The following is a 57,671-nucleotide window of genomic DNA, read 5'->3' on the forward strand; positions in this document are numbered from 1 at the left end:
AAAGTTTTAAAAATAAGACTTAAGACCTACTTAAATTATATGGTTTTATATTAACTATGTGGAATGTAAAGTGCAAATATGTAGATAGGCCTAAAAGAGATAAATTTACGTTTTATATTAACTATGTGGAATGTAAATTTGTAACATTCTTCATAACAAGTATAAGGGTAGTTTATTTTGCATTAGATATAGAAAATATAAATAAAGGTAGATGAATTGATCATCTACCTTTATTTTATTCTTTTATATAGCAAGCAACTATTTCACCGTAGTATAGAATATGGTAGTTTTGGTTCGGATAATATTTTTGTTTGATATCTTCATTAACTAGTGCTGGTTCCATAGCTTGTTGATAGACTACTTTACATTCATAATGCAATTCACAATCTCCAACAATTGGGGTTGATAAAACTTTACCATTTTCGCATGATAAATTACACTCTTTAAATTTATCAAAATCTCTTCCTGATTTTGTACCACAGAAAGCTAACTCCTTTTTCAAGTCTTTATTTAAAGGAACACTTATAGTAAATTCTTTTGCTTTTTCTAAAAGCTCATATGTATATCTTGAATAACGAACAGCTACTGTGAAAATTGGTTTGTTCCAAATAAATCCTATATTTCCCCAACCTATAGTCATTGTATTAATCTTGTCTTCGTGTTTAACAGTTAAAAAAGCTCCTTTTGGTAGTTGTTTAAGCATCTCTTTTGAATATTCGTAGTAAGCTATATCTCTATACATTTGAATTCCCTCCTATAAATTCTTTCTACCATTATATAATATTTATTTTTATTCAGCATTTAAAGTTTTACTTATTAGAATGATAAATTGAAGGAATTTTTAGAATAAAGTCGAATTATTTAAGTTAAAGCGGGGAGGGATTTAAATGAAATTAAAATTTTTTATTACAGCATTCATAGTATTTCTACTGGGTATGGCGATGCCTTGGATAATAACAGGAAGTAATTACGTTGCAGAATTGACAAGCTTTGAACTTGCAGTAATAGTTGTAGTAGCTTTAGTAATTCCTTATGGATTTACACTGCTAATGGGAAAGTTTCAAAAGGCATATGTTGTGAAATCTAGTGAATTATTAAATAGAGTAACACAAGGCAGTCTTACTCAAACTATAAAAGATGGTTACGATAAAACATTTAAAGAGATGGTAGTATCATTAAACAAGATGATAGCTAATATTAGAAGCTTAGTAGGAAAAATGCTAGTTGCTTCAGATAAAGTTTCTACTTATTCTGGGAGTATAGCAAAAGACTGTGAGGTAGTAAGTCAATCCATTGAAGAAATATCAACAACTATAAATGAAATTTCTCAGGGACTTGAATTTCAAGCTGAAAGGGCTATGAATACTAAAAATAGTACTATGCAGATTGTTGAAAGTTCTCAGACAATTGCCAACTTTGCTGAGGATACATATTCTATAACAAGAGAAATGAAAGAAAAGATAAACGAATCTGGAGAAAAACTTCAAGGATTAATTGATAATTTAGAGAATAGCGAAAAAAATAATGTTGAATTAGCTGTTGAAATAGAGAATTTGAATCGTGATGCTAAGGAAATAAAGGACATAATAGCTATAGTTAGTGGAATAAGTGAGCAAACAAATCTCTTAGCATTAAATGCAGCAATAGAAGCAGCAAGAGCTGGAGAAGTAGGTAAAGGATTTGCAGTGGTAGCTGAAGAGGTTAGGAAATTAGCAGAGGAATCAGAAAAATCTGCTTCTAAAATAAGACAGATAGTAGAAAATATATCTCAAAAAATAGATCGTATAGCTGAGCATATTGAGATGCAGGTTACAGATATGAAAAAGAACGTGCAGTATGCTGAAGAATTTAAAGAATTGTTTGATAAAGTTAAACAGACATCTGATGCTACTTTAAATTCTACAGAAGAGATACTAAAACTATCGGAAAGTGGCATTTCACATGCCCGTAAAGTAGATGAACTTATGGAAGAAATATCTGCGGTTACACAGCAGACTGCAGCAGGAATGGAAGAAATAAATGCTTCTACTCAAGAAGAAGTGAATTTGGTTAAGGTAATTTCTAAGTCAGTAGAAAAGTTGACTAACATGTCAAAAGAATTAACTGAATTTATCAGAGAAATTGAAGGTAGCTATAAAATTAGTAAAGATGATGAGAAGAGAATAAAGGATGCTGAAAAAATTCTGAAAGATTCAACAATAGAGTATGGATTAGATAATCCAGAAGATGAAGAAAAGGCACGAAACTTTATTGATAATATAAGTAGGAAATATGATAAACTTTTTGAAGTAGTTGTTGTATTAGATTCTAAAGGAGATGTAAAAGGTTCTACTATAGCTATTGATGTAGATAATTTAGCTCATAGATCTTATTTTAAAGAAGCTATAATGGGTAATTCATATATTTCTAAACCTTATATTTCTATTATGACAGATGACTACTGTGTGACAATTGCTATTCCTATAATATTTAACGGACAAGTAAATGGTGTGGTTGTTGGTGATGTAAAACTTTAAAGTTAAATATTATGCAAATAAAACCCCTTAAAGTAGATTATTGTTTTTATGCTATCTACTTTAAGGGGTTATTTAGTTACAAAAGAAGTTTAATAGTATTTTTTGCTATTCAAACATTCTTGTACAATATCTAATGTTTCACCGAATCTTTGGAAGTGCACAATTTCTCTTGCCCTTAAGAATCTTAAAGCATCTTTTACGCCAGGATCGTCGCAAATATTGATTAAATATTCATAGGTTGCCCTTGCTTTTTGTTCAGAAGCCATATCTTCATGAAGATTTGCTATAGGATCATCTTTAGACTGTATAAATGTAGCAGTCCAAGCATATCCTGACGCATCATGAGGGAATGGGCTTTTACCATGATTTACATAGTGAGCTTCAAGTGGAGTACCTTCTATATCTTTTATAGGAACGTCTTTTATAAGTTTCCATACGATAGTTCCTATAATTTCCCAATGTGCAAGCTCTTCAGTTCCTATATCAGTTAAAATACCTTTTGCTTGATCAGTAGGCATTGCCCATCTTTGTGTTAAATATCTAATACCTGCTGAAAGTTCACCATCTGGACCTCCAAACTGCTCTAATATCATAGCTGCAAGAGTTGGATTGCAAGTATCTACTCTAACTGGATATTGTAGCTTCTTTTCGTAAATCCACATAATTTAACCTCCTATCAATATTCTATTTCCCATGGCCAAGGGCTTTTTGTATATTCCCATGGATATTTACTTAAATCGTAATTAGTTAGAGGTCCATATTTCATGCTATACATATTTGTAAGTTCTTTATATCTCCTTGAAAAAGTATTGTGAAGAGCTACAGCTCTTTCATCGTTTGGATGGGTATCGAGGTATAAGTTTATATCAGTTAAGCAAAAGCATATTTCCATTATTTCTTTTAGCATATCCAATTGGTTAGAATCCACAAAAAACACCTCCAAATTATTACTTCTTAACAGGTTTATATGGCATATATAGTTCAGGGAAAATAGTTCCTTTCTTTAACGCTTCTTCAGGACAATATATTTTACCCATTATCTGATAGGGAATATATGCTTTAGCAAGTTCATAATAAGGATATTTTTTCATGTCCACTATTACCCCTCCTGAAAAATATATTTTGTAGTAATATATTACGTTTTTTTAAGCATATCTGTGACTAATGCTATATTTTCTTATAATCCATAGGAAATTATTATACCTCGTTAAATTGTGGATAATTTTAGATATAATTTCCGTAATGGATATAGGCAAAATCCACCTTATAATTTATTTAAATAGAGGATTTTGTTCAAAGTTTGTACTTAAAAAAATCATATTGACTTGTAAATTTGTCATATGTTAACCTATACATAGATACATTTAAATATATCTATTTAAAAACAGGAGGGACAGTATGACACAGAAAGTAAAAAAACAGAGCGAAGGGCTTGATTTCTTTGGAAGATATCTGACTATATGGGTAGCATTATGTATAATAATAGGTGTGGCAATAGGTCAATTATTTCCTGTATTTCCACAAGTGCTAAGCAAATTTGAATATGCTAAAGTTTCAATACCAGTTGCTATACTTATTTGGCTTATGATTTATCCAATGATGTTAAAGATAGACTTTTCAAGTATTATTAAAGCAACTAAGAAACCAAAGGGCTTAACTGTAACATGTGTAACTAACTGGCTTATTAAGCCATTTACTATGTATTTAATTGCTAGTTTTTTCTTGAAAGTTGTTTTTAAATCATTAATACAACCTGGTTTAGCTTCAGAATATCTAGCAGGAGCAGTTTTGTTAGGAGCAGCACCATGTACAGCTATGGTATTTGTATGGAGTCATCTGACTAAAGGAGATCCAGCTTATACATTGGTTCAGGTTGCAGTAAATGATATAATCTTGTTATTTGCATTTACTCCAATAGTAGCATTCTTGCTTGGAGTCAGTAATGTAACAGTACCATACGATACTTTGATTCTTTCAGTTATATTGTTTGTAGTAATTCCATTAGCTGGTGGTTATCTATCTAGAAAGTATATAATTAGAAAAAAAGGTATGGAATATTTTGAAAATGTATTTCTAAAAAAATTTGACAATATTACTATTATAGGGTTATTGTTAACATTGATAATAATTTTTTCATTCCAAGGGGAAGTAATTATTAATAATCCAATCCATATAGGACTTATAGCAATACCTCTTATAATTCAAACATTTTTTATATTTTTTATTGCATATGGATGGGCAAAGGCATGGAAATTACCACATAATATAGCAGCACCAGCATCTTTGATAGGAGCAAGTAACTTCTTTGAATTAGCAGTAGCTGTAGCAATATCACTATTTGGTCTAGAGTCAGGTGCAGCATTAGCAACAGTTGTTGGTGTATTAGTTGAAGTACCACTTATGTTAACACTTGTTAGAATAGCAAATAAGACAAAACATTTATTTAAGCATTCTTGGTAATAAAATATCTATAATAATCTGAGGAGGAATTTTAGTGAAGAAAAAAGTTGCTTTTGTTTGTGTTCATAATTCTTGTCGATCACAAATGGCAGAAGCTTGGGCAAAGCATTTAGGTAAAGATGTATTAGAGGTATATTCAGCAGGGACAGAAGAGTATCCAGAAGTTAAGCCTAAAGCAGTTCAAGTTATGGAAGAAGTGGGAATTGACATGAGTGACCATTATCCTAAACTTTTATCAGATATACCTGAAAAAATAGATATCTTAATAACTATGGGCTGTGGTGTAGTATGCCCTTATGTGCCATGTGACCATAGTGAGGATTGGGGGCTTGAAGACCCTTCTGGCGGCCCTATAGAAGAATTTAGAAAAACAAGAGATATTATTAAAGAAAAGGTAGAAGACCTTATAGAAAGAGTGAAGAGTAAAAAAATATGAGGGATTTAATATCCCTCTTTTAATTTATGTTTTATTTATTCCTATATAAAGTTATAGATAGAGAAGTTCCGTCAAAACTTACTTCTGCTTTATCCACCATCATTCCTACAAGTGTAAGTTCTGTGTCACTATCACATTCACCAGCTAATTCCCAATAATATTCTTCTACTTCTGATTGTCTTGGGTAGTTTAAAAGTTCTTTAAGCTGCTGAACTCTAACGTCATTACAATCTATATTATCACTTTCAAGATGTATTTTAAAATAATCTTTATGATTTTCTAAGGATATATTCATGTTGTTAGTACCGTGGAGAAAACAGAAAGTAATTAACTCATCAAGAATTTTTGATATTCTTTTTATCTCATGTTTCATATTAATCCTCCTTCTTGAAGGCATCAATAATTGGTACTAGTATAGTAGCAACAATACCACTTGAAAAACCATTATTATATAAATTAATTCCTCCATGAAGATATCCTACATTCATTACTACAGATAAATGAACAAATCCAGCAAGCATTCCTGCCAAATAACCGTAAGTTCCTGAAATAGGAGCCATACTAGTTCCAAATAGACCAGTGATTACTAAAATAGTTGGGTTTACTTCTTTAGTAATTAAAATACTGCCTATTAAGACACCTATTAGAATTGGTATAGAGTTTTTAGGGTGTTTTCCAAAAGATGAAAAACCTACAAGAGTTAATAATCCACCTATAACAGGTCCATTAATTACCCCACCTGTTATTATAACATAAATTATACCTATGAGTCCCATTAAGCCCATATTGATTAAAGTTAAACCAAAGCCTGTTAGCTGTGTAAAATCTGTAATAAGCCTTCCAGTAAACCAAATGAGTCTTTTATATCCTTTAAAACTTTTATTGTTAAAAAGGTAACCTAATATGATTAAAGTTAAGAAAAATATAGTAAAAAATACTTTTAAAATCATATCATATTCATTAGAAAGTATAATTTTATTCTCGACAGTGAAACCATAACTTTTCATAATAGACATAATTATTGTTCCAATAAAACCTGCTGCAAATCCTATGTTATATAGATTGTAACCATCGTGTACTCTTAGCATATGTGCTGAAAGTGGAGGAATTATAAATCCAACTAATATTCCTACCAAAATACCTAATAGTATGCCAATAGGTACAGGAAGATTTAAACCGTAAGCAAATTCATTTACTAAAGGTGATAATGCAGTTGCAAACATAGTAATCAATATGACATTTTTGAAATTTGTTTTTTGATATTTAGAATAAATATATCCTCCAATATAAATAGGCCAAACGTTAAAAATATTTTTCCCGAAAAAAGCAAAACCCATAATTATAAAAATAGCTGATATAACTGGTCCATTAATATTTATTTTAAGTCTCCATATAATATAAATATTCACTAGAGTAAGGATAGCGGAATTAATTAAAGCAGCACCTAAACCACCGACTTTAATATAATCTGTTATAAGAATATCTGGATGAATTATTATCTTGAAAATTCCATTTACTATATTAGTTGGAGTATCAATAATAAGTGCCAGTAATATAAATGAAATTGGCAGTATAAGCATTATATACAGTTTAGTTTTTATGTCTATTTTATTAAAATTTAGTTTTTTCAGTAAAATCACCTCCAAGTATTATTCTTTGAAAATCTATCAAAAAAGTAGGGATTAATATACATAATTTGTAAGAAAAAGTTTGCAATATATATGATTTAGTTTTTTAGAGGAATGAAAGAACTTAAGAAGTGCTAAATCAAACTTAGGTGTGTTTATACTATTTTATCATAAATATAACAATATAAATATAACAAAATCTTAATTTTAATAAACTATAAGGTAAATTTTGTTGAAATCCATGAATGGAAATTATATTTTAAATTAGTTTTGGTTTAATAAGGAATATAATTTCTTATGAATTAGAAAAAAATTGACAAATTTTTTTATATATTGTAATATTAAAATATATAGATAGAATGAGGTGATGACTTATAAAAGAAGTAGTAAATCAAATTGAAGAATTAACTAAAAAAGCCGATATATTAAAGGCTATTGCACACCCAGTAAGATTATGTATAGTTAAAGGACTTTTAGACGAAGAAGGATGTAATGTAACTAAAATGCAAAATTGTTTAAATATGCCTCAATCAACAATATCACAACATTTAGCAAAATTAAAAGCAGCTGGTGTTGTTGAAGGCAGGAGACATGGTGTAGAAATTAAATACTATTTAGTTAATGAAGATGTTAGGAAAATTTTAAAAGCAATATTTTAGTTTGTTTTTTATGCTTGATTTTGTATTTTTTTTAACAATATAATTTGATTATTAATATATATTAATAAAAAGATTAATGAGGAGGAATTTTTATGTCAAAAAAAGTTTTAATTGTAGGCGGTGTAGCTGGAGGAGCTTCTACGGCAGCTAGATTGAGAAGACTTGATGAAACTGCTGAAATTATTATGTTTGAAAAAGGTGAGCATATTTCATTTGCAAACTGTGGTTTGCCTTATTATATTGGCGGTACAATTGAGCAAAGAGATGCTTTACTAGTTCAGACTCCAGAAAAAATGAGATCAAGATTTAACATCGATGTAAGAGTGAAAAACGAAGTATTATCAATAGACAGAGAGAAAAAAGAAGTAAAAGTAAAAGATTTAAACAGCGGAAAAGTATATAAGGAATCATATGATTATTTAGTATTATCTCCAGGTGCCAGCCCAATTAAACCACCTATTCCAGGTATTGATTCACCTAATATATTTACTTTAAGAAATATACCTGATACAGATGCAATAAAAGAATATGTAGATAATAAGAAGCCTAAGCGTGCAGTAGTTGTCGGTGGTGGATTTATCGGTATAGAAATGGCAGAAAACCTTTATGATAGAGGTTTGGAAGTTTCTATTGTAGAAATGGCAGACCAAGTTATGGGCCCTATTGATTTTGATATGGCTCAGATTGTACATCAACATATTAAATCTAAAGACGTAAAATTATATCTAAAAGATGGAGTTAAGGAATTTGAATATAAAGATGGTGTAACTAAAGTAACGCTTCAAAGTGGTAAGACTTTAGATGCAGATATAGTAATACTTGCAATTGGTGTAAGACCAGACAGTAAATTAGCTATAGAGTGTGGTCTTGAGGTCAACCAAAGAGGCGGAATAATTGTTGATGAGTATCTAAGGACATCAGATAAAAATATCTTTGCTATAGGAGATGCAATTGAAGTAGTTGACTTTGTAAATGGCTCTAAGACTATGATACCACTAGCTGGGCCTGCAAATAAACAAGGTAGAATAGTAGCAAATAATATAGCAGGTAGAGAAGAAAAATACAAAGGAACACAAGGTACTTCAATAGCAAAGGTATTTGATTTAACAGTTGCTTCAACTGGTAATAATGAAAAGATATTGAATAGAATGGGCAAGAAATATGGTAAAGACTATAAAATAGCGCTTATACATTCAAAATCACATGCAGGATATTATCCTGGAGCAATACCAATGACTATCAAATTAATATTCAACTTAAAAGGAAAAGTATTAGGTGCTCAAATAGTAGGTTATGATGGTGTAGATAAGAGAATAGATGTTATTGCATCTGCAATAAGATTTGGAGGTACAATTTACGACCTTAAAGAATTAGAACTTGCTTATGCACCACCTTACTCATCAGCAAAAGACCCTGTAAACATGGCAGGTTTTACAGCAGAGAACATACTAAAAAGAGACGTAGATGTTATTATGTGCAATGAGTTAGAAAAATTAGATAAAAATGAAGTGATTATACTTGATGTTAGAGATGAAATTGAAAGAGAATTAGGATATATCGAAGGTTCAATTAATATACCATTAGATGAGTTAAGAAATAGATTGGATGAATTAGATAAGGAAAAATTAATAATCCCATATTGTGCTATAGGACTTAGAGGATATCTAGCAGCTAGAATTTTAAAACAAAATGGCTTTAAGAAAGTTAAGAATTTAAGTGGAGGATATACAACTTATAGTTGTATCTTCTGTCAAGATGAAGATGGAGCTTCGAAATGCGGAGGAGTTACTTGTGACTCAAATGTAGACTTTAATGAAGGTGGCGAGCCAGAAGAAATAGATGTAAATAATCTAGAAGGAAAAACTATAAAGTTAAATGCTTGTGGCCTTCAGTGTCCGGGACCTATAATGCAGGTATATGAAAAAATGAAGACATTACAAAATGGAGATATTCTGGAAGTAACTGCGACAGATCCTGGTTTTGTGAATGATATAAAAACTTGGTGTAAAAGAACTGGCAATACTTTGATAAAGACTGAAAAAAGACCAAAAGAGTTTGTAGCTTTTATTAGAAAGGGTACAGGTGGAAACATTGTTGTTAAAGATAGCAAAAATAATAATGTAGTACAGACTGCAAATGACGGTAAGACAATAGTTGTATTTAGTGGAGACTTAGATAAAGCAATAGCTTCATTTATAATTGCAAATGGTGCGGCTGCTATGGGTAGAAAGGTTACAATGTTCTTTACATTCTGGGGACTTAATATACTAAGAAAACCAGAAAAGGTAAAGGTAGAAAAAGGTTTTATGGATAAAATGTTTGGTATGATGATGCCAAGAGGAAGTAAAAAATTAAAATTATCACAAATGAACATGATGGGCATGGGTGCTAAAATGATAAGAAGTGTAATGAAGAAGAAAAATATCTCTTCATTAGAAGAATTAATAGAACAAGCTAAGAAGCAAGGTATAAGATTAGTTGCATGTAATATGTCTATGGATGTAATGGGAATAACTAAAGAAGAGTTAATAGATGGTGTAGAAATTGGTGGAGTTGCTAGTTATCTAGGAGCAGCTGAAGAATCAAATGTTAACTTATTTATTTAGTATTAAAAGAGGGACTTTGTTCCCTCTTTTAATTTAAAAAGTTGTTTAAAGATTTTATGTGGGGGTATTAATAAATCGGACAAGAAAAACTAGGGTAGGGGGTATGTAAATATGAATGCAATGACAGCATCAAACTTACGTTCAGCATATGGCGGAGAAAGTCAAGCTCATATGAGATATAAAGTATGGGCAGCTAAGGCAGAAGAGGAAGGATTCAGTAATGTAGCAAGATTATTTAGAGCGGTATCATTCGCTGAAGAAATTCATGCTACAAGTCATTTTAAGGCTTTAAAAGATGAAAAAGGTGATTTTTCAGTTACTGCAGGAGCTGGATTTGGATTAGGCAGTACTTCAGAAAATTTACAAGGAGCTATAGATGGAGAGAATTTTGAAGTTGAGCAGATGTATCCTGCTTTTATAGAAGTATCTAAAATGCAAGGAGAGAAGAGAGCTACAATTTCAATGCAATATGCATATGAGGCAGAAAAAACACATGCAGCTCTTTTTACTAAAGCAAAAGAAGCTGTAGATTCTGGAAAAGATGTAGAATTTGGTGACTTACATGTATGTGAAATTTGTGGTTATACTGTAGAAGGAGAGGCTCCTGAAAAATGTCCGATTTGTGGTGCTAAAATCGAAAAGTTTAAAACTTTTGGTAAATAATGTTAAAAAACAACAAAAAAATATCCAAAAACATCCCACTTTGGGATGTTTTTAATTTTTTTTAATAATTTAAGCAAAAAAAATAAAGGAAAAAACAATATCTTGTAGAATAAATAACTTAGTGCAAAAAAATAAGCGAAGGTGATGGTATGATTATAAAGGATATAGAACAATTTATTAGTCAAATTAAATCTGTTCTTTCATGTAAAATCGTTGCCGATGAAAACGGTAACATTCAAGAGGTACATATACTTTCTGATACAAAAAGAAGTCCAAAACAGGTTTCTAGAGATGTACAGTCAGGTTTAATATCAAGATTTGGTTTAGATATAGATCATAAAAAAATAAGTATTGCTCAAATTGATGAAAGAGCAGCTGAAAATAAGGATTTTAGATTAAAATTAAAGACAATTGAGTTTTCGACATCAGGGACAAGAGCAAATATTAAAGTTATATTAGAAAAAGATGAAGAGATTTTTGAAGGAGAAGTCTCAGGAGTAAATACTGTTTCAAACTCTCAAAGACTTCTAGGAACTGCTGCGTTAAAGGCAGTTGAGAAATTTTTAGGAATTGAAGACAACTTCATACTTGAGGATATAAAAACTGTTGGGTTAGCAGGACGAGAGGTTGTAGTTTCAGCTATTACTTTTGTTACTACTAACCATGAAAAGCTGCTATCAGGTTGTGCTTTTGTCAATAGGGACAAAAAAGAAGCAGTGGTAAAGGCAACATTAGATGCAATAAATAGAAGTATTATTAGACATTACAGTGGTAATTAGGCCGGCTAACTTTTATTTTTATCTTTAAACTTACTTAAACACTTTTTTTCTCTTTAGCGAAGCGAGTATAGCCTGTTGGAATAGCGAACCAACAGAAAAAATCATAAAGGGGGCTATATTCGATGAAAAAAGTATTAATGGTATTAGTAAGCTTATTAGCTTTAGTATTAGCTAGTGGAGCAAATATTTCTTGGGTATAATGTAGTTAAAGCCGGCCTAAGATAAGGAGGAGAAAGATGAAGAAGTTGCCGTTTAAACTAAAATTATTTATAGCTTTAGTAATAATATTATCAGGTCTACTTATGAAATTATTAATAAATACATATGATATTGTTTATGATTTACCCACAATAATTTTCTGGTCAATTTTAGCGATAATTACAGAGTCTTTATTAATATTTATACCAGGAAGTTCAGGAGGAGTTTCTGTTGGATTTGCTATAAGCTTAGCATCTATAATGATAGGGGGGCCTTTATTTGCAGCTATAATTACAGCTTTTGGCTTCTTTTTTAGGGTTTTAAAAATACCTGATAGAGGGTACATGCATTTATTTAATACACCTTTTTATAAAACGATGTTTAATGTTTCTCAAAGTATAATTAACATAGGCATATCGGGAATTGTTTATACTACGCTTGGCGGAGTTTTTGGAAAGAGCAGTTTTGTACTTGCTTTTTTACCTATTATAGCTGCTTTGTCTATATATGTACTGTTGAACACTATGATTATGTCGATATTGATTTCTTTGCTTAGTAATGAAAGATTTATTGATGTTTGGAAAAAAAATATTAGAGGTATAATACCTAATTTAATAGCAGTAGGAACATTAGGTGTAATTATTGCTTTAGCTTATATTTCATATGGTGCTTTTGCAGTAGTATTATTTTTTGGTCCATTATTATTAGCAAGATATTCATTCAAATTGTATATGGATATGAAGCATGTTTATATGGAGACTATTCAAGCTCTTACAAATGCGATGGAAGCAAAAGATGCATACACAAAAGGTCATGCTGATAGAGTGGGAAAGTATGCAGTTAAGTTAGCTAGAGCATTAAATCTTTCAGACAAGAAAATTGAAAATATAAAAAATGCAGCAATTTTGCATGATATAGGTAAAATAGGTATTGACGACCAAATATTAAAGAAGCCAGGCAAACTTACTGATGAAGAATATCAGAAAATAAAAGAGCATCCATCAATAGGTGCTGAAATATTAAAAGGAGTTAACTTCTTAAAAGAAGTTTCAAATATAGTAAGACATCATCACGAAAGATATGATGGAAAAGGATATCCTGATGGACTTAAAGAGGATGAAATTCCTGTAGAAGCAGCAATTCTTGCAATAGCAGATGTATATGATGCAATGACATCTGATAGACCTTATAGAAAGGCATTGTCAAAGGATGTAGCACTTAGTGAGATTGAAAAAAATGCTGGAACGCAGTTTGATCCAGAATTTGCCAAGATGTTTGTGAAGGTAATGAGAAACGAAGAGGAGAAGGAGATGCTAACTAATGTTAATTGAGTCAATGGCAACTTCTCTAGTTGTAGGTAAGGTTAGAGGGGGAAAACTAGAAAATATCGGTAAAATACAGATTAGAGGTTGGTATCTTTTTGTTTTAGGTTTTATAATTGAATTTGCAAGTGTGTATTTAAAAATAAAAAATTTTGGAGTAATAAGTACTTTTGTTGATAAATATTTTATTTATATACACAGTTTATCTTATATTTTAATCTTTATTGGACTTATACTTAATTTTAAAAACAAATCTATGATATTAGTTTTTATTGGAACACTTCTTAATTTTATAGTTATTGTTGCAAACGGTGGCAGAATGCCTGTATCACCTGAAGGATTAAAAGCGGCAAATTTAATTTCTAATCTAGAGATGCTAAAAAAGGATATGATTATAACGCATACATTAATAACTGATTCTACTAGACTTCCTATTTTAGGAGATATTATACCATTAATAAAGCCATATCCATTTCCTAAAATGATAAGTATAGGAGATATCTTTCTAGGTCTTGGGATATTCTTCTTTATACAAGAAGCAATGACTAAGAAGAGGATTTTCTCAAAAAAGAGTAAAATGATAAAATTTGAATATAAGAAAAATTAGGAATTAAGAGAGTAGGAATACTCTCTTTTTTAATGCTGTAAAACACAAATTACAATTAACAATTGATAATTAACAATTGACAATTTACAATCTACTGTCAGCTGCTAAATAATTTTACATCCCTGTCCCCCATTCTCTAATCTCAGCACCCAGCACCAAGTACCCAGTACCAAGTACCTAGTACCAACTATTTTCGTAGAAAAGTATAACATAGGTTTTATTGTTAATAATATAAATAAATATGTGCATATATTTTGAAAGGATGAAAGATTTGTTAGTAAGACTTTTTATAATAGCTATAACTCCTGCTATATCAATTGCATATGCAGTTTATCTCAGTGATAGATATGATAGAGAACCTATATCTCTTTTATTAAAAACATTTATATTTGGAGCTTTATCTGTAATTCCGACTATTATAGTAGAAAGGTTTTTAGCTTCTTTTAATTTTTTTACTGGGATACTAAGTGCATTTTATACAGCATTTGTAGTTGCAGGTTTTACAGAAGAGTTTTTCAAAAGAGAAGTAGTACTAAGACTTGTATATAATAGCAAATATTTTGATGAAAAGCTTGACGGTATTGTATATTCTATATTTTCAGCTTTAGGTTTTGCTACTGTTGAAAATGTTATGTATGTAGTTTTCAGGTTTAGCTACAACTCTTATGTTGGTCTATACAGAGGGATACTTTCAGTACCAGCTCATGCAATTTTTGCAGTAACTATGGGTTATTATCTTTCTATATCAAAATTTACAAATGATTTGACAGAAAAAGAGTTGAATCTAAAAAAATCTTTATTTATACCAGTTATTATTCATGGCATATTTGACTTTATATTAATGTCTAGAATACCAATTTTAGCAGTATTATTTATTCCGTATCTAATATATATTTGGAAAAACAGCCAGACTAAATTAAACAGATATATAACTGAATCAAGAGAAAGATTTAATAGAATAAATAAAGAAAAATAATTTAATTAACAAACAGGAATAAAAGGTTTAAAATAGAATTAGGAATATAATTTCCTATGGATTATAAAACAATAAAAAGGTGACCTATATGAAAAGAAAAAGATTAATTTTGAGTATTTCTACATTTTTTTTATTTGTTTCACTTTTTTTAACAGGGTATATTACAGATAAATATAAGACAAGCCCTAAAAGTACAGTTGTATATTATAAAAAGCCTGATGAAGTATTAGAAATGCAGCTTAAACAAGATTATAAGGTTCAAGTGACTATTGTGGCAACTGGAGATATAATGTTTCACAATCCTCAGTTAAAAAGTGCACTGGACGTAAAAAATGGAGAATATAATTTTGATGATATGTTTAAATTGGTAAAAAAATATATTGAAGATGCAGATTTAGCTATAGGCAATTTTGAAACAGTAACTGCAGGTCCAGAACACGGCTTTAAAGGCTATCCTACTTTCAATACTCCCAAATCAGCTATAAAAACACTTAAAGACATAGGATTCGATATCCTATCAACAGCAAACAATCATAGTTTAGATGTAGGCAGAGAAGGATTAGTTGAAACTATAGAAAACATACAGGAATTTGGACTAAAAAATGTTGGAACATATAAAGAACCTGTAAAAGAAGTGCTTATTGAAGATGTCAAAGGTATTAAGGTTGCTGTTATGTCATATACCTATGGTTGTAATGGACTTGAATCAAGACTATCAGAAGAAGAATTAAAATACATGATTAACTTTATAGATGAAGATAAGATTAAAGAGGATATAAGTTTTGCAAGAGAACAAGCGGATATTGTGGTAGTAATTATTCATTGGGGGAACGAATATCAGAGAAAACCATCTGAATTCCAACTTTCATTAGCAGAAAAGATGTTTGATTGGGGAGCAGACATTATATTAGGCAGTCATCCTCATGTTATACAAAAAGCTGAGTTGAAAACAATAAATGGACAAGTGAAATATGTGATATATTCAATGGGTAACTTTATTTCTAATCAAAGATATGAAACTATAAAAAACAGATATACTGAAGATGGTGTAATAGTTAAGATTTGCTTGGAAAAAGATTTTGTAAAAAATAACACGAGAATAAAAAATGTAGAATATATTCCTACTTGGGTAAATAGATATTTATCTGATGGCAAATATAAATATGAAATTCTACCTATAATTGATTATTTAAATGGAGAAGTAGAAGGAATTACCGAAAATTTGTTAAATAAGTTGAAAATATCTTATAAAGCTACAATGAGTACAATTAATCAAAGCAAACTACAATAGAGCACTATACCCAAAATATTGTTTATGTATTTATACCAAATAATATATATTGTATAATTTTATTTAGGGAGAAAAATAACCAGGGGTGTTAAAATGCAGTTTTTAAAGGAATTATTTATAAATATTAGAATAAGAGATATTATAGATATAGCTATAGTGGCTTTTGCTTTTTATAAGCTTTTTATGCTTATTAGAGAGACACGAGCGGAGCAATTAATTAAAGGTATCATAGTTTTACTAGTTGCTACAAAGATAAGTGAGTGGTTGCAATTATTTACGATAAACTGGATTCTTGAAAGAACTATGACAGTTGGAGTAATAGCTCTCCTTATAGTTTTCCAACCAGAATTAAGAAGAGCATTAGAGTATATTGGCAGAAGCAGATTTTTAACAAAAACCATCATTGAAATAGAGGATGAGAACATTCGAAACATTATAAATGAAATATTAGAAGCTGTAGCGTCTTTATCAAGGCAGAAAATAGGAGCTTTAATAGTGTTAGAAAGAACTACAGGTTTAAATGAAGTAGCAGAAACAGGTACTTTGATTAATGGAAAAGTATCAAGTGGTCTTTTGATTAATATTTTTATACCTAATACGCCACTACATGATGGCGCGGTAATAATAAAAGATGATATTGTAAAAGCTGCTGGCTGCTTTTTGCCATTAACTGAAAATATGAATCTTAGCAAGGATTTAGGTACAAGACATAGAGCGGCACTAGGGGTAACTGAAAAGTCAGATGCTTTGGCTATAATAGTTTCAGAAGAAACAGGGGTTATATCAATTGCTGATAATGGTAAACTTTCTCGTTACGTCGATATTAAAACTTTAGAAAAAATATTAGAGGATATTTACATTACTAATGAAATGAGACGGGGACTATTTGTTAAATGGAGGATAAAAAATGGCGAGAATCAAGAATAGGAATATTACTATAAAAATAATAGCCGTTTTTTTTGCAGTTATATTGTGGACTTATGTTATGAGTGATGTAAATCCCAAGATAACGAAAGAAATCGAAAATATTAAAGTAGAACTGATAAATCTTGATACTTTAGAGCTTTCAGGCATAACTCTTATGGAGCCTAAAGAGGTAACAGTAAAAGTTAAACTATCTGGTAGAAGAAAAGAATTAATAGATATAACTGCAGATGATATAATAGCACAGGCTGATTTGAGTGGATATAAAGAGGGTTCTCATAGAGTTGATATTGAAGTAAGAACTCATGATAGTAGAATAGAAGTAGAAGATTATTACCCTAAACAGGCTGTTTTTAAATTTGATAAGATTGTGCAGAAACAAAAACCTATTATGTTGAGATTAACAGGAAAAGAAGGTATAGGATATAGTGCAGGAAAAGGAATAGTAAAGCCAAGTACAGTTTATATCAAAGGACCGAGAACATGGGTTAATTCAGTGACAAATGTTATTGCATATGTAAATTTAGATAATTCAACTGAAGATATAATTACAAGCGTACCTTTGAAAGCTGTAAATGATAGAGGTAATGAGGTAGAGGGTATTACTAAAGAACCAAATATTGTAGATGTAGAAATACCTATATTAAAGATGAAGGATGTTCCAATTAAACCACAAATTATAGGTAGTCCTTTAATAGGATATGAAATAATAAATGTTATTTCAGAACCTGACTATATAAAAATTAGAGGTTCAGAAGAAGTAATAAAAGATATAAAAGCAATAGAAACAGAGCCTGTAAATGTCGATTATATTGCTAAAAGTATAAGAAAAATTGCTCCTTTGGTTTTACCTGAGGGAATTGAAGTAGTTGATGAAAATGATTCAGTAAATATTACAGTAGAAATTGAAAAGAAAGTTGAAAAGACGTTCGAGTTTAATATAGATGAGATTAGCTTTAACAATTTAGATCCAGAGTTAGAAATTGATAAAAATAAATCTGAGCAAAAGCTAACAGTTACTTTTGTAGCTGTTGAAAGCACTATGAATCTGTTAACAAAAGATGATATAGAATTAAGCGTTGATCTTACTGATTTAAAAGAAGGACTTCATAATGTAGATATAGAAATAAAAAAACCTTCTAAAGTTGAAATAATAAAATCAAATCCAAAAACTTTAAAAATATATTTAAAAAAGAAAACAACTGAAAATTCAACTTTTTAGACATGAGGTGGGCTGGTTTGAGAAGAGAATTAGAAGTAATACTTGATTCTACCCATGATGCTATGATTGCAGTAGACAAGCAAGGAATAATAACTTTATTTAATAAAGCTGCTGAAAAATTAACAGGTATTGACAGTAAATATGCTTTAGGTAAACCTGTAAAGGAAGTTATATTAAATACAAGACTCATGCATATATTAGAAACTGGAGATTATGAATTAAATAGACAGCAAGATTTAGGTAACATAAAAATAGTTACTAACAGAATGCCAGTAAAGGATGAAAATGGAGAAATAATAGGTGCTGTAGCTGTTTTTAGAGATGTTACAGACATATTAGATTTAGCTACTCAGATAACAAATTTAAAAGAAATACAGAGCATGCTTGAGGCTATTTTCAATTCTACGCAAGATGCTATTTCGGTAGTAGACCAAAATGGAATAAATGTTATGGTTAATCCTGCGTATACTGAGCTTACTGGTTTAAGTGAGGAAGATGTATTAGGAAAACCTGCGACTGTAGATTTGGTAGAAGGTCAGAGTGTCCATATGAAAGTCTTGGCTACTAAAAAGCCTATAAAAAATGCTAGATTAATCGTAGGTTCAAATAAAAGGGAAGTAATAGCTACAGCTGCACCAATTATAGTTGATGGAGAATTAAGAGGTAGCGTTGGAGTTCTACATGATGTATCTGAGATTATAAAGCTAAATAAAGAACTAAATGTAGCAAAGCAGATAATTAGAAAGTTAGAAGCTAAATATACTTTTGATGATATTGTTGGGCAAAATGAATTAATACTTAAAGCGATTGAGAAAGCTAAAAAGGCAGCAAATACTCCAGCTACAGTTATATTAAGAGGCGAAAGTGGTACAGGTAAAGAGTTATTTGCTCATGCAATCCATAATGAAAGCGATAGGAAATTTAGTCAGTTTGTTAGAGTTAATTGTGCAGCTTTAAGTGAAAGTTTACTTGAAAGTGAACTATTTGGATATGAAGAAGGAGCTTTCACAGGGGCAAAAAAAGGAGGTAAAAAGGGATTATTTGAACAGGCTAACGGAGGTACTATCTTTTTAGATGAAATTGGAGATATAAGCTTAAATACACAAGCTAAGCTTTTAAGAGTTTTACAGGAAAGGGAAATTGTAAGAGTAGGAGGCACAAAACCTATACCTATAGATGTTAGGATAATTACTGCTACAAATTTGGACTTAGAAAAGGCTGTTGAAGAAGGGAAATTTAGAGAAGATTTATATTATAGATTAAATTTTATACCAATTAATATACCTGCATTACGCTATAGAAAAGATGATATATATCCTTTAGTTATACATTTTATTAAAAAGTTTAATCAGGAATATGGTAGAAGGATTAATGATATCACTAAAGGAGCATTAGATATTCTAAAAAAACACGATTGGCCAGGGAATGTTAGAGAGTTAGAAAATATTATTGGTAGAGCAATAATAAACATGAAACATTGTGAGAGTGTTATTGATGTGCAGCACATACCATTAATAAATTCTTATGTTAAATATGAGAGACAAAATATAGTCCAAACTGAAGATATTGATGATTTAGAAGATATTACATTAGAAGAAGCTGTATCAAAATTAGAGAAAGAACTAATAACTAAAACTCTTAAAAAGTATAAAAACAATAAAACTAAAACAGCAAAAGCTTTAGGAATTTCTATTAGAAACCTATACTATAAAATGGAAAAATACAACATAAATTAGTGTGCAAAAAAATGCAAAATAAATAGACTGTGCAAAATAATGCATGCAAGAAATTGCATAATTTAATTTAGAATAGTAGAACTATAAGCTGTAAAGGTTTGTCCTTTACAGCTTTGTTTATGTTAAATGAATTATTCTAGATTTTACTCTTAAAAAGGTCCTTTCAATATTATAGTTGGCATATATATTGCATACAATAATAGACGGTAGAATAAAATATAGGGGTGAAATGATGGAAAGGAAATATGTACTTGCTATTAACCCTGGTTCAACTTCAACAAAAGTTGCTATTTATCAGGGAAAGGAAAAGGTTATCCTAAAGAAAATTGAACACAAAACAAGCGATTTGGAGAAGTTTGACAAAATAACAGACCAATATGAATATAGACTTAAACTTATAATGGACTGGCTAAAAGAGGAAGGAATTGAAACTTCATCTTTAGTTGCTGTTGTAGGTAGAGGAGGACTTTTACGTCCAATGCCTGGGGGAACTTACCTAGTAACAGAAAAGATGATTGATGACTTAAAAGCAGGAGTACAAGGTGAACACGCTTCAAACTTAGGTGGAATGTTAGCAAAAGGTATAGCAGATAAAGAAGGGATTAAAGCATACATAGTAGACCCTGTTGCAGTTGATGAATTTGATGATATAGCTAGAATTTCAGGTATGCCTGAAATACCAAGAAGGTCATTATTACATGCATTAAATATCAAAGCTGTATCACATAGAGCAGCTGAAGAATTAAATGAAGAGCTTGAAAATCTAAACTTAATAGTTGCGCATCTTGGTGGAGGTATTTCAGTAGCACCTGTTAAAAAAGGTAAAATTGTTGATGTAAACAATGCAAATGAAATGGGGCCTTTCTCACCAGAGAGAACAGGAGGTCTCCCTGTAGGAGATTTAATAAAGATGTGTTATTCAGGAAAATATACTTACAAGGAAATTAAAACTAAGCTTAGAGGAAAAGGTGGTCTAGTAGGATACCTAGGAACTAATGATGCCAAAGAAGTAGTTGAAATGATTAAAAATGGAGATAAGAAGGCAAAATTAGTATTTGATGCGATGGCTTACCAAATCGGAAAAGAAATAGGCGCTATGGCAACTGTTTTAGAAGGTAAAGTTGATAGAATTATCTTGACAGGAGGATTAGCATATTCTGATTTATTAACAGATTATATTAAGAATATGGTTAGCTTTATAGCACCTGTTATTGTTTATCCAGGTGAAGATGAGATGGAAGCATTAAATGGTGGAGTTTTAAGAGTGCTTTCAGGTAAAGAGAAGGAAAAAATTTATGAAAATGAGGTGAAAATAGATGATTAGAGGTTTTGAGGATGTTTTAAGGTTAGCTAAAGAGAGAGGACCTAAAACTATCTCAGTTGCAGCTGCACAAGATAAAGAAGTTCTTATTGCAGTTAAAGAAGCTAAAGAAATGGGAATAGCTGATGCAATATTAGTTGGTGACAAAGAGAAAATAACTCAAATAGCTAGTGAAATAGGAATGAATTTAGATAATTTTGAAGTAATAGATTTAAAAGATTTAAAAGAAGCTTCAAGAAAAGCTGTTGAGCTTGTAAGCAGTGGTAAAGCTCATATGGTAATGAAAGGATTAGTTGATACTTCAATAATATTAAAAGCTGTTTTAGATGAAGAAATAGGACTTAGAACAGGTAAAGTATTAAGCCATGTTGCAGTATTTGATATTGAAACTTACGATAAGATTTTATTTGTAACAGATGCAGCTATGAACATAGCTCCAAATTTAGAGCAGAAAAAACAAATCATTGAAAATGCAGTATTTGTAGCTCACTCACTAGACATTGAAAATCCAAAGGTAGCAGTAATTTGTGCTAAAGAAAAAGTAAATCCTAAGATGCCTGCTACTGTTGATGCAGAAAAATTAGAAGAAATGAATAAAAATGGTGAGATTACAGGATGTATTGTTGGAGGACCTTTTGCATTAGACAATGCAATATCAAAAGAAGCTGCTAAGCATAAAGGAATAGAACATCCTGTAGCTGGAGATGCTGATATATTGTTAATGCCATATATTGAAGCAGGTAATGTACTTTATAAATCTTTAGTATTCTTATCAAAGGCACAAAACGCAGGTGTGATTGTAGGTGCAAAAGCTCCTGTAGTTTTAACTTCAAGAGCTGATAGTGAAAGTGCTAAGCTAAATTCAATTGCTCTTGGTGTATTAATGGCTACTAATAAATAGAAAGGAGAGTAAATATGAGTGAAGTATTCAGATTGCTTATCATAAATCCTGGTTCAACTTCTACAAAAATAGCTATATATGACAATGAAAAACCAGTTTTAGAAGAAACTTTAAGACATTCTACTGAAGAATTAGCAAAATATGAAAAAATATATGATCAATATGAATTCAGAAAAAATATCATACTTGAAACATTAAATGAAAAAGGCATTAATTTAACTAAATTAAGTGCCGTAGTTGGTAGAGGTGGATTACTTAAGCCAATAGATGGTGGAACTTATAAAGTAAATGAAAGAATGATTGAAGATTTAAAAGTTGGTGTTCTTGGCGAGCATGCATCAAACTTAGGTGGTATTTTAGCACATGAGATAGCATCTCAATTAAACATACCAGCATTTATAGTTGACCCAGTTGTTGTTGATGAAATGGAAGATGTAGCTAGAATATCAGGTATGCCAGAATTAGAAAGAAAGAGTATTTTCCATGCATTAAACCAAAAGGCTGTAGCTAGAAGAGCAGCAAAAGAATTAGGAAAAGCTTACGATGAAGTAAACCTAATAGTAGCTCATCTAGGTGGAGGAGTTTCTGTAGGAGCTCATAAAAAAGGTAGAGTTGTAGATGTTAACAATGCATTAGATGGTGAAGGACCATTTTCACCAGAAAGAGCTGGAGGACTTCCAGTAGGGGATTTAGCTAAACTTTGCTTCTCAGGAAAATACACATTAGCAGAAATGAAGAAGAAAATTAAAGGTAATGGTGGTTTAGTTGCATACCTTGGAACAAATGATGCTAGAGAAGTAGTTAAAATGATTCAAAATGGAGATAAGAAAGCAGAGCTTGTTTATAAAGCTATGGCTTACCAAGTTGCTAAAGAAATAGGAAGCTTAGCTGCAGTATTAGAAGGTAAAGTTGATGGGATAATACTAACAGGTGGTATAGCATATGATAAAGAATTTACAAAGTGGATTATAGATAGAGTAAGCTTCATTTCAAAAGTGTTTGTATATCCAGGTGAAGATGAAATGATAGCTCTAGCAGAAGGTGGCTTAAGAGTATTAAGAGGAGAAGAAGAAGCAAAGGTATATAATTAGAGGTGGATTTTATGTTAAACGATAAGAGAATCAGAATAATAACTGGACACTATGGAAGTGGAAAGACAGAGTTTGCAGTAAATTATGCAGTAAAATTAGCTAAAAGTGGAAAAAAAGTTGCGCTAGCAGATTTAGATGTTGTTAATCCGTACTTTAGAAGTAGAGAAAAAGAAAGTTTATTATCTGAAATGGGTATTAAGGTAATAGGAAGTTCAATTAATGCCGCTGCAGCAGATGTACCTGCTGTATCAGCTGAGATTTTTGCTCCATTACAAGATGAAAGTTATGATGTAATACTAGATGTGGGTGGAGACCCTGTTGGAGCTAGAGCTCTTGGAAGATATCATAATTATTTCAAAGAAGGCAAATATGATATGTTATTTGTTATAAATGCTAATAGACCTGAAACTCAGGATGTAGAGAATACTATTAAGTACTTGAGAGGAATCGAAATGGCTTCAAGAGCAAAAGTAACAGGGCTTATCAATAATACACATCTACTAAAAAGTACTACAGTAGAAGATGTTTTAAGGGGTCAAAAATTAGCAGAAGAAGTATCTAAAAAATTGAATATTCCAATTAAATATATAGTTGCATTAGAACATGTGGCTAAAGAACTTCCATCAAACCTTAAAGGTGAAATCTTTCCAATAACACTTTATATGAGGGAAGAATGGATGCTCTAATTGCACTATGTGCAATTAGAATTGTAAATGTTAAATTGTAAATTTTAAATAAAATAATAAATTATAGTTATTTAAAATTTAACATTTAAAATTTAGAATTATTCAAATAATGGGGAGGGTTGTAAATGGCTAAAGCTAGAGGAAAGGTAACATTCAAAGAAGATTTATGTAAAGGTTGTGAATTATGTACAACTGCATGTCCAGTTAACATTGTTGTAATGAACAAAGAAAAGATTAACATTAAAGGTTACCACCCAGCTACAGTTATCGAAATGGATAAGTGTATAGGCTGTGGAAACTGTGCAACAATTTGTCCTGATGTTGTTATAGAAGTTGAGAGAATAATAGAAGAATAATTATTAAGGAGGGAAAATAAATGGCTAAGATTTTAATGAAAGGTAACGAAGCCATAGGTGCAGCAGCTATTAAAGCTGGTTGTAAATATTTCTTCGGTTACCCAATTACACCACAAAATGAGCTTCCTGAATATATGGCTAGAGAGCTACCAAAAGTTGGTGGAGTTTTCTTACAAGCTGAGAGTGAGGTAGCTGCAATAAATATGGTATATGGTGCAGCAGGAGCTGGTGCAAGAGTAATGACTTCTTCATCAAGCCCTGGTATAGCATTAAAACAAGAAGGTATTTCATATATAGCTGGTGCAGAATTACCTTGTGTAATTGTTAACATAGTTAGAGGAGGTCCTGGTCTAGGCGGTATTCAACCTGCTCAGTCAGACTATTATCAATCCACTAGAGGTGGTGGAAACGGAGACTATAGAACAGTTGTATATGCACCTGCTACATTACAAGAAACTGTTGATTTAGTTATGGAAGCATTTGATGTAGCTGACCAATACAGAATTCCTGTAATGGTTGTAGGAGACGGTATGATTGGTCAGATGATGGAACCAGTTGAATTTAAAGAGCCTAAGAAGAGAGATCTACCAGCAAAAGATTGGGCAACTGATGGTACAAAAGGACAAAGAAAACCAAATATTATAAACTCATTATTCATAGATCCAAAAGAATTAGAAGATCACGTTTGGAGATTAGAAGAAAAATATAAAGTTATAAAAGAAAATGAAGTAAGATATGAAACTTACAACCTTGAAGATGCAGATGTAGTTGTAGTAGCTTATGGTACTACTTCAAGGGTTGTTAAAAACGCTATAGCTAAGTGTGAAGCTGAAGGATTAAAAGTTGGTTTAATCAGACCAATAACATTATGGCCATTCCCAGATGAAGCTTTCGAAAAGATAAGCGATAAAACTAAAGGAATATTAACAGTAGAAATGAGTACTGGACAAATGGTTGATGATGTTAAGATAGCTATAAATGGTAGAAAACCAGTTTACTTCTATGGTAGAACTGGTGGTATGGTACCAGAGCCAGACGCTATAGTAGCTGAGATTAAGAAGATAGCAGGGGGTGAAAGGTAATGGCTAAGGTTTTTGAAAAGACAAAAGGTTTAACAGATAAGCCATTCCACTATTGTCCTGGTTGTACACACGGTATAATTCACAGACTAGTAGCAGAAGTTTTAGAGGAATTAGGCGTATTAGGTAAAGCAATCGGTGTAGCTCCAGTTGGATGTTCTGTTTTTGCTTACGATTATTTTAACTGTGATATGCATGAAGCTGCTCACGGTAGAGCACCAGCTGTTGCTACTGGTATAAAGAGAGTTCATCCTGACAGTGTAGTATTCACTTATCAAGGAGACGGAGACTTAGCTTCAATAGGTACTGCTGAGATAATCCACGCTGCTCATCGTGGTGAAAAAATAACTACAATATTTGTTAACAATGCTATTTACGGTATGACAGGTGGACAAATGGCTCCAACAACATTAGTTGGACAAAAAGCTACAACAGCTCCATATGGTAGAGATGAAAACCATGCAGGTAGACCATTAAAAGTATCAGAAATGCTTGCTACAATTCACGGAGCTAAATTTGTAGAGAGAGTATCAGTTCATAATCCTGCTAATATTAGAAAAGCTAAGAAAGCTATCAAGAAGGCATTCGAAGTTCAGTTAGCAGGCGAAGGTTTTGCAATAGTTGAAGTTCTTTCAACTTGTCCAACTAACTGGGGATTAACTCCAACAGAAGCATTAAAGTGGTTAGAAGAAAATATGTTACCTTACTATCCGTTAGGAAACTTCAGAACGCCTGAGGAGGTGAAATAAGATGGAAGAAAGAGTAATAATGGCAGGATTCGGTGGTCAAGGTGTTATGTCAATGGGTCAGCTATTGACTTATGCAGGTATGATAGAAGGTAAAAATGTATCATGGCTTCCATCTTACGGACCAGAAATGCGTGGAGGTACTGCAAACTGTAACGTTATAGTTTCAGATGAACCAGTAGGTTCACCTATAGTAACAGAAGCTACTGCTGCTATAGTTATGAACAGACCATCATTAGACAAGTTCGAAAGTTTCATCGTTAAAGGTGGAAACTTATTAATAAATAGTTCATTAATAGATAAAAAAGCTGAAAGAGATGATATAAACGCTTATTACATTCCAGCTAATGAGATAGCTGTAGAATTAGGTAATAGCAAAGTTGCTAATATGGTTATGTTAGGTGCTTACTTAGAGTTAACTAAAGTTGTTAAGGTTGAATCAGTAGTAGAAGCTTTAAAGAAAGTATTTGGAAAAACTAAAGCTCATTTAATTCCATTAAATGAGAAAGCTCTTGAAAAAGGAGCAGAATTAGTAAGAAAATAGTACGAACCGACCAAATTTGGTCGGTTCTTTTTGTTTCATTTTTTTCATAAATAAAATTTTATAAATATATTGCAATATGATATAAGTGGGAGTATAATGATGTTGAAAAAATAGGGGGCATCCCCTAGAATGAAAAGAGGTTATGTAAGTTGCAAATTGCTAAAAGAATGTCTTCTACTTCTACAAATCTAATGGATTATTCAAGTAAATTTGTGTTCATTTTATTGGGAAATTTATTCTGCTCAATTGCTTTTAACGGTTTTTTCGTACCAAATCACTTGTTAAGTGGTGGAGTTGGCGGAATAGCTATAATGATTCATTTTTTAACTAATTTACCAATAGGACTTATTATATTTCTTATTAATATACCAATTTTCATAATCGGTTCTAAGATTATAGACAAAAAGTTTACAACATACAGCTTTATATCAATGCTGACTCTATCATTTTTACTTGAGTTAACTAGAGGAATTGACCAATTGATAATGATGGATGATATACTGCTTGCAGCTATTTTTGGTGGTATACTAAACGGCTTAGGCATGGGATTGATGTTTAGAAACAGGACATCACAAGGTGGATTAGATATAATAGCTGCAATATTTAAGAAAAAATATAATATAAATATCGGAACAGGATTAATGGGAGTTAACACAATAATTATAGCATCATCTTCAGCACTATTTGGATTAAAACCAGCAATGTATACACTTATAGCATTATATACAGCATATAAGATAGTTGATAAGGTACAGGAAGGACTAGATACTAAGAAAAATGTAATAATAATATCAGATAAATCTCAAGAGTTAGGAGAAGCTATACAGAAGAAGTTACACAGAGGAGTTACTTTCCTTAAAGGAGAAGGTGGATATACTAAGAATAATAAAAATGTAATTTATTGTATAGTAACCTCAACTCAAGTTGGAAAACTAAAAGAGATAGTTGAAGAAGTAGACCCTAATGCTTTCATGACAATCAACAATATACAAGAAGTAAAAGGTAAAGGGTTTAAGAGTGTTGGAATATAAGGTAAGGTTTAATCCTTACCTTTTTTTTCTTTAGCTTAAAACAATTTTAAACTAAAATGGGTAGTTGTTACAATACACACAATATGATATCATAAAATAGTATAGTTATATAAGGAGGGCTTAAGATGGGGAGATTATTTGGAACAGATGGAGTTAGGGGCATAGCTAATAAGGAATTAACCCCAGAATTAGCGTTTAAATTAGGAAGAGCTGGAGCATATATATTAACTAAAGGGAAAAAAGATGCAAAGATTGTTGTAGGTATGGATACAAGAATATCTGGTGATATGTTAGAAGCTGCATTAATATCAGGTATTTGTTCAGTTGGTGTAGATGTTTTATCTGTAGGCATTATACCGACACCAGGAGTTGCATATTTAACAAGAGCATACAACGCTGATGCAGGAGTAGTAATTTCAGCTTCACATAATCCAGTAGAATATAATGGTATTAAATTTTTCAATTCTAAAGGCTATAAACTAAATGATGAAATAGAAAGAAACATAGAAGAAATAATTTTAGATAATATTGAAATACCTATAAATCCTACAGGAGAGAATATAGGAAGAGTTAAAAGAGTTAAAGATGGACAAAGAAAATATATAGATTTTCTAAAGAGTACTATTGATACTGATTTAGACGGATTAAAAGTAGCAATGGATTGTGGTAACGGTGCAGCATACATGATAGCTCCTACTGTATTTGAAGAGCTAGGTGCGGAAGTGGTAGTAATACATAATGCACCAAATGGTATTAATATAAATGTAAATTGTGGTTCTACTAATCCAGAGCAGGTACAAAAGTTAGTCTTAGAAACAGGTGCAGATATAGGGCTTTCATTTGATGGAGATGCTGATAGATTAATAGCAGTCGATGAAGAGGGTAAAATAGTAGATGGCGATCATATAATGGCTATATGTGGAATATCATTAAAGGAAAAAGGTAAACTTAAAGGTAATACTGTTGTAGCGACTGTTATGAGTAATATGGGGCTTGATATCTGTTTAAAAGAGAAAGAAATAGAAATTGTTAAAACTAAAGTAGGAGATAGATACGTTCTTGAAGAAATGTTAAATAAAGATTATTCTTTAGGTGGAGAGCAGTCAGGACATATTATATTTTTAGATTATAATACAACAGGAGATGGAGTATTAACTGCCCTGCAATTAACTAGCGTTGTAAAAAATAAGGGTAAAAAACTTTCAGAGCTTGCTAAAATAATGACTACACTACCACAAGTATTAGTAAATGCTAAAGTACCTAATGATAAAAAGAAAAAGTATCTTGAAGATGAAATAATTAGAAATGAGTTTGAGAAAATTGAAGAAAGCTTAAAAGATACAGGAAGGGTTTTAATAAGACCATCTGGTACAGAGCCATTAGTTCGTGTTATGATTGAAGGAAAAAATGAAGAAAAAATTAAAAGAATGGCAGAAGAATTAGCAAAACTTATAGAAGAAAGACTTGCATAAGGAATTGAAAATGGAAAATGTAAAATTGAAAATGTAAAAAACAGCTCACATCTAATAGCTAATTCAAATTTTTAATTCTTAATTTTCCATTTTTAATTTTTTAATTTTCCAAGAGGGGGTGATGCTTACAAGAAAAAGGCAGACAATTGAATAAAAAGCGCCAGGACTTAAAGGTATTACTTTTAAGTTGACGAGGACAGGGTTTATCGAAGTTTCGGCGGATGCCCTGCGGTGTAACCACCACCGTTAAAGATTCTACAAAACCCATAAGTGATTATGGGGACAAAAGGAATCGGGTGGATTAATAAACCCATTTCCAATGGGTTAGTTTGTCGTGCCTCTAAATATGATAGAGATGGTAGCAAGTATCGTGCATAATTCATGATAAATGACAAAAAGGAGTGTTATTATGTGTGGAATTGTTGGATATATAGGTAATAAAAAAGCCCATGAAATATTAGTTGAAGGGCTTGAAAAGCTTGAGTATAGAGGATATGATTCTGCTGGTATAGCGGTATTTGATAAAGGACAATTAAAGGTAAGAAAATATAAAGGAAGACTTTCAGTTTTAAGAGAAAGATTAAGTGAAGAAGAGTTTAATGCTAATGTAGGTATTGGTCATACGAGATGGGCTACACATGGAGAACCATCAGATAAAAATGCACATCCTCACACTAATGTAACAGGGGATATAGCTGTAGTTCACAATGGTATCATTGAAAACTTTATGGAGCTTAAAGAAGAACTACAGGAAAAAGGATATAAATTTGTTTCAGAGACAGATACAGAAGTTATATCTCATTTAATAGATTACTACTTCGATGGTGATTTATTAGAAGCTGTAAAAAAAGCAGTATCAAGGCTTGAGGGAGCTTTTGCTTTAGGAGTAATTTGCAAAGATAATCCTGACAAATTAATCGCAGTAAGAAAAGACAGTCCATTAATAATAGGAATAGGAAAAGGAGAAAACTTTATAGCATCTGATATACCTGCAATATTAAAATACACTAGAGATGTATATATTTTAGAAGACGGAGAAATGGCAGTTGTAGAAAAAGACAATATCAAAATAATGCAGCTTAATGGAGAACCTGTAGAAAAAGAAGTTTTCACAGTTAACTGGGATGTAGAAGCAGCAGAAAAAGGTGGATATGACCACTTTATGATAAAAGAAATTTATGAACAGCCTAAAGCAATAAAAGATACTCTTTCACCAAGAATAAATAAAGATAATGTAATAAAACTTGATGATATAAACATTACAAAGGAAGAATTAGATAAAATAAATAGAGTTTATATTATAGCTTGTGGTACAGCATATCATGCAGGCTTACTTGGTAAAGTTCTAATTGAAAAGTATGTAAAAATACCTGTAATCGCAGATGTAGCATCAGAATTTAGATACAGCAATCCATTTATTGATGAAAATACTCTAATGATAGTAGTAAGTCAATCTGGAGAAACTGCTGATACATTAGCAGCTTTAAGACTTGCTAAGAAAAATAATGCAAAAGTATATGCTGTAACAAATGTAGTAGGAAGTACAATATCAAGAGAAGCTGACGAAGTATTTTACACTTGGGCTGGTCCAGAAATTGCCGTTGCTTCAACTAAAGCTTACACAACACAATTAGTTTCAATGGCTTTAATAGCTCTTGATATGGCAGTTAAGAAGGGAACTATCGATAAAGAAGAATATAACAAAGTGTTGAACGAATTAAGAAATCTTTCAGAAAAGGCTCAAAAAATATTAGATAATACAGAACTAATCAAAAAAGCTAGTGAAAAAATCTATAAAGCACAAAGTGTATTTTTCATAGGTAGAGGTATAGATTATGATGTAGCAAGAGAGGGTTCATTAAAACTTAAAGAAATTTCATATATTCACTCTGAAGCAATGGCTGCTGGAGAATTAAAACATGGAACAATCGCTTTAATAGAAGAAGGAACACCAGTTATAGCTATAGCTACTCAAGAAAGACTATACGATAAGATGTTAAGTAATATAAAGGAAGTAAAAGCTAGAGGTGCATATGTAATAGCTTTGGCTAAAGAAGGAAATAAAGAAATAGAGAAAACAGCAGATACTGTAATATATATTCCAGATGTTATAGATGAATTAACTTCAGTTCTAAGCGTTATACCTCTTCAATTACTAGCTTATTATGTTGCAGTAATGAGAGGTTGTGATGTAGACAAACCAAGAAACTTAGCAAAAAGTGTAACTGTGGAGTAGATAACATTATTTCCTGGGGAATAATGTAGGTATATGTAGATTTTAATAAGAAAATTGTTGCATGAGAAATCATGAATGTGATGTGGAATTTAACTGCATCCGTTCATGATTTTTTTGTAACTCTAAAGTTATAAGACTTAAGACAATTTCTTAAAACTATTTTTAGGTGTACACCAATAAAAAACTTTTCCTAATAATAAAAAAGTTGTCATAAAAAATCATGATTCAGTGCTTTTTTAGAGCATATGAATCATGATTTTTTTATGTTCAGAAACCATAAGCAGAAAAGAAAAAGAGAAGAAAAAAATAGATTTTAAAATAGAAAAAACATATAGAAAAGAAAAATAGAAGTGTCTTTAAAGTCTTTGAAATACTTGAATAGAAGAGATTGAATAGAAGAAAAAATAGATGGATGAAATAGATTTAGAGAATGGATAAAGGATTAAGAAATAAGGAGAAGAAGTAATCCTTATTCCTTAATCCTTAAAACTTATCCCTAAACTTATGACGACTTTTTTTTGATTTTTGACCTTCAATATGGAATAAATAGGGAAAATAAATAGAGAATTTTAGGACGACTTTTTTATAATCGAGTTTTAAGGAGAATAAGGGTTAGACTGGGGTTGAGGGCGGTTGGGAGTTAGGAGGAGTTTTTTGAGTGTATACTTGAAAAAATATGGAAAATTGAGTTGAAGTTAGATGTAATAAGGGATTGAGGGAGATTTGGGAGCAGTACAAGTTTATTATGTTTACTCATTTATGAAAGGTAATAAAGATAATAATAATCAAGTTATTATAACTACCCATAATACAGAATTTTAAAAACAATCAAGACAAATATTAAGGGTGTTTTGGTGAGGAAGAATAATAGAAGAACTTCAGTTAAATAGATTTGAGGGAAGAATATTTTGCACATAGATTTGGTGAAGGAGAAGGTGATAAAATATATAGGTATGTTATAAAATTAAGAAACTATATGAGAAAAGATTTTGAAAAACACTGCTAGTAGAACTGCAAAAGAAATTCAATATATATGTGGAGATAAATATAAATACTTGATAGAATTGATGAAAAAGTTAAGGACTATTAAGGACTAATGGTATAGGAATACTTCAAGGAGAAATAGAGAATCTATTTATTAATGATTTTACCTTAATTATTCCTAAAAAGATAAATTGAATTTAGAAAAGATATTTTTAATTAACTTATTATTGAGTAAAGGTGAAATTAAAATAACTAATGTATTAAATTGTAGTGAAATAAAAGAGTTCTAGAATTAATTCTTAATTAAGATATTAATACATTTAGTTTAAGAAGTTTGGAAATAGGTAATATAACTATAGTAGTAATAAAATGTTATTGTCAATGAAAATCCTGCAAAAATGAGAAAGAAAATCTACCACTTCAGGTAAAAAATTTAGTTAGATTTGAGTTTTTCTTTTTGCTCTTTTATTCTTTTTACCTTTGATTAAAACTAAATGATAATGATGCACTATTCTGTTTAGTATGCTAGTGTCAATATTAAATAAAAGAATATACTACGCAATTCATCAAATGATTTGTTAGATGCAATAATAATTGATACTTTTTCATATCTCTTGGATGAGATTTTATAAAACAAATCAACTATATGTTCATTGAATTTTCTAAAACCTAACTTATTTAATATTAGTAAATTCAGAGTTAAATAGTATTTTAACTTTTGACGATATGAGTTATTTGCTTTTGATTTAAGTAATGTATTTAAGATAACATTTATATCCTTGCTTAAGAGCCTTAAAAGGCTTATCGCCTTTCAAAAAGGGTTTTTATTGTTGTATACATAGCTTCGCTTAGCACCTTTTTTCTCTTTTAGTTAAAAATTTATATCTTGATTTTCAACTAAATGGAATTTTTGGTATTTTTTATCAAGGTACTTTCTTTCTCTTTTTTGATGCTTTTATTTTACCATTAACAATTACTACTTATTTTTAATTTATTACCAATTTTACCATTTCAGTTTCTAAAAGTGAAAAACTAGAGTTCTTAATAATAGATAGTTTGATTTTAAGATTTGAGCGAAAAGGATAATATGAAGTTGAAATAAGTCGAAATAACCAATATATTGTTGAAAAAAATGATTGATTTTCAAAAAAAACGATATACAATATAGGTAAAGGTTGTAAAAAAATAGAAAATTATATTCTACAGAAGGATTCATTTATCAAATGGTTATAATGATTGTGAAAATTTTATATACCAATGTATTTGATATGGACTAGGTGAAGAGAAAAATATGTTTGTAATTAAAATATATAATAACGATAATGATGGCGGAACTGATAGGGGTGAGATTTATAAGAGTTTATGTGTAAAAATAGAATGGTTTTATGTATGAATAATATTTTTATTCTATTTATTTTAATAATTATGACAAATATATAGTATTATAAAAATTATAAAATTAATCTAAATAAAAATAGAAATTAATAAAGATGATGTTAAAAGTTTTATAAAAAATTAGAGTAAATAGAAAAAAGGAGTAAGATCCAAGCAAAATTTGCAGAAAAAATCATGGGTGCCTTTGACAAACATCATAGGGATGGAAATTCTATCTCTAATGTAATTAAATTCTGAAGAGAGGAGGAGGATAAAAAATAAGCAAAAATCTTAAAAACACCAAAACGCACAAAATATAACAAATATTTACAACTTATTTCAGTTCAATACTTACAAGCATATTTGGTAGAGTTAATATAAATGAAATTTGATATTTAGGTGTTAGAATTATTCTAAACTTTTGTCACTAAGAAAAAGGCTCAGAGTATATCATATAAAAAATTGAAGCTATCATCTTTTTTATATTGATATTTACAATATTATCAGTTTAAGGTTCAAAGACTTTCATATTAAGCTACTTGATGAAGATATTAACAAGGAAATTGGAAATCATATTAACAACTTAAGAAAATTGAATAAGGATAACATAAAATATTCAATATACAAAAATAGTATACATATAAGTGAAAAAGCTCTTTATCATTTTTACTTTAACATAGATTTTTCAAAATATGAAAGCAACAGTAGTTAGTGTTAGATCAAATGTTTTTTAATATGTCACAATTATCTTATCTATAGAAAAGGATACTTGAATTATACGAAGCGATTTGTAATCTGATAGAAGAACTTATTTAGATGGTCTTAAAGAAAATAATGTCTTAGATAATTTCAAAAATCTTACTTTAGCTTATTTTCAAGTTTTGAAACAAGGTTTTTGTTTTTATCTGTAAAAGTTAAGTAACATAATTGACAAGTTAGGAGAGGAAAGGATTGACATTATGGTTAAATCAGATTCACTGAAATTAAAACCAAAATTAGGAAAAAATTAGATAGAGATATATATAAAAATAAAAATTTATGGCTAGTATTATGTGGTTTTTTAGTTTCGGGTATTGGAGATTCGATTTACTTTATATCAATAACATACTATCTATTATCTATAGATAAAACAGGAGAATTACTTGGTATAGTATTGACAATTAATTCTATTCCAGCTTTATTATTAGGGCCTTTTGCAGGTGTGATAGCTGATAAATATAAAAAGAAAATAACTATTGTTTCGATGGATATTATTAGATTTTTATTAATGTCATTTATGGCAATTCTATTATATTATGAACATTTAAGTAGTTTTTGGATATATTTAATTACATTAATGGTTGCTATATGTAATATAACTTTTAACCCATCTATTGCGGCAGCAATTCCATTAATAGTTAAAGATAAAAACCTTAATAAAGCAAATTCATTACTACATGCTACTATTAATATAGCTATTGTAGTTGGTCCAGCTTTAGGTGGAATTTTATTTAATAAACTTGGATTTATTATAATTCTTATATTAAATGCTATATCATACTTAATATCTGGTATAAGCGAGATGTTTTTAACAATAAGAGAATCTAATAATGATATAGAAAAAGGCATTAATATTACAAAAGTTTTGAAAGAAACAAAAGAAGGCTTTAAAATATTTTTAAATATTACTGTAATTAAATACGTTGTTTTATTTTCTGTATTTACTAATTTCTTTTTTATACCACTATTTGAACTAATAATTCCTCTTTCTTTTAAAACTATACTAAATTATACTTCAGATAAATTAGGCTATGCTATGACAGCAAGAGCTATTGGAACAATAGTTGGATCAATGATACTTTTTTATCTTCCTGAAATCAAGAAGAAAAGCAGATTATTTATTGGTGCTACAATGGCTGAAGGAATATTATTTGCTTTATTTGGTTTTACATTGTTTGAATATTCAATAAATATTCTAAATCATTCTATTACATATTTAGGATATATATTAGGATTATTTATTATTGGAATTTTAATGGCTATTTTAAATATACCAGTTAATGTTTTAGTGCAACGTTTTTCACCTAAAGGAAAAGTAGGAACTGTATTTGCAATTATGAGTACACTATTTAGAGCAATTGGCCCTTTGTCTTTATTTGTTTATAGCGTAATTGTAAGTAAAATACAAATAGGTTATATAGTGTTAACTTCAGCAATATTAATTATATTATCTTGTTTTTTTATTTTATTTCATCCAAAGCTATATAAATTTAGGCAAATTTAAAAGGTAGCGTAAAAAAGAATATGAAAAACTAAAGCAAGGATTGGATATGCAGGGATCTTAGCCAGTCTATCAAAATAAATACGAGTGTTGATTGGAATTTAAGAGAGGGTAAGAGCAAAGAGGAGAGTTACTATAAAACTATTACTAAAGAAATATGGATACCTACTTGGTCAGCAGCTAAAGGCAATTAAAACTGTTAAGGAACAAGCGGAACTTATGTGTTCTAGTGAAGTATTATATCATGAACAAGAAGAACACCAATATGTCTATTATAAAGCAGATGACGATAGAGATGCAAAATATTTGTAACTAGCTGAAAACTTATGTTTTCAGCTAGTTTTGTATAAAGAAAACCACCCGCTATGCGGATGGTTCTGATTGTAAAATAATTAATCATATTATAATTAAATTAATATGATATAGTATAAAAGATGAAAAATAGATACTGTATTGTAATATTTATAGTAATAAATAAAATTATAATTTTAGTTCAATAACAAAATGTAAGGGAAGTTTTCAACTTAATTTAACAAGAATAATATTGTTGTCGAATAAAATAAGTTGAAAACTATCAAAATAAGTTAAAAACTAAGCATCTATGATAAAGATAATATGCAAGAAATTATGCAAGTTTCATTATAGTTAATTTCTAAATAATAAATCCCGATATGAAAATATTTTCATATCGGGATTTATTATTTAAGTAACTTTGATGTTATAAGATTTGAGATAATTTTTCAAACTCTATTTCTAGGTAAATATTAGAAAAATTAGAACAAAATCTTTGGTTTAAATAAATCCAGGAAGATTTTGCTCATATTCATTACTGAAATTATATTTTAATTATCTACAATTTAATAAGATTTATAACGACTCTAGCATGTAAGCATGCCAGATAAAGTTTCAATAAAATCAATATTAATTTTTTAAATATAAGATTTTATTATAATTTCCTATGGATTATAAAAAATGAAGGATTCCAAAATATTTTATTGAATTCATTAATATGGTAACATGGGGACGGTTTTATTGTGTTCTTTAAAGGAAAGGGTGAGGATATGTTTAAAAAGAATGATAGTATGATAGATGGACATATACATATTGAAAAAGGAGATTATACTATAGATTGGATAAAAGAATTTGTTAGATATGCATATAAAAGAGGAATATCAGAAATTAATCTTTTAGAACATTCTTATAGATTTAAAGAGTTTGAAAGAGTTTATAAAAAAATTGCTGCGTATAATGAATTTCAAAAATCTTTATTAAATGAAAGAATGAAATTATCTTTAGATCAATATAAAAAGTTAATCAAAGAGGTCAGAAAAAATAAATTTCCAGTTAAAATAAATTTTGGATTAGAAGTATGTTTTATAGAAGGGACTGAAAGTATAGTTAAAGATATAATTGAAAGCTTTGATTGGGATTTTATGATAGGTTCAGTACATTGGATAGATGGATGGGGATTTGATCATAAAAAGGAATTTTGGGAAGGAAAATGTGTAGACCAGTTATATAAAAGATATTATGAGATTATGAAAAGTCTTATAAAATCCGGATTGTTTGACATTTTAGCACATCCTGATTCTATCAAGTGTTTTGGCTATTATCCATCTTTCGATTTAGAAGAAACTTATATGGAGATTGCAGATTTATTAAATAAATATAATATGTATGCTGAACAGAATGGCGGATTGCATTTAAATTATGGTTGTAAAGAGCTTGGAATTAATAGTAAAATGCTTAATATTTTCAAAAAAAAGAATGTGAAGATAATTACTGCTTCAGATGCCCATAGACCAGAAGATGCAGGGAAATATATAAGGGAATTAAGTGAATTATAAAGATTATAATTTAAATGTGAAAGAAGGAGATAAATAGTGAAAAAATATTTAGGGAAAAAAGTTGTGGTAGTTGTAGATAGACCATTAGGGTCTAAGCATCCAGAACATGAATTTATATATCCAATAAATTATGGATATCTTTCTAATACAGTTTCAGGGGATGGAGAAGAAATAGATGTCTATGTTTTAGGTGAATTTAAACCACTAGAATACTATGAAGGATATGTTGTTGCAGTAATACAGAGAAAAAATGATAATGAAGATAAATTAGTAGTTTGCAAAGACTTAAATATGTATAATAAAGGCCAAATTAGAGCATTAGTAGAGTTTCAAGAGAGGTTTTTTGAAACAGAAATAATTATGTATGAGAATGAGGTTGAAAAAGATATAGATGGTGAATTAGTAGAATTTGATGCTTTAAAAAGAGAATTTATAGACTTAGTTAAGATAAAAAAATTTATGGTACTTGCAACAAGTAAAGATAATAGAGCTACTGCAAGAAGTGTAAGTTGTGTTGTAATAGATTCAAAAATATATTTTCAAACGGATAAAACTTTCTTAAAGTATGAACAGATAAAAAGTAATCCTAATGTAGCTTTATGTGCTGATAATTTTCAAATTGAGGGATATGCAAAAATAAAAGGACATCCATTTGTAGAAGAAAATAGAAATTTTATAGAAGTATTTAAAAAAGTACATAATGGTTCTTTTAATGCATATTCTCATATGGAAAATGAAGTAGTTATAGAAGTTGAGCCAAAATTTGTTACAGCATGGAAGTATGAAAATGGAAAGCCTTTTAGGGAGTTTTTAGACTTTAGAAATGGAAGGGCATATAGAAAGTATTATGATAACAGTAAATAGAGACAGGTGGAAACAAAGAGATGGTTTTGTTGTGTTAAACCATCTCTTTGTATCTATTACTTAACTTGTCCAAATCTTTTTCCAAATGGGAAAAATCTAAAAAATGCTTTTCCTTGAATTCTTTTTATCTTAACTGGTCCAAAATTTCTACTGTCATTGCTATTTTGTCTGTTATCTCCTATAACGAAAACATAGTTTTTAGGTATTCTCCATTTGGACTTATATTTAGAATTAGTATTTATATTTCCTTGTAGATAGGGTTCTTTTAGTATTTCGCCATTAATATAAATTTTACCGTTTTTTATTTCTAAAGTTTCATTTTCAAGACCAATAACTCTTTTAATATAAATTTTACCTTGTTTATCTGGTGCATTTATAGTTACAATATCTCCTCGTTTAGGTTCTTTGACTAAATATATAGCTTTATTAACTAATAATCTATCATTCTCATTAAGAGTAGGATTCATAGATACACCTATAACTATAACTGTTTGCAAAAAGAAAATTTTTATTATTACTGCTATAACGATTGCGTGTATAATTGATTTAATCCAAGATTTAATTTCTTTTTTAAATTTAGTTTCTTTTTTATCCACACCATTTCCCCTCTTATATGGTAATTTTGTAATTATTATACTATAATAAAATTTTATTGCAAATATCATATTATATTATTTTTCATATTGTGATTGGTAATTTTTAAATTATATAGTTTATATTGCTAATGACAATTGTTTTTGATATTCTAATATATAATAAAGAGACACTTCGTAAAGGAAGTTTTGGTGATTTAGTATTTACAATATTTAGTTATGATGTATCAAATAATGGGTCAGTGCTTTTTTCGAGGTTATCAAAATAGAATAAATTCAAAGGAGGAAAGCTTTTTGAATAATAGGATTAAATTAAGTCAAGATAGAAGAAAAGAAATGATTGGATTAATAAAAAAATATTTTATAAATGAAAGAGATGAAGAATTAGGTGATTTAGCTGCTTCTTTAATTTTAGATTTTTTTATTGAAGAACTTGCTCCAGAGTTTTATAATCAGGGAGTCTATGATTCATATCAATATATGAGTGGACAAATAGAAGATTTGCTTGGAATTCAAATATATAAGCGAAAGAGTTGAAGAAAAAGTATTAATTAGAAATATAACTATTTTAAATATCAAAATAGTCCAGAAGTTCTCAGATGAATTGATTTTTATTTAGATATAATATATTATTATTTAATAGGATTACTTATAATTTCTTATACTATAGAGTGTTGAAATGTGATGATATAGAAGTCATTACATTAGGGAAGAATTCCTTATAGACCTCTAATATGTTAAGACTAATGTTGATTAATGAAAAAACGTAAATTAACTAATAATTGATATTAAAGCTATGAAAGCTTTATTTGTTCAAATGTATTTAATGTCTATTTAGAGGAATGAAAACTCAATTTATATATTAATAGATTTTATTTAACATTGAAAAATTGAACAAAATACAGCTAAAACCATGAAGGTTTTCGTAATTATAGAAAATTATTCATGGTTATTTTTATTAATGTGACTTAATTTTCATGCCTTTTAAAATTAGATATTGTCGAATAGGTATTGAATTTTATAAAAAACTCCATTAAGAAAGGTGGTGGATATCCTGGTTTCAGCCTATAAGACAGATTAAATAACAGGTTTAGAAATCAGGAGTAATTATGCATATTCCAGATAATTATTTAAGTCCTTCTACTTGTGCTACTTTAGGAGCAGTAATGATTCCAATATGGAGAAAAGCGACTATAAATATAAAAAAAGAAATGTCTAGACAAAAGATGCCTCTACTTGGTATTTGTGCAGCATTTTCATTTCTGATTATGATGTTTAATATTCCTTTGCCAGGAGGAACCACCGGTCACGCAGTAGGAGCTACTTTAGTAGCTATTCTTCTTGGTCCCTTTTCTGCAACTATTGCAGTTACAATTGCTTTAGCAGTTCAGGCTCTATTTTTTGGAGATGGTGGAATCCTATCCCTAGCAGCTAACAGCTTTAATATGGCTTTTGTTATGCCTTTTGTGGGATACTACATATTCAGATTTGTGAAAGACAAAGTATCTAATAATAAGGGAGAATATATTGCAGCTTTTATTGCAGGATATATATCATTAAATGTAGCTGCTCTTCTTACTGCAATACAGCTTGGAATTCAGCCTATACTTTTTACGGATGGGTCTGGTCTTCCATTGTATAGTCCGTATGGCTTAGATATATCTATTCCAGCTATGATGATCCCTCATCTATTGGTAGCTGGTGTTTTAGAAGGATTAGTAACTGCTGCTGTTTATGGTTATGTGAAAAAGGTTTCTCCAGAAGTCATATATGAAGGTACTATTAAAAAAATTAAACCTATATATGGATTAATAATGTCTCTAATTGTACTTAGTCCTTTAGGTATTTTAGCTACAGGAGTAGCTTGGGGTGAATGGGGTAGTAAAGAAATAAAAGAGTTGTTAGGTTTTATACCAAAGGGCATTGAAAATGGATTTCATTTTAATGCTTTAATGCCTGACTATACCATACTAGATATTCAAGAATTTATAGCATATTTTCTTTCAGCAGTAGTAGGCGTGGTATTAATTCTTAGTATTACTAGACTTATGAGTATTAGAAGATTTAAAGGAAAAAATAAAGATTTAGGTGGTTTAAATAAAGATATTATGTAGGTGAGTACATGATTGAAGAGTGGCTTTTTGTTAAGGATGAATATATACCAGAAAAAGAAAGTAACAAATTCATAGATAAAAGTATTATTTCAATTTTAAAAGTACTTTCTAGAATTAGGCGAGGAGGTATAAAAAGACATAAGCTTGTCTATAGTTTGAACCCCGCTTTAAAGGTGTTTTTTACCATTTTAAACTTAGTGCTTTTGTCTTTATCGAGAAGCTTTATATATGTATTAGTGATGAATGTATATGCTTTTGTAAATATTTTACTTCTAGATACTGAAGAAAGGAACAATATTTTAGTAATCAGCCTGATTATTCCACTTTTTACTCTTATTATGTTAATTCCATCTATGTTAAGAGGGAATATAGTTAACAATTTATTACTTTTACAAAAAATAATTGTAAATATTATTTTAGTCAATTATTTGTCCTATACAACCAAATGGAATCATATTACTAAATCCTTAAAGCTATTATTTATACCAGACCTATTTATTTGGGTTATGGAAATTACCATTAAGTATATTGTGTTATTAGGAGAATATTCAGTCAATTTATTATATGCCTTAAAGATTAGATCTGTTGGGAGAAATCATGATAAATATAATTCTCTTTCCAGAATAATTGGAAATTTATTTCTAAAATCTAAGCAAATGAGTGAAGAAATGTTTTCTGCTATGGAATGCAGAGGTTTTGTTGGAGAATATACTATTCAAATGAAATTCAGCTTTAAAAAGGCAGATTTATTATATTGTATAGTTAATATATCACTTGTTGGGATATTTTTAGTTACCAATTATTTATAATTTCTAATAAGGAGGCCACAAGATGATTGTTGTAGAAAATTTAACCTTTAAATATAAAGATCGGATTGCACTTGATAATATCTCAGTGAACATAAATGAAAAGGAATCTGTGGCCATAATAGGACCTAATGGAAGTGGTAAATCTACTTTTTTAAAGATTTTAAATGGCATTGTATTTCCCAATAGAGGTAAATATTTATTTAATGGAGAGGAAATTACAGAGAAAAAATTAAATGATACTAGATTTTCAAAGCTATTTCATAAGAGAATTGGTTTTGTATTTCAAAATCCAGATGCTCAGCTTTTTTGCTCTACAGTATTTGAAGAGGTAGCCTTTGGGCCAATGCAGATGGGCTTTTCAGAAAAAGAAGTCAATAAAAGAGTTAATGATTGCCTCAATATTTTAAATATAGAAAAGATAAAACATGAACATCCCTATAATTTAAGTGTTGGGGAAAAAAAGAGAGTTGCAATAGCAAGTGTTCTTTCAATGAATCCAGAAGTACTTACTTTAGATGAACCCATGAGTGGTGTAGACCCCAAAGGAAAAAAATTTTTGAAAGAGCTTTTGATTAAACTAAATGAAGCTGGAAAGACAATTATCTGTGCAACCCATGATTTTGAGTATGTACAAGGAGTTTTTAAGCGTGCTATTGTATTTGCTGAAGATCATCGTATTATTCGGGATGATTGTTATGAAGCAGTTATACAAGATGAAGAGTTTCTAATAAAACATAATATTAAGTAGAAGAACAAAATCTTTGATTTAAATAAATTAAGGAAGATTTTGTTGAAATCCATATACGGAAATTATATTCTAATTATTCATAATTTAATAAGGAATATAAATTCCTATGGATTATAAAAAACGATATGGGAGAGATAAATTATGAAGATACTTTACTATGATTGTTTTTCAGGAATAAGTGGGGATATGAATTTAGGTGCTATGATTGATTTAGGAGTAGATAAGGAATATTTAATTAATGAGCTTTCAAAATTGAATTTGGATTCAGAATATGAAATAAGGATAAGAAGAGAGAATAAAAAAGGGATTGATGGGACAAAGGTAGATGTGATTTTGAAAAATAAATACAATCATAGTCATGATCATTTAAACGAAGAAGCTAAACACCATTATGCTCATAAACATGACCACTTTCATGACCATCATGACCATACTCACAGCCATGCACATAGGAATCTAAAGGATATTGAAGATATAATATATTCAAGTAGTTTAAATGAAAATGTAAAAAAATTGAGTATAGATATGTTTAGAAAGATTGCACAAGCTGAAGCAAAAGTACATGGAAAATCTTTATATGAAGTTCATTTTCACGAGGTAGGAGCTGTGGATTCTATAGTAGATATTGTGGGAGCAGCAATATGCATAGACTATTTAAAAGTAGATAAGATTATGGCATCACATGTACAAGTAGGTGGAGGTTTTGTAAAGTGTGCTCATGGATTGATTCCAGTACCTGCTCCAGCAACTGTTGAAATACTAAAAGGTATTCCAATTAAGTCAGGGATAGTACCCTTTGAAACAACTACACCTACAGGTGCAGCAATTCTAGCTGTTAATGTAGATGAGTTTACAGATGAAATGAATTTTACTATAGAAAAAATTGGATATGGAATAGGAAATAGAGACTTAAAAATACCTAATGTTTTGAGGGTTTATATAGCAAGAGAAAATGAAGAAAAAAAAACAGAACCTAATTCACATATCAAACAATACATATTAGAAACCAATATAGATGACATGAATCCAGAAATATATAGCTATATAGAGGAAAAACTTTTTGATAAAGGAGCGCTAGATGTATTTAAGACACCTATAATTATGAAAAAAGGCAGAATAGCAGTAAAATTAAGTGTTTTAGTTAGAGAGAAGGACATAAAAGCCATACAGGAAGTAATTTTTAAAGAGACTACTTCAATAGGAATTAGAAAATATGAGGTTGAAAAAATAATGTTAGAAAGGGATTTTTCAAAGATCAGTACAATTTATGGAGAAGTAACAGTGAAAAATTCATATTACAAAGGAGAGAAAATCAAATCTAAACCAGAATATGAGGATTGCAGAAGACTTGCAGAAGAAAACAATGTACCTATTGGAGAGATTTATAGAGAAGTTTACAAAAGAATAGAGGGTGTTTCAAATGATAAATAATGAAAAATATTTAAAACTGATAAATTATTTAAAGGAGTTAGAAAGGGTAGTTTTGGCATTTTCAGGGGGAGTAGACAGTACATTTTTACTCAAAGCTGCAAAAGAAGCTTTAGGAGATAATGTGAAAGCAGTTACAATACTTTCTCCATATATACCTAAATGGGAAGTGGAAGAGGCAAAACAGTTAGTTAGTGAATTAGGTGTTAATTATGAAATTGTAGAAGTACCTATTATTGAGGAAATTAGAAATAATCCAGAGAATAGATGTTACTTATGTAAAAAGGCCGTTTTTAGTATTATAAAATCAATTGCTGAAAAAGAAGGATACAATCATGTAATTGATGGAACAAACTTTGATGATACAAAGGATTATAGACCTGGATTAAAAGCTTTGGAAGAATTGAATATTAAAAGTCCTCTGCTTGAATGTAAATTGACTAAAGAAGAAATAAGAGAACTGTCTAAAGAATTAGGACTTAAGACATGGGACAAACCACCATATGCATGTCTTCTTACCAGAATACCTTATGGTAATGAGCTGAATGTAGAAGATTTTCAGAAAATAGAGAATGCAGAAAAATATTTGATGGATATTGGGATTAGGGCGGTAAGAGTGAGATGCCATAAGGATTTAGCAAGAATTGAAGTTGGAAAGAATGAAAGAAGTAAGCTATTTAATGAGGAAATTTTAGATGAAATTTCTAAAGAGTTCAAAAAAATTGGGTTTAAATATGTAACATTAGATTTAGAAGGTTATAGAACCGGGAGTTTTAATGAGACAATTTTAACAAAATAAAAAGGTAGTGCAGTTCGCTTTTAAATAATCTCATAGGAGGAAAAATGTATGAACCTGCAAGATATGAGAAAATTACTTGAAGAAGTTAAAAATGGTGAAATTGAAATAGAAGATGCATTAGAAAGATTAAAAGATTTGCCTTTTAAAGATTTAGGTTTTGCTATAATTGATAATCATAGAGAAATTAGAGTAGGTTATCCAGAAGTTATATATTGTGAAGGAAAAACAGTAGAACAAGTGAAGAGTATAGTGGAATTTATGCTTACTAAGAATAAAAATATAATAGCTACTCGTGCTAGTGAAGAAATGTATAAAGCAGTCAAGGAGATATGTAAAGATGCTAATTATAATAAGTTAGGGAGAATAATTACAATAAGAAGGACAGAAGAAAAATATACCGATAGCTATATAGCCATAGTTGCAGCAGGAACATCGGACTTGCCAGTAGTAGAAGAAGCAGCAGAGACTGCGAAACTCCTTGGAAATAGGGTAGAAAAAGTTATTGATGTAGGAGTAGCAGGAATACATAGATTATTGGCTAAGCTGGATATTATAAGGGGAGCAAAAGTAATAATTGTTGTTGCTGGAATGGAAGGGGCCCTTGCTAGTGTCGTAGGTGGGCTTGTAGATAAGCCAATTATAGCTGTACCTACAAGTGTTGGTTATGGAGCAAATTTTGGAGGACTTTCTTCGCTTTTATCTATGCTAAATAGCTGTGCTAGTGGGGTAAGTGTAGTAAATATAGATAATGGATTTGGAGCGGCATATATTGCTAGTATAATTAATAAGCTTTAATAAGAGTATTTTAGTCTAAAAGTGTATCAAGTTATTGTGGAGTTTAATAGCACCTAGATTAAAAAGTCTAGGTGTTTTTTGCATAAAGAAAAATTCAAAGGAAGAAAACGATAGATGTACTATTATCAATAATTTTTGATATCGGTCATTTAGTGTAGTATAATGATAAAAAGAGGTGAACTAATTATGGATAAGGAAATTCTAAATTTTCTCAAAGAGTTTAAAAATGAATTAATTGGGAAAGTTGATGGGTTAAATGGTAAGTTTAATGAATTAAGTGGTAAGTTTGATGAATTGAATAATAAATTTGATAATCTAGAATTGCAAGTAAAAGAAAATACTCAAATTTTAAAGGCTTTAGAACATTCTGTGCAAACTAATAAAGCAGAACATGATAGAATGATAAATGATATAGCACATATTAAAGGAGATATAGAATCAATTAAAGGAGATTTAAGCATAGTAGAGGAAGTGACAGCAAATAATTGGGCTAATATCGCAAAATTAAAAAGAGCAAAGTAAAAAGGGAAGTACCTAGATTGAAGAGTCTAGGTGCTTTTTTCTTTCAACAAAATGCTAGTAACAATATATTGCTTAGTACATAGATTAAAGTAGAATAATAACTGGAGGGGTTTTATGTATTATTATGGTATTACTCCCGATCAATTAATAAAAGCAATGAAAGGTGAGCTAGAAGCTATAAAATATTATGAAAGACTTATTAAGATGGCGCCAAATCGAGAAGAAGCTGATATAATAAGAGCATTTTATAAAGATGAGAAAAAACATTATAGTAACTTTAGGCGTTTATATATGATGATGACAGGAAGACCGCCAATTATACCACCGATTGATACGCCTAAATTTAGAACCTATCTACAAGGTGTAGAGCAAGCTATATTGGATGAATTAGATGCTTATGAATTCTATAGAGATATTTATTTATCTAGCATAAATCCGTATGTTAGAAGTATATTTTTTGAAGCTTTTACTGATGAGAATGAACATGCGGCTCATCTAAACTATCTATATACCAAAAATAAGTGTAAATAACATATTTATAATCAAATAAAATAATGACGGCTATGTGAAGGTTAAACTTCATATAGCCGTTTTATACTGAATGAGAAATACTATTTTTTTTCTGACAAATAAAAAGATACAGTTTATTCTTTTTTTAAAATTCCTTTTTTATAATCCATAAGGAAATTATAAACCTTATTAAATTGTGGATAATTTTAGATATAATTTCCGTATATGGATTTCAACAAAATTTACTTTAATTTGTTTAAATCGAAGATTTTGTTATAATATTCATTCATAATCTCCTTAGGTACCAGGCTTCCACCTGTAGCCCATGCAATATGAGTTGCATTTGTCATCTTACCATACAATTCATTTTTCATTAGAAATTCTTTTAAAGAGCTGCTTTTGAGTAAATCAATTACACCTGGTATTCCAGCTAAGGCTGAAGGTTCTAAATATATATTTTCACAATCTGCTAAGGTACTGAGAAGCCTATAGAGCTTATCATCTTCAACAGTATATACACCGCTAATTAAGTTTTTTAATGTTTTTCCGACAAAGCCAGAAGGTCTTCCAACTGCAAGACCGTCAGCTTCAGTTATATTGTCAATTCCAAAGTCCTGAACAGATATTTCATTATGCTTATCAGTTAATAAACCTAAAAGCATACATGGAGAATGAGTTGGTTCAGCAAAGAAGCAATGGACATTATCTTTAAATAACAGCTTAAGTCCAAAGGCAACTCCACCTGGACCTCCACCAACGCCACAGGGTAAATATACGAATAAAGGATGTTTACTATCTACAACTATATTCATTTCTTCAAGCTGTTTTTTTAGTCTTATTGCTGCAACGCTATAGCCGAGGAAAAGGTCTTTAGAATTTTCATCATCTATAAAATAACTCATAGGATTTGAATTAGATAATCTTCTACCTTCTTCTACAGCTTTACTGTAATCTGATTCATATTCTATAACATTTACTCCTTTACTTCTCAACAAGTCCTTTTTCCACTTTTTGGCGTCAGCAGACATGTGAACAACTACTTTAAAACCTAATTTTGCACTCATAATACCAATACTAAGACCTAAATTTCCGGTAGAACCAACTTGTATAGTATATTGATTAAAAAATTCTCTAAATTCATCATTATCCATAATTGAATAATCATCATCTAAGCTTAACATATTATGCTTTATTGCTAATTCTTCTGCATGCTTTAGTACTTCATAAATCCCGCCTCTTGCCTTAATAGAGCCTGCTATGGCAAGATGAGAGTCGCATTTAAGAAGCAAAAGTCCAGGGATTTTTACTTCAAACATTTTTTCTAAGACTTCTTGCATTTTAGGGATCTTAACTAATGGAGATTCTATTATTCCATTCAAATCTTTTGTTTCAGGAAAAAGCTTGGATATGAGTGGAGCAAAACGATTTAATCTTTCTTCGGCATCCTTCACATCCTTTTCATTTAATGAGATATTTTTAATTGCTATATCGAATTTTTCGTATTTTGGATTTATCCAGAATACTTCCTTAGTATTAATTATGTCATTCAGCAGCGGAAATTCCTGTATCCATTCTTTTATACTTCTTCCTGCTATCAATTTATTTTCCATAGTAAGCACCTCTTTTTTGGTTTTTCGTAAGATGTTTTTAAAATATCTAACATAATTAGAGGAATATCGTCTTTAAAGATTTTTATCCGGTATCGGTGAATTCCTTCCAAGAATGAATGTTTTCTTTTTTAAAAATTATACATTATTTAAGAATAAATAGGTACATAATAATTTAAAAATATTTCTATTAAATAAATGTTTTTAAAGGCAACCTATACTATGCGTACAGGTTGCCTGTTTAAGTTATATTTTTATTTCATGAAATCTTTCAATATATTTTGTATTTTATCTTTATCTAATATTTTCTGATTTTCTTTAGCTCTCTTAAAAGCAGATGAGGTATTTTGAGACGTATTATTTGAATGAACGACGATTATAAAATTTCTCTTCTTCAATATTTCATGAGGGAGTTTAATTGCATAAGTGTGACCTCCAGGCATTTTATAACGTTTCCCATCTAAATAGTCACTTACTTTATAAATTAAAGTATAAAATGGAGGTGATTTGATTTCAGTTTTTGCTAATCCTTTTAGTATAGAATCGTATACATAACCTTTTTGATTAATTAAGACTTGAGTATTTAATCTAGGTCTATAATCAAATAGCTGCTGTATAAATGTTTTATGATACATATCATCACAATCTAAACGTACAAGATATAGATAATCGTAGCCTTTAATATATTCAATTATTTTAGATTCGTATTCATTTTGATTTACAAATTGAATATTATCAGGAAGAGGTTCATATTTAGAAAGAGCATTTTCTATTATAGATTTTGTTTTATCATGATATTTTATTAAAGCAACGAAGTTTTGATTGGTTTGTGCTTTTAAGCTTTGCAAAGTATAATTCATAAATATTGCTATTCTTTGCTTAATCCATTCTTCTGTAAATCTTTTATCTTTAAATGGTTGAGTATTAAAACTCATACCAATAATAATTCTCTTAGTTCCAGATATATATCTTTTCTTATTATTTTTCTTTCTTTTAATTATAATTTTATTCACAGGTCTTCTTAAATTATTTTTTTTCTTGTTTGATTTAAGTTTGACTTTTTTGGATTTAGACATTTTTAACACCTCAATTAGAGTTTTGAGTTTGAAAGCATTTTTCTAGTTTATTATATGAAACCTAAAACTATTGTGATTAAGCTTGTTTAATATTCTTCACTTTAAGATACCTAACTCATAATATGTATTGAAAAGTTAAATATTGGATATTTGCCAATAAAAGAAGGTGGACTTATGAATGTCAGTGTAATAGGTGCTGGATATGTAGGGTTAGTATCAGCATTAGGATTTTGTAAAATGAATAATAATGTAATATGTGTTGATAAAAAGATAGAGAAGATTACTAAACTAAACAGAGGAATACCAACATTATACGAAGAAGGATTAGAAGAATTGTTAAAAGAATGTTTGCAAAGCAGAAATATAATGTTTACTGATGATATTAGGATAGCTGTAGAAAAATCTGATGTAATTTTTATAACTGTTGGGACTCCAACATTAGAAAATTGGGAGGTAGATTTGTCTCAGCTCAATGAAGTGATAAGAGAAATTTGTAAATATATCAAAAGCTACAAGGTTATTGTAAACAAGAGTACTGTACCCGTTGGAACACAAAAATATATAAAACAATTACTTGTAGATAAAGGAGTAAATGAAGAAAATTTTGATGTAGTATCAAATCCAGAATTTTTGAGAGAAGGTAAGGCTATTTATGATTTTTTAAATGCAGATAGAATAGTAATAGGATTGGATTCTGAAAGAGCTAGAAAGATTATGGAAAAGCTTTACAAACCTTTTAATATAGAAATAATATTTACAACACCTGAAACTGCTGAACTTATTAAATATGCTTCCAATGCTTTTCTTGCAACGAAAATATCTTTTATTAACGAAGTGGCAAATCTTTGTGATAAGGTAGGAGCTGATATTGAAGTAATATCATATGCAATGGGATTAGATAAAAGAATATCTCCTGAGTTTCTAAAGGCAGGAATAGGTTTTGGGGGCTCATGTTTTCCTAAGGATACAAAAGCTTTAGTAAAAATAGCTGAAAAATACGGATGTAATTTTAAGATTGTAAAGAGCGCTATTGAGGTAAATAATAATCAAAGAATTTTACCTGTAAAGATACTTTTAAATTATTATAAAAAATTAGAGGGCAAAGTTATTACTGTTTTGGGTCTTACTTTTAAGCCAGATACTGATGATATAAGAGAAGCTCCTTCGTTGTATATAATAAGGAGATTATTAGATATGAAAGCTGTAGTAAAATGTTACGACCCTAAGGCTTCAGATGAAATAAAGAAAATATTTCCTGATATAAATTGTTATCCAAATATATATGATAGTTTAGAAGGTTCTTCATGTGCAATCATATGTACAGAGTGGAAAGAAATATCTTCAATGAATCTAGAAAAAGCTAAATTGAAAATGAAAGAACCAATTATTATTGATGGAAGAAATGCTTTAGATTTAAATAAAGTTAGAGATAGCGGAATAATTTATTTTTCAATAGGTAGAAAGAGGCAAAATCTAAAGCTATAGATTTTGCCTCTTTCTAGTTCTAAACATCAACATATTTAGAGAAATTTGTTATATTTCTTCTGACAATTTTACATCTACTTAATAGTTTTTCATTACTTACTTTCCATGTGTGTTCAGAACTGGAGCTGTGTCTTACATATACATGATGAAATCTATCTATTGAATATAACTTTATTCCTTTTTTTAAACAATCTTTTGAAAATCGAGTGTCAACACCTCTTGGTATATCAGCAAATTTTACTTTATCAAAGACTTCACGTCTTATAAGCATAGTAGGTCCATCTATATGCTTAACATAACGATTTTCTAACATTGGAGATCTTATTGCTAGAATTTTATACTTTTCAAAATATACAAAAGATGCTGCTTTCCCTATTAAACCTGCATTAGTATAACTAAAAGCTTTTACTGACTCTCTTAAATATTTTGGTCCGTAGTAATCATCATCATCAAATTTTGCAATTATTTCGTTATTTGACTGTCTAACCCCAAAATTTAAACATTCACCTAGTGAAGTTTTCTCATCTAATTGAAAAACCTTAACATTTTTATATTGGCTGGCCCTTTCTTTCCATAGATTTATATCCATATCATTATTATTTAAGATTATAATCAATTCTTTTTTTTCATAGTTTTGTCTTATATAATTATTGAAGACATTATCAATATAATTTGGACGCATAGTGCACGTAATTATTGAAACACTTGGATAAACGAAATTGTTATCTTTAATTAATCTTTGATATCTCCTAAATAGTTTTTTATTTATAAAGCTATCTAATGATTTGTTAACAGGATTTTTATATTGATTTTTTTTCATATTTTGTAACCTCCTGCAAATATACTTAGGAACTAGATATTAATAAGTTTTAGAAGCAGCACTTTTCTTTGTAATACTTATATGTATTATTATTAATTTATGTTAAATAATCATAATTAAAGCACCTAGATTAAGTTAATCTAGGTGCTTAAGATATTAGAATCTAAGGTCTCTTTCACCATTCTCTATTCTTTCTAAATACTTGATTGTAGCCTTTCTTGCAGATTCTTTAGGTATTTGTTTTAAAGATTCTTCTATAGTTTTCTTTCCAAGTTCTTTTAATTCTTCATCAGCATAATCTAGTAAGAATTCTTTAAAAGTTAATAATGCATTAGGTAGACATACATTATGAATTTGTCCAGCTTTAGCTAGTGCCATGAATCTTTCGCCAGTTCTTCCTTCTCTGTAGCAAGCTGTACAGTAGCTTGGTATATAACCAGATTTACATAAACTCTTTAAAATTTCTATTGGTGATCGATGATCTTCTACTTCAAATTGAGGTTTCTCATCATCGTGATGTTTGTGCATATATTCTTCAACATAGCCTCCTACACCTGTACATGAACCTGCACTAATTTGTGATATACCAAGAGATATAACCTCGTCTCTATACTCTGGTGCTTCTCTAGTTGAAAGTATCATTCCAGTATAAGGTACAGCCAATCTAATAATTGCTACAATCTTTTTGAAATCATCATCTGAAACAAGATATGGGTAGTTATTGATATCAACACCTTCTGCAGGTCTTAATCTTGGAACAGATATTGTATGAGGACCTACACCATAAACGCTATCTAAATGTTCAGCATGCATTAGTAGTGCGATTGTTTCGTATTTATAATCATAAAGTCCATAAAGAACACCTAAGCCTACATCATCAATTCCTGCTTGAAAAGCTCTGTCCATAGCTGTTGTATGCCAGTTATAATCATGTTTAGGTCCTTTTGGATGAACTTTTTCATATGTTGGCTTATGATATGTTTCTTGGAATAAGATGTATGTTCCTATTTCAGCTTCCTTTAATCTTTTATAATTTTCTACAGTTGTAGCTGCTATATTAACATTAATTCTTCTAATACTTCCATTATCAAACTTTATTGAATAAATAGTTTTTATACAATCGATTATATAATCTAAAGTACAATTTACAGGGTCTTCACCGGCTTCTAAAGCTAGTCTCTTATGTCCTAAAGATTCTAGAACTTTAACTTCTTCCTCAAGTTCTTTCATAGTTAGTTTCTTTCTTTTAAAGCTTTTATTTGAATGTTTATATCCACAATATTCGCAGTTATTAACGCAATAGTTGCTTACATATAAAGGTGCAAAAAGAACTATTCTTTTACCATATATTGTTTCTTTAATATGTCTTGCTGTCTTGAACATTTCTTCTAGTATATCTTCATCTTCTATGTTAAGTAATACAGCCGCTTCTCTATGAGTTAACCCTTTACATGCTTTTGCTTTTTCTAGAATACTTCTAACATACTCTTTATCTTGTGCTTTTTTCTTACCGTATTCCATAGATTCAAGAATTTCAGAATGCACAATAAAATCTTCAGCTCTATATTCTTTCATTTTTAAAACCCCCTAAATATTAGAATAAATATAAAATTTATTTTGTTTCAACTTTTGTTAGTGCTGATTTAACATTTACGCCTTTTACTTTTCCAAGCTTTCCTGTCATAGCACTTATTTCATCAGAAGTTCCATCAACTATCAGAGAAATCACTGAAATATTTTTTTCTCTATACGGTACTCCCATTCTTCCAATAATAATGTTTGCAAAGTCGTGGAGTATTGAGTTTACTTTATCTACATTTTCTATATTTTCTATAACAATGCCTACAACGCCTATTCTATTTTTCATATTACACCTCCTTACGCTAAAAAAACCTTCCGTAAAATACGGAAGGTTTTTACATACACTAGTCAAAAGCCTATCTCTACCATTTATCGTACTAAGAAATGATATATAAACAAATGTCTTTAGGCACTATGAAAACGTGTTATGATTCCTTCCCCTTTTACTCGGAAAATCCTCGTAATTAGGTTGGATTTTTAATTATCCACCATGACGGAAAACCATCATAGCAGAATTATTTGTTACTATTATAACAAATATGCAGGTTGTTGTCTATATATTCGAATAATTTAACATACTGTAAAAAATTAACTTAATTACTAAAAGAACTTATTTAACATTATACATTCCATGACTATTCATATAGTCAAAAAGTTCTTTTCCATGCTGGTGTTCGTCTTGTTGTATATGTTGAAGTGCTTGCCTAATGGTTGGATTTACACATTCGAATATTACAGTATCATAAGTTCCAGATACATATTTTTCAGTAGATAATAAATCGCTGCATAAAACTTTATCTGCCTGATTATTCATAGTATTTTGTGGACTAGCTTGTTGTGTTTGACCTCCTTGAGGCATAGGCTGCTGATTTGGTTGTGGATGACTGAGATTAGGCTGCTGACCATTAAGTATTTGATTAATGATGTCATAATGATGTTGTTCTTCAGTTGCAATTTTATTAAATAATTGTTTTAATTGTGGATCTTGTGCTTGACTAGCATAATTTTGATATTTTTTTACGCAAGTTTCTTCTTGATTTCTTTGATCTTCTAAAAGCATTCTTTCTTTTTGACTAAGTTGTATTTGCATTAAATCACCTCCTTGAATTATTCTTTACAGCCTATAAAGTTATTATTCATAAATGCTGAGCGTTTAGTTTTCATATTTAATAGTGTGCTTTTGATTAAATTGTTGTAATTAATCACTATAAATATTTTTTATTTAAATAAGGTTAATTATAAAAAAAATCAATTTGTAAAAGCAATATGATTACTTTAAAATGTACGTGTTGGAAGGGTGATGCATTGTGCTAATAGATATACATATACATACAAAAGAATATTCGTCTTGTAGTGATATTGATTTAGAAGAGGCTATTGTAAAGGCAAAATCTATTGGGCTTGATGGAATTTGTATTACAGATCATGAAAGTAAAGATATAGCTGATAAAGCTATGGAATTGTCTAAGAAACATGATTTTTTAATTATAGTTGGTGTGGAGATTTTAACTTATGAAGGAGATTTGTTAGTTTTTGGTTTGGAAGAAGTTCCAAAAGAAAAAATGAGTGCAAACGAATTGATTTCATTAGTTTCAAGAGCGGGTGGTATTGCCATTAGTGCCCATCCTTATAGAGATAATGGAAGAGGTATGGGTGATAATATAAGAAAATTAGATGGGTTATCAGGGATAGAGGTTTTTAATGGTAATACAAAATTATTTCAAAATATAAAAGCTTTTGATTTAGCAAAAGAGTTAAGCATCCCTTGTTTAGGAGGTAGTGATGCTCATAGAATTGAAAGAATAGGAAGATGTGCTACTTTATTTCCAGATGGAATAAGAGATGAAAAAGATTTAATTGACGCTATTAAACACAGGAAAGTTTCACCTGTGAAATGTGTAGATATAAATAATTTTCAAGAAATTAAATGTTTAAAGGAGGCAAGGATGTGAAGAAGAGTTTATCGTTAATTTTAATCATCGTAATGATGTCTTTACTTGTTATTGGTTGTGGTACTAATAGTGAGAAAGTAACTAATACTGAAGCAAATGTAAGCACAAATTCTCTAAAAGGTACGACTATTAAGGTGTTTGCTGCTTATGGTGGCAAGGATCAGATTTTTTCAGAATTTGAAAAGGATACAGGTATAAAAGTTGAGTATTTAGGTATGTCATCAGGTGAAGTTTTAGCACGTATTAGAGCAGAAAAAGGTAAGCCGTTAGCAGATGTATGGTTTGGCGGTGGAGTAGATAGTTTTATAGCTGCTAAAAACGACGGGTTATTAGAGAAATATGTATCTAAAGAAGCGGAAAAGATTCCTGTTCAATTTAAGGATAAAGATGGATATTGGACTGGAGTTTCTTTAGTAACTGTTAACTTTATAGTTAATGAACAAATAAGTAAAGAAAAAGGTATTGAAATACCTCAAAAATGGACGGACTTACTAAAACCTGAATTCAAAGATGAGGTATTAATGTCTAATCCATCAATATCAGGTACAGCCTATACTATATTAAGCGGTATTTTACAAACAATGGGTAAAGAAGAAGGCTGGGCATTTTTAGAAGAGTTGAATAAAAACATACCGTATTATGCAAAGAGAGGTAGTGAACCTCCAAAGAAAGCAGCTTTAGGAGAAGTTATAGTTGGATTAGCTCCTGATACAGGTGAAAAGCTAAAAGCAGAGGGATATCCAATTGTATCAGTGTTTCCTAAGGATGGAACTCCATGGTGGCCATCCCCAGTAGCTATATTAAAAGGAGCTGAAAACTTAGAAGGAGCTAAGGCTTTTGTAGATTGGTGTTTATCTGAGAAGGGTCAAAGAGTATTAAGAGATAATTGTCCTAGGGTACCTACAAGAGAAGGTATAGAGTTACCTGAAGTATTGAAAGGAATTAAAGATGCTAAATTAATGAATATAGATTTTGAAGTTGCTGGAAAAGAGAGGGATTCTATTGTTGAAGAATGGAAACAAAGATTTGGCAACTAGATATTCTGGGGTATCTAAATTAGATACCCCATTTCATAATTTTTTAAGAATATCTATTTATCTACTCGTAATTGGTGGACTATTAATTTTTATACTTTGGCCTATAGTAGCTGTATTATTTGAAAGTGTTTATTATAATGGAATATTGGATTTTAGCAATTATAAACAGATATTTACAGAAAATAGGCAGTTATTAATTAATAGTTTGTTTATTGCGTTACTTTCGACTTCACTTGCCGTATTTTTAGGTTTATGTATAGCTTTATTTATAACACATTCAAATAATAGAGGGAAAAGAGTAGTTTTTTCTATATTGCTATTGACGATGATTTCGCCACCATTTGTTTCTTCATTAGCATATATAATGCTATTTGGCAAAAGAGGTATAATAACTTATAAATTACTTGGTTTATCTATAAATCCATATGGATGGCATGGTATTGTATTGATGCAGTCCATAGGGTTTACCTCTTTAGCGGCTTTACTGCTTATCGGTGTTTTAAGAGGGATTGATAGAAGTCTTGAACAAGCATCAATGGATTTGGGAGCTAGTAGTTTTCAAACATTAATTAAAGTAACTATACCATTAGCTAAGCCAGGAATTATAGCTGCTATATTGCTTGTTTTTATAAGGTCTCTTTCTGATTTTGGCACACCGATTATCATTGGAGGAGGATTTAGTGTATTAGCAACAGAGGCATATTTAAATGTTATTGGGCTTTATAATATGCCAAAGGCTGCTGCTATGAGTACATTACTTCTTTTACCTGCGTTAGTAATATTTATTGTTTATCGTTTTATTATGGGTAAGTCACAGTTTTTTTCAACAAAAACTGTTAGTGTGGGAGATCGTGAGATAAAATTATCTAGATGGATTAATATTTTTTTAGCAGTAATTACTTGGTCTTTTGTAATACTAATGGTATTAAAATATTTAACTATTTTTTATGGTGCTTTTGCTAAGACTTGGAGAGTAGATT

The 57,671-nt window shown here is 29.8% G+C and carries 55 protein-coding genes, 1 pseudogene and 1 CRISPR repeat array (2 of these 57 only partly in view); of the genes and pseudogenes, 42 read left to right on the forward strand and 14 right to left on the reverse strand.

The features are described from left to right. Positions 1-138: a CRISPR direct-repeat array (repeat unit 29 nt; unit sequence GTTTTATATTAACTATGTGGAATGTAAAG); it begins 2,423 nt to the left of the window's first position. A gap of 97 nt (positions 139-235) precedes the next feature. Continuing rightward, positions 236-742 carry a flavin reductase family protein gene (locus tag BFN48_RS10195; protein WP_069650801.1) on the reverse strand — a complete coding sequence of 169 codons (507 nt, stop codon included), beginning with the start codon at positions 740-742 and terminating at the stop codon, positions 236-238. A gap of 145 nt (positions 743-887) precedes the next feature. On the opposite strand from BFN48_RS10195, the gene BFN48_RS10200 reads away from it, so the two are divergent. Continuing rightward, the gene (locus BFN48_RS10200) at positions 888-2,516 is read left to right on the forward strand and encodes a methyl-accepting chemotaxis protein (RefSeq protein ID WP_069650802.1); all 1,629 of its coding nucleotides are present in this window, start codon (positions 888-890) and stop codon (positions 2,514-2,516) included. A gap of 89 nt (positions 2,517-2,605) precedes the next feature. On the opposite strand, the gene BFN48_RS10205 is transcribed toward BFN48_RS10200, so the two are convergent. From BFN48_RS10205 to BFN48_RS12180, 3 genes are read right to left on the reverse strand one after another with little or no spacing between them, the layout of a single operon-like run. Next, on the reverse strand, positions 2,606-3,178 hold the full coding sequence (locus tag BFN48_RS10205; RefSeq protein WP_069650803.1) for a manganese catalase family protein: 573 nt from the start codon (positions 3,176-3,178) through the stop codon (positions 2,606-2,608). A gap of 14 nt (positions 3,179-3,192) precedes the next feature. Continuing rightward, on the reverse strand, positions 3,193-3,444 hold the full coding sequence (locus BFN48_RS10210; RefSeq protein ID WP_069650804.1) for a spore coat protein CotJB: 252 nt from the start codon (positions 3,442-3,444) through the stop codon (positions 3,193-3,195). A 19-nt stretch (positions 3,445-3,463) separates the two neighbouring features. Then, the gene (locus BFN48_RS12180; RefSeq protein WP_083238906.1) at positions 3,464-3,607 is read right to left on the reverse strand and encodes a spore coat associated protein CotJA; all 144 of its coding nucleotides are present in this window, start codon (positions 3,605-3,607) and stop codon (positions 3,464-3,466) included. A gap of 307 nt (positions 3,608-3,914) precedes the next feature. Here BFN48_RS12180 and arsB point away from each other — a divergent pair, with 307 nt between their 5' ends. After that, positions 3,915-4,976, forward strand: coding sequence for an ACR3 family arsenite efflux transporter (gene arsB, locus BFN48_RS10215; protein WP_069650805.1), 1,062 nt, complete (start codon positions 3,915-3,917; stop codon positions 4,974-4,976). 34 nt (positions 4,977-5,010) lie between these two features. Next, on the forward strand, positions 5,011-5,412 hold the full coding sequence (locus BFN48_RS10220) for an arsenate reductase ArsC (RefSeq protein ID WP_069650806.1): 402 nt from the start codon (positions 5,011-5,013) through the stop codon (positions 5,410-5,412). Positions 5,413-5,443: 31 nt separating this feature from the next. On the opposite strand, the gene BFN48_RS10225 is transcribed toward BFN48_RS10220, so the two are convergent. Next, complete coding sequence (locus BFN48_RS10225) at positions 5,444-5,785, reverse strand: hypothetical protein (protein WP_069650807.1); 342 nt, start codon at positions 5,783-5,785, stop codon at positions 5,444-5,446. Position 5,786: 1 nt separating this feature from the next. Continuing rightward, positions 5,787-6,992, reverse strand: coding sequence for a DUF1576 domain-containing protein (locus BFN48_RS10230; RefSeq protein WP_242863261.1), 1,206 nt, complete (start codon positions 6,990-6,992; stop codon positions 5,787-5,789). Between the two features lie 470 nt (positions 6,993-7,462). Between BFN48_RS10230 and BFN48_RS10235 the strand changes: the two genes are divergently transcribed. The 22 genes from BFN48_RS10235 to glmS all read left to right on the forward strand — a co-directional run bounded on the left by BFN48_RS10235 (position 7,463) and on the right by glmS (position 31,486). Beyond that, positions 7,463-7,699, forward strand: a complete 237-nt coding sequence (locus tag BFN48_RS10235) for an ArsR/SmtB family transcription factor (protein WP_278287338.1) — start codon at positions 7,463-7,465, stop codon at positions 7,697-7,699. A 92-nt stretch (positions 7,700-7,791) separates the two neighbouring features. Next, positions 7,792-10,305 carry a CoA-disulfide reductase gene (locus tag BFN48_RS10240; RefSeq protein WP_069650809.1) on the forward strand — a complete coding sequence of 838 codons (2,514 nt, stop codon included), beginning with the start codon at positions 7,792-7,794 and terminating at the stop codon, positions 10,303-10,305. Positions 10,306-10,416: 111 nt separating this feature from the next. After that, complete coding sequence (locus BFN48_RS10245; RefSeq protein WP_069650810.1) at positions 10,417-10,968, forward strand: rubrerythrin family protein; 552 nt, start codon at positions 10,417-10,419, stop codon at positions 10,966-10,968. Between the two features lie 149 nt (positions 10,969-11,117). Further along, the gene (locus BFN48_RS10250) at positions 11,118-11,747 is read left to right on the forward strand and encodes a hypothetical protein (RefSeq protein ID WP_069650811.1); all 630 of its coding nucleotides are present in this window, start codon (positions 11,118-11,120) and stop codon (positions 11,745-11,747) included. Positions 11,748-11,983: 236 nt separating this feature from the next. After that, complete coding sequence (locus BFN48_RS10255) at positions 11,984-13,276, forward strand: HD-GYP domain-containing protein (protein WP_069650812.1); 1,293 nt, start codon at positions 11,984-11,986, stop codon at positions 13,274-13,276. After that, complete coding sequence (locus tag BFN48_RS10260; RefSeq protein WP_069650813.1) at positions 13,266-13,874, forward strand: DUF5317 domain-containing protein; 609 nt, start codon at positions 13,266-13,268, stop codon at positions 13,872-13,874. The genes BFN48_RS10255 and BFN48_RS10260 overlap by 11 nt, the downstream gene beginning before the upstream one ends. Before the next feature lie 262 nt (positions 13,875-14,136). Beyond that, positions 14,137-14,850 (forward strand): PrsW family intramembrane metalloprotease, encoded by a 714-nt coding sequence (locus BFN48_RS10265; protein WP_069650872.1) that lies wholly within the window; start codon positions 14,137-14,139, stop codon positions 14,848-14,850. A gap of 88 nt (positions 14,851-14,938) precedes the next feature. Then, positions 14,939-16,141 (forward strand): CapA family protein, encoded by a 1,203-nt coding sequence (locus BFN48_RS10270; protein ID WP_069650814.1) that lies wholly within the window; start codon positions 14,939-14,941, stop codon positions 16,139-16,141. 93 nt (positions 16,142-16,234) lie between these two features. Further along, positions 16,235-17,068 (forward strand): diadenylate cyclase CdaA, encoded by an 834-nt coding sequence (gene cdaA / locus BFN48_RS10275; protein ID WP_069650815.1) that lies wholly within the window; start codon positions 16,235-16,237, stop codon positions 17,066-17,068. After that, positions 17,049-18,287, forward strand: coding sequence for a CdaR family protein (locus BFN48_RS10280; protein WP_069650816.1), 1,239 nt, complete (start codon positions 17,049-17,051; stop codon positions 18,285-18,287). The genes cdaA and BFN48_RS10280 overlap by 20 nt, the downstream gene beginning before the upstream one ends. A 17-nt stretch (positions 18,288-18,304) precedes the next feature. After that, positions 18,305-20,023 (forward strand): sigma-54 interaction domain-containing protein, encoded by a 1,719-nt coding sequence (locus tag BFN48_RS10285; protein WP_069650817.1) that lies wholly within the window; start codon positions 18,305-18,307, stop codon positions 20,021-20,023. A 232-nt stretch (positions 20,024-20,255) separates the two neighbouring features. Beyond that, on the forward strand, positions 20,256-21,347 hold the full coding sequence (gene buk / locus BFN48_RS10290) for a butyrate kinase (protein ID WP_141706166.1): 1,092 nt from the start codon (positions 20,256-20,258) through the stop codon (positions 21,345-21,347). After that, entirely contained in the window at positions 21,340-22,245 is a 906-nt protein-coding gene (ptb, locus tag BFN48_RS10295; protein ID WP_069650818.1) for a phosphate butyryltransferase, read from the forward strand. The genes buk (BFN48_RS10290) and ptb overlap by 8 nt, the downstream gene beginning before the upstream one ends. Positions 22,246-22,259: 14 nt before the next feature. Then, entirely contained in the window at positions 22,260-23,336 is a 1,077-nt protein-coding gene (gene buk / locus BFN48_RS10300) for a butyrate kinase (RefSeq protein ID WP_069650819.1), read from the forward strand. Positions 23,337-23,347: 11 nt separating this feature from the next. Beyond that, positions 23,348-24,022 carry a nucleotide-binding protein gene (locus BFN48_RS10305; RefSeq protein ID WP_069650820.1) on the forward strand — a complete coding sequence of 225 codons (675 nt, stop codon included), beginning with the start codon at positions 23,348-23,350 and terminating at the stop codon, positions 24,020-24,022. Positions 24,023-24,147: 125 nt separating this feature from the next. Further along, positions 24,148-24,378, forward strand: a complete 231-nt coding sequence (locus tag BFN48_RS10310) for a 4Fe-4S dicluster domain-containing protein (RefSeq protein WP_035164795.1) — start codon at positions 24,148-24,150, stop codon at positions 24,376-24,378. A 20-nt stretch (positions 24,379-24,398) separates the two neighbouring features. Further along, the gene (locus tag BFN48_RS10315) at positions 24,399-25,460 is read left to right on the forward strand and encodes a 3-methyl-2-oxobutanoate dehydrogenase subunit VorB (protein WP_069650821.1); all 1,062 of its coding nucleotides are present in this window, start codon (positions 24,399-24,401) and stop codon (positions 25,458-25,460) included. Continuing rightward, complete coding sequence (locus tag BFN48_RS10320) at positions 25,460-26,206, forward strand: thiamine pyrophosphate-dependent enzyme (RefSeq protein ID WP_069650822.1); 747 nt, start codon at positions 25,460-25,462, stop codon at positions 26,204-26,206. Before BFN48_RS10315 ends, BFN48_RS10320 begins: the two co-directional genes overlap by 1 nt. Position 26,207: 1 nt before the next feature. Beyond that, a complete protein-coding gene (locus BFN48_RS10325) occupies positions 26,208-26,747 on the forward strand; it encodes a 2-oxoacid:acceptor oxidoreductase family protein (RefSeq protein ID WP_069650823.1) in 540 nt (179 codons plus the stop codon). A 149-nt stretch (positions 26,748-26,896) separates the two neighbouring features. Beyond that, positions 26,897-27,778, forward strand: coding sequence for a YitT family protein (locus tag BFN48_RS10330; RefSeq protein WP_242863262.1), 882 nt, complete (start codon positions 26,897-26,899; stop codon positions 27,776-27,778). Positions 27,779-27,903: 125 nt separating this feature from the next. Next, entirely contained in the window at positions 27,904-29,250 is a 1,347-nt protein-coding gene (gene glmM, locus BFN48_RS10335) for a phosphoglucosamine mutase (RefSeq protein ID WP_069650824.1), read from the forward strand. A 409-nt stretch (positions 29,251-29,659) separates the two neighbouring features. Beyond that, positions 29,660-31,486, forward strand: coding sequence for a glutamine--fructose-6-phosphate transaminase (isomerizing) (gene glmS, locus BFN48_RS10340; RefSeq protein WP_069650825.1), 1,827 nt, complete (start codon positions 29,660-29,662; stop codon positions 31,484-31,486). Positions 31,487-32,987: 1,501 nt separating this feature from the next. On the opposite strand, the gene BFN48_RS12925 is transcribed toward glmS, so the two are convergent. Beyond that, complete coding sequence (locus BFN48_RS12925) at positions 32,988-33,275, reverse strand: ATP-binding protein (protein WP_083238896.1); 288 nt, start codon at positions 33,273-33,275, stop codon at positions 32,988-32,990. A 1,587-nt stretch (positions 33,276-34,862) separates the two neighbouring features. Here BFN48_RS12925 and BFN48_RS10345 point away from each other — a divergent pair. The 4 genes and pseudogenes from BFN48_RS10345 to BFN48_RS12495 all read left to right on the forward strand — a co-directional run bounded on the left by BFN48_RS10345 (position 34,863) and on the right by BFN48_RS12495 (position 38,815). Beyond that, complete coding sequence (locus tag BFN48_RS10345) at positions 34,863-36,107, forward strand: MFS transporter (protein ID WP_278287340.1); 1,245 nt, start codon at positions 34,863-34,865, stop codon at positions 36,105-36,107. 114 nt (positions 36,108-36,221) lie between these two features. Beyond that, positions 36,222-36,416: pseudogene (locus tag BFN48_RS12930) on the forward strand (hypothetical protein); the annotation flags it as partial. A 749-nt stretch (positions 36,417-37,165) separates the two neighbouring features. Beyond that, entirely contained in the window at positions 37,166-37,951 is a 786-nt protein-coding gene (locus tag BFN48_RS10350) for a PHP domain-containing protein (RefSeq protein ID WP_242863263.1), read from the forward strand. A gap of 36 nt (positions 37,952-37,987) precedes the next feature. Continuing rightward, a complete protein-coding gene (locus BFN48_RS12495) occupies positions 37,988-38,815 on the forward strand; it encodes an inorganic diphosphatase (protein WP_176718866.1) in 828 nt (275 codons plus the stop codon). Between the two features lie 56 nt (positions 38,816-38,871). On the opposite strand, the gene lepB is transcribed toward BFN48_RS12495, so the two are convergent. Then, on the reverse strand, positions 38,872-39,411 hold the full coding sequence (gene lepB, locus BFN48_RS10365) for a signal peptidase I (protein ID WP_069650827.1): 540 nt from the start codon (positions 39,409-39,411) through the stop codon (positions 38,872-38,874). A 291-nt stretch (positions 39,412-39,702) separates the two neighbouring features. On the opposite strand from lepB, the gene BFN48_RS10370 reads away from it, so the two are divergent. The 9 genes from BFN48_RS10370 (at position 39,703) to BFN48_RS10410 (ending at position 47,154) form a co-directional block, all read left to right on the forward strand. Beyond that, positions 39,703-39,945 (forward strand): DUF2164 domain-containing protein, encoded by a 243-nt coding sequence (locus tag BFN48_RS10370; protein ID WP_278287335.1) that lies wholly within the window; start codon positions 39,703-39,705, stop codon positions 39,943-39,945. Between the two features lie 572 nt (positions 39,946-40,517). Beyond that, positions 40,518-41,522 (forward strand): cobalt transporter CbiM, encoded by a 1,005-nt coding sequence (gene cbiM / locus BFN48_RS10375; protein ID WP_069650828.1) that lies wholly within the window; start codon positions 40,518-40,520, stop codon positions 41,520-41,522. Between the two features lie 8 nt (positions 41,523-41,530). Continuing rightward, positions 41,531-42,331 (forward strand): energy-coupling factor transporter transmembrane component T, encoded by an 801-nt coding sequence (locus tag BFN48_RS10380; protein WP_069650829.1) that lies wholly within the window; start codon positions 41,531-41,533, stop codon positions 42,329-42,331. A gap of 22 nt (positions 42,332-42,353) precedes the next feature. Next, positions 42,354-43,079, forward strand: coding sequence for an energy-coupling factor ABC transporter ATP-binding protein (locus tag BFN48_RS10385; protein WP_069650830.1), 726 nt, complete (start codon positions 42,354-42,356; stop codon positions 43,077-43,079). A 141-nt stretch (positions 43,080-43,220) separates the two neighbouring features. Continuing rightward, on the forward strand, positions 43,221-44,510 hold the full coding sequence (gene larC / locus BFN48_RS10390) for a nickel pincer cofactor biosynthesis protein LarC (protein WP_069650831.1): 1,290 nt from the start codon (positions 43,221-43,223) through the stop codon (positions 44,508-44,510). After that, positions 44,500-45,306: an ATP-dependent sacrificial sulfur transferase LarE gene (gene larE / locus BFN48_RS10395; RefSeq protein WP_069650832.1), complete on the forward strand. Its 807-nt coding sequence runs from the start codon at positions 44,500-44,502 to the stop codon at positions 45,304-45,306. The genes larC and larE overlap by 11 nt, the downstream gene beginning before the upstream one ends. A gap of 48 nt (positions 45,307-45,354) precedes the next feature. Then, entirely contained in the window at positions 45,355-46,101 is a 747-nt protein-coding gene (gene larB / locus BFN48_RS10400; protein WP_069650833.1) for a nickel pincer cofactor biosynthesis protein LarB, read from the forward strand. Between the two features lie 186 nt (positions 46,102-46,287). Continuing rightward, positions 46,288-46,623, forward strand: coding sequence for a hypothetical protein (locus tag BFN48_RS10405; RefSeq protein ID WP_242863264.1), 336 nt, complete (start codon positions 46,288-46,290; stop codon positions 46,621-46,623). Between the two features lie 114 nt (positions 46,624-46,737). Continuing rightward, positions 46,738-47,154 (forward strand): ferritin family protein, encoded by a 417-nt coding sequence (locus BFN48_RS10410; RefSeq protein ID WP_069650834.1) that lies wholly within the window; start codon positions 46,738-46,740, stop codon positions 47,152-47,154. 221 nt (positions 47,155-47,375) lie between these two features. On the opposite strand, the gene BFN48_RS10415 is transcribed toward BFN48_RS10410, so the two are convergent. Together BFN48_RS10415 and BFN48_RS10420 are read right to left on the reverse strand one after the other, a co-directional pair. Continuing rightward, a complete protein-coding gene (locus BFN48_RS10415; protein ID WP_069650835.1) occupies positions 47,376-48,743 on the reverse strand; it encodes a D-serine ammonia-lyase in 1,368 nt (455 codons plus the stop codon). A 251-nt stretch (positions 48,744-48,994) separates the two neighbouring features. Next, positions 48,995-49,816: a glycosyltransferase gene (locus tag BFN48_RS10420; RefSeq protein ID WP_083238899.1), complete on the reverse strand. Its 822-nt coding sequence runs from the start codon at positions 49,814-49,816 to the stop codon at positions 48,995-48,997. Positions 49,817-49,990: 174 nt separating this feature from the next. Between BFN48_RS10420 and BFN48_RS10425 the strand changes: the two genes are divergently transcribed. Then, on the forward strand, positions 49,991-51,301 hold the full coding sequence (locus tag BFN48_RS10425; RefSeq protein WP_069650836.1) for a UDP-glucose dehydrogenase family protein: 1,311 nt from the start codon (positions 49,991-49,993) through the stop codon (positions 51,299-51,301). Positions 51,302-51,320: 19 nt separating this feature from the next. Here the strand turns inward: BFN48_RS10425 and BFN48_RS10430 are convergent, their stop codons facing one another. The 4 genes from BFN48_RS10430 to BFN48_RS10445 all read right to left on the reverse strand — a co-directional run bounded on the left by BFN48_RS10430 (position 51,321) and on the right by BFN48_RS10445 (position 54,792). Then, a complete protein-coding gene (locus BFN48_RS10430; protein WP_083238900.1) occupies positions 51,321-52,121 on the reverse strand; it encodes a glycosyltransferase family 2 protein in 801 nt (266 codons plus the stop codon). Between the two features lie 156 nt (positions 52,122-52,277). Continuing rightward, the gene (gene hydG, locus BFN48_RS10435) at positions 52,278-53,696 is read right to left on the reverse strand and encodes a [FeFe] hydrogenase H-cluster radical SAM maturase HydG (protein WP_069650837.1); all 1,419 of its coding nucleotides are present in this window, start codon (positions 53,694-53,696) and stop codon (positions 52,278-52,280) included. 37 nt (positions 53,697-53,733) lie between these two features. Continuing rightward, positions 53,734-53,988, reverse strand: coding sequence for a TM1266 family iron-only hydrogenase system putative regulator (locus BFN48_RS10440; protein ID WP_069650838.1), 255 nt, complete (start codon positions 53,986-53,988; stop codon positions 53,734-53,736). A 324-nt stretch (positions 53,989-54,312) separates the two neighbouring features. After that, on the reverse strand, positions 54,313-54,792 hold the full coding sequence (locus tag BFN48_RS10445) for a spore coat protein (RefSeq protein ID WP_069650839.1): 480 nt from the start codon (positions 54,790-54,792) through the stop codon (positions 54,313-54,315). 217 nt (positions 54,793-55,009) lie between these two features. Here BFN48_RS10445 and BFN48_RS10450 point away from each other — a divergent pair, with 217 nt between their 5' ends. The 3 genes in view from BFN48_RS10450 to BFN48_RS10460 are tightly spaced (each overlapping or abutting the next) and all read left to right on the forward strand, a layout consistent with a single transcriptional unit that may run on beyond the window. Then, the gene (locus tag BFN48_RS10450) at positions 55,010-55,654 is read left to right on the forward strand and encodes a PHP-associated domain-containing protein (RefSeq protein ID WP_069650840.1); all 645 of its coding nucleotides are present in this window, start codon (positions 55,010-55,012) and stop codon (positions 55,652-55,654) included. After that, on the forward strand, positions 55,651-56,691 hold the full coding sequence (locus tag BFN48_RS10455) for an ABC transporter substrate-binding protein (protein WP_069650841.1): 1,041 nt from the start codon (positions 55,651-55,653) through the stop codon (positions 56,689-56,691). Before BFN48_RS10450 ends, BFN48_RS10455 begins: the two co-directional genes overlap by 4 nt. After that, positions 56,657-57,671 carry the 5' portion of an ABC transporter permease gene (locus BFN48_RS10460; protein ID WP_069650842.1) on the forward strand. The gene runs 722 nt beyond the window's last position, so only the first 1,015 of its 1,737 coding nucleotides appear in the window; the start codon lies at positions 56,657-56,659; its stop codon lies off the right edge, out of view. The genes BFN48_RS10455 and BFN48_RS10460 overlap by 35 nt, the downstream gene beginning before the upstream one ends.

The sequence above is a fragment of the Caloranaerobacter ferrireducens genome (genome assembly GCF_001730685.1).
Taxonomy (GTDB): Bacteria; Bacillota; Clostridia; order Tissierellales; family Thermohalobacteraceae; genus Caloranaerobacter; species Caloranaerobacter ferrireducens.

Bases quoted from the DNA above. Each gene is read 5' to 3' on its own strand.
- BFN48_RS10195 (WP_069650801.1), bottom strand. From the start codon at position 742: ATGTATAGAGATATAGCTTACTACGAATATTCAAAAGAGATGCTTAAA.
- BFN48_RS10200 (WP_069650802.1), top strand. From the start codon at position 888: ATGAAATTAAAATTTTTTATTACAGCATTCATAGTATTTCTACTGGGT.
- BFN48_RS10205 (WP_069650803.1), bottom strand. From the start codon at position 3,178: ATGTGGATTTACGAAAAGAAGCTACAATATCCAGTTAGAGTAGATACT.
- BFN48_RS12180 (WP_083238906.1), bottom strand. From the start codon at position 3,607: ATGAAAAAATATCCTTATTATGAACTTGCTAAAGCATATATTCCCTAT.
- arsB (WP_069650805.1), top strand. From the start codon at position 3,915: ATGACACAGAAAGTAAAAAAACAGAGCGAAGGGCTTGATTTCTTTGGA.
- BFN48_RS10225 (WP_069650807.1), bottom strand. From the start codon at position 5,785: ATGAAACATGAGATAAAAAGAATATCAAAAATTCTTGATGAGTTAATT.
- BFN48_RS10230 (WP_242863261.1), bottom strand. From the start codon at position 6,992: ATGCTTATACTGCCAATTTCATTTATATTACTGGCACTTATTATTGAT.
- BFN48_RS10240 (WP_069650809.1), top strand. From the start codon at position 7,792: ATGTCAAAAAAAGTTTTAATTGTAGGCGGTGTAGCTGGAGGAGCTTCT.
- BFN48_RS10245 (WP_069650810.1), top strand. From the start codon at position 10,417: ATGAATGCAATGACAGCATCAAACTTACGTTCAGCATATGGCGGAGAA.
- BFN48_RS10250 (WP_069650811.1), top strand. From the start codon at position 11,118: ATGATTATAAAGGATATAGAACAATTTATTAGTCAAATTAAATCTGTT.
- BFN48_RS10255 (WP_069650812.1), top strand. From the start codon at position 11,984: ATGAAGAAGTTGCCGTTTAAACTAAAATTATTTATAGCTTTAGTAATA.
- BFN48_RS10260 (WP_069650813.1), top strand. From the start codon at position 13,266: ATGTTAATTGAGTCAATGGCAACTTCTCTAGTTGTAGGTAAGGTTAGA.
- BFN48_RS10265 (WP_069650872.1), top strand. From the start codon at position 14,137: ATGAAAGATTTGTTAGTAAGACTTTTTATAATAGCTATAACTCCTGCT.
- BFN48_RS10270 (WP_069650814.1), top strand. From the start codon at position 14,939: ATGAAAAGAAAAAGATTAATTTTGAGTATTTCTACATTTTTTTTATTT.
- cdaA (WP_069650815.1), top strand. From the start codon at position 16,235: ATGCAGTTTTTAAAGGAATTATTTATAAATATTAGAATAAGAGATATT.
- BFN48_RS10280 (WP_069650816.1), top strand. From the start codon at position 17,049: ATGGCGAGAATCAAGAATAGGAATATTACTATAAAAATAATAGCCGTT.
- buk (WP_141706166.1), top strand. From the start codon at position 20,256: ATGGAAAGGAAATATGTACTTGCTATTAACCCTGGTTCAACTTCAACA.
- ptb (WP_069650818.1), top strand. From the start codon at position 21,340: ATGATTAGAGGTTTTGAGGATGTTTTAAGGTTAGCTAAAGAGAGAGGA.
- buk (WP_069650819.1), top strand. From the start codon at position 22,260: ATGAGTGAAGTATTCAGATTGCTTATCATAAATCCTGGTTCAACTTCT.
- BFN48_RS10305 (WP_069650820.1), top strand. From the start codon at position 23,348: ATGTTAAACGATAAGAGAATCAGAATAATAACTGGACACTATGGAAGT.
- BFN48_RS10310 (WP_035164795.1), top strand. From the start codon at position 24,148: ATGGCTAAAGCTAGAGGAAAGGTAACATTCAAAGAAGATTTATGTAAA.
- BFN48_RS10315 (WP_069650821.1), top strand. From the start codon at position 24,399: ATGGCTAAGATTTTAATGAAAGGTAACGAAGCCATAGGTGCAGCAGCT.
- BFN48_RS10320 (WP_069650822.1), top strand. From the start codon at position 25,460: ATGGCTAAGGTTTTTGAAAAGACAAAAGGTTTAACAGATAAGCCATTC.
- BFN48_RS10325 (WP_069650823.1), top strand. From the start codon at position 26,208: ATGGAAGAAAGAGTAATAATGGCAGGATTCGGTGGTCAAGGTGTTATG.
- glmM (WP_069650824.1), top strand. From the start codon at position 27,904: ATGGGGAGATTATTTGGAACAGATGGAGTTAGGGGCATAGCTAATAAG.
- glmS (WP_069650825.1), top strand. From the start codon at position 29,660: ATGTGTGGAATTGTTGGATATATAGGTAATAAAAAAGCCCATGAAATA.
- BFN48_RS10350 (WP_242863263.1), top strand. From the start codon at position 37,166: ATGTTTAAAAAGAATGATAGTATGATAGATGGACATATACATATTGAA.
- cbiM (WP_069650828.1), top strand. From the start codon at position 40,518: ATGCATATTCCAGATAATTATTTAAGTCCTTCTACTTGTGCTACTTTA.
- BFN48_RS10380 (WP_069650829.1), top strand. From the start codon at position 41,531: ATGATTGAAGAGTGGCTTTTTGTTAAGGATGAATATATACCAGAAAAA.
- BFN48_RS10385 (WP_069650830.1), top strand. From the start codon at position 42,354: ATGATTGTTGTAGAAAATTTAACCTTTAAATATAAAGATCGGATTGCA.
- larC (WP_069650831.1), top strand. From the start codon at position 43,221: ATGAAGATACTTTACTATGATTGTTTTTCAGGAATAAGTGGGGATATG.
- larE (WP_069650832.1), top strand. From the start codon at position 44,500: ATGATAAATAATGAAAAATATTTAAAACTGATAAATTATTTAAAGGAG.
- larB (WP_069650833.1), top strand. From the start codon at position 45,355: ATGAACCTGCAAGATATGAGAAAATTACTTGAAGAAGTTAAAAATGGT.
- BFN48_RS10405 (WP_242863264.1), top strand. From the start codon at position 46,288: ATGGATAAGGAAATTCTAAATTTTCTCAAAGAGTTTAAAAATGAATTA.
- BFN48_RS10410 (WP_069650834.1), top strand. From the start codon at position 46,738: ATGTATTATTATGGTATTACTCCCGATCAATTAATAAAAGCAATGAAA.
- BFN48_RS10415 (WP_069650835.1), bottom strand. From the start codon at position 48,743: ATGGAAAATAAATTGATAGCAGGAAGAAGTATAAAAGAATGGATACAG.
- BFN48_RS10420 (WP_083238899.1), bottom strand. From the start codon at position 49,816: ATGTCTAAATCCAAAAAAGTCAAACTTAAATCAAACAAGAAAAAAAAT.
- BFN48_RS10425 (WP_069650836.1), top strand. From the start codon at position 49,991: ATGAATGTCAGTGTAATAGGTGCTGGATATGTAGGGTTAGTATCAGCA.
- BFN48_RS10430 (WP_083238900.1), bottom strand. From the start codon at position 52,121: ATGAAAAAAAATCAATATAAAAATCCTGTTAACAAATCATTAGATAGC.
- hydG (WP_069650837.1), bottom strand. From the start codon at position 53,696: ATGAAAGAATATAGAGCTGAAGATTTTATTGTGCATTCTGAAATTCTT.
- BFN48_RS10440 (WP_069650838.1), bottom strand. From the start codon at position 53,988: ATGAAAAATAGAATAGGCGTTGTAGGCATTGTTATAGAAAATATAGAA.
- BFN48_RS10445 (WP_069650839.1), bottom strand. From the start codon at position 54,792: ATGCAAATACAACTTAGTCAAAAAGAAAGAATGCTTTTAGAAGATCAA.